Origin of the sequence: Allobosea sp. LC85, from assembly GCF_000735605.1 — a bacterium.
In the GTDB taxonomy this organism is placed as follows: Bacteria; Pseudomonadota; Alphaproteobacteria; order Rhizobiales; family Beijerinckiaceae; genus Allobosea.
Genome location: NZ_JPKG01000047.1, coordinates 56,018 through 110,359, shown reverse-complemented (window position 1 = coordinate 110,359; position 54,342 = coordinate 56,018). Strand labels below are relative to the sequence as shown.

Genomic DNA, 54,342 nt, shown 5'->3' with positions numbered 1-54,342 from the left:
CGTGGCTGTCAGCAGCGGCACGGCAGCACTGCATCTGGCCCTGCTCGCGGCCGGTGTCGAGCCGGGGGACGAGGTGATCACGGTGCCCATGACCTTCGTCGCCACGGTGGCCGCGATCCACTATGCGGGCGCAAAGGCGGTTCTGGTCGACGTCGATCCCAACAGCTTCACCATGTCGCCGGAAGCTTTCGAGGCCGCAATCACGCCGCTGACCCGTGCAGTCGTGCCCGTCCATCTCCATGGCAGGCTCGCCGATATGGCGGCGATTGGCGCCATCGCCAATCGCTACGGAATCACCGTGATCGAGGACGCTGCCCAGGCTCATGGTGCGGAACGCGACGGGATACGGGCAGGCGCGTTCGGCTCATATGGCTGCTTCAGCTTCTATCCCGGCAAGAATCTCGGAGCCTGTGGCGAGGGGGCGCGGTGGTCACTCACGATTCCAACGCCGCACGGCTGCTGCGCAGCTTGCGCGACTGGGGGCAGGAGGGAAGATCCAATCACGTCAGGCCCGGCTTCAACTTGCGCCTCGACGCGATCCAGGCCGTGGCGCTGCAGGTCAAGCTGCCCTATCTCGATGGCTGGACACAGAAGCGCAGACGGATCGCCGCGGCCTATGAGCGGCTGCTCGGGGACACCGAACTGCAGCTACCGGCTCCGGCCCGGCGTGCGGAACACGTCTTTCATGTCTACGCGATCCAGAGCGAAGAGCGGGACAGGCTGCGGACGGAACTCGCCAAGGCAGGCGTGTCGACCGGCATTCACTATCCTCGCCCGGTTCATCTGCAGCCGGCCTATGCCGGGCTGGGTTACGAGCCTGGCGACTTCCCAGTCTCGGAGCGGCTGGCGCGGCGCTTTCTCTCGCTGCCGATCTTCCCGGAACTTGTCGCGCCCCAGGTGGCGCGGGTTGCTTCCGCCCTCATTCGGCGTTGTGAGGAGCGGCATTTTCACCCGGTCGATGCGTGAGCCGTCGATCGCCGCCGCTGGACGTGGACCAAACGCGCGATACGACGCAGCTGCCAGCTTCACGCACCATCGGACGGTGCAGGCGCCCTCCAGGAGTCCTCTGGGGCGCTAAAGTACAATGGAGCGGTCGAAACTGGGTCCGACAAATGCAGCTTATCGGGGATTGGCGGTTAACATAAGTTAACCTCTCGGGCCATCGCGCAGCCTTGGCGGAGGAGGTTATGCATCGGATCCAGTCGGTCGTAGCGTCGAACCATGCGGGCGTCGCGCGGGAGCGCGTGTGGTGCCTGACATGCCCGTTGCGGCAGATTCCCGCCCTCCATGGCGTGTCGGACGCGGACGCCACGACACTGGAAGAGTTCAAGCAGGGGCAAAGGTTCTCGGAAGCCAATAGCGTGATCCTGGAACGAGGCGCGCGGCCTGGGCTGTTCACGCTGTTTTCCGGCTGGGCCGCGGAGTACCGGGCTCTGGGATCCGGCGAGCGTCAGCTCGTCGCCATCCTCCTTCCTGGGGACCTCATCGGCCTCGATACGGTCATGGTGGGCCCGTCAGAGAGCACCATCATTGCCCTTACGCCCGTCATGCTGTGCAGTTTTGCGCCGGCGAGAGTCGACGAGATGTTCCGGCACGAGAGCTTCATGCGGAGCATCACGCGCGCTGCGGTTGCCGGTCGGCGCCGCCTCGTGGATTCGCTGACAGCACTCGGTGCGGGGCGGACCTCTCGCGCGCTCGCGCATTTCGTCGTGACGTTGCACGACCGGCTGCTGATCCGAGGGCTGATGCATGACGGAAGCTTCAAGACCCCGCTCAGCAAACGCCATCTGGCAGAGGCCTGCGGGGTGACTGGCGTCCACCTGCATCGCGTCATGCAGTTCCTGCAGGCTGAGCGGGTGATGTCCTTCGCGGCGGGCCAGTTCAGCATTCACGACATGGAGCGCCTGCGCCGTATGGCTGGTCTTTCCGTCAATGGGGCAGAGGCTGAGACCGTGCTTTGACATGGCGTTCAGAAGTTATTTTTCCAAGGTGGAGATCAGAATGGAAACATTTGTTGGTTATTGTTAATAATTTTCTTTCGTCACCTTAGAATGTATGTAAAATTGAATATATGGGGAAAGCGGCGGCACTTCTCCATTTAGACTTAATTCTGGCAAAATTACGAGGCGATGTAGTTTTAATTCAAGGATATTGTTATGATATTTGAAAATGTACATGAGAATCTGCCGCTCATGGCCGATAGGCGGCCTTCTTCGCTTCGCTCGGGAACCGAAGACATTTCTCGTCTTCGCGAGCAGCCGGCCTCCATCATCATCATCGAAGCCAGGCAATTGATCCGTGATTGCCTGGCTTCATCCCTGCTCTCCCAGAGTCGCGATTACGAGGTCGAGACTTTTTCGTCGCTGGCCGAATGGCGGCGCGAACGGCCATGTCCGCCGCGACCGGGAACGGTAGTCCTGCGTTATGTCAGCGGTCCGCGCTGCCGCAAGGAGATCGAGCGGGAGATCGAGGATCTCGCCGGCGATGGCGACATCTCACTGGTCCTCCTTTCGGATACCGAGGACGTCGACGAGATGCTGGAGGCCATCGCCACCGGTGCGAAGGGCTATATCCCGACAACGCTCAGCCTCGACGTGGCACGCGGCGCGATGAGTCTGGTGCGTTCGGGCGGCGTGTTCATCCCGTCCGGAAGTCTGCTGTCGCGCCGCGCGGGCAAGCCGGGAGACGCTGCCGGGCCGCGGCCGATGTTCACGCCTCGGCAGGCGGCGGTGCTGGAGGCCGTGCAGCATGGCAAGGCGAACAAGGTGATCGCCTATGAGCTCGACCTGAAGGAAAGCACCGTCAAGGTCCATGTCCGCAATGTCATGCGCAAGCTCGGTGCGCATAACAGGACAGAGCTCGCGGTCCTGAGCTTCAACTTGCCAGGCACCAGGCGGTAAGGCAGGGCAGACAGTCGCGTGTCCGACAGCTGTTATCTGCCCAGGCCGGGTGCGGGGCCGTGAGCTTCGCTCGAGGACGCCCGCTCAGCCGTGGCTCTGGTCGAGATGGCCGAGGTCGCGGCCGGGGTCGAGGCGGTCGCGCACGCGCTGCTTCAGCGCCTTCACGTCGGGAAAGCCGCCGTCATTCTTGCGGTCCCAGATCAGCACGTCGTCATAATGGATCTGAAAGGTCCCGCCTGTACCCGGCAGGAGCGCGACTTCGCCAAGATCGGGGCCGAAGGTCGAGAGCAGTTCCTGCGCCATCCAGGCCGAGCGCAGCAGCCAGTTGCACTGCGTGCAGTAGGTGATGGCAATGCGGGGGCGCTTCGTGTCCGACATGGCGGGAGCCTTGGCTTGCGAGCAGAAAATCCGTTCCGCACTCGGAACGCCTGCGAGCGCTCATGCCAAAATACGTCGGGCGGAACAAGCGACGCGACGACAGGGCAGCCCCCGTCGTCGCGCAGGTATCGGTCTCCGGCCTGATCGAGGCTGGCTTCAGCTCACATCTTCTTGCCGTCCTTGTCGTACTGCTTGAGGAAGGCGGTGAGATCCTTGATCTCCTGCTCGTTCTTGATGCCGGCGAAGACCATCTTGGTGCCGGGGATCTTGGCCCGCGGATCCTTGATGTACTCGGCGAAGACGGCCTCATCCCAGGTGATGCCGGAGTTCTTGTTGGCGGTGGAGTAGCTGTAGCCCTCGATGGAGCCGGAATGCCGGCCGAAGAGACCGTTCAGGACCGGCCCCACCGCGTTCTTGGCGCTTTCGCCGAGCTGGTGGCAGGCGCGGCACTTGTTCCAGGAGCGCTCGCCGGCGGCGACATCCTGGGCTTGGGCTGAGTTCCCGAAGATCGCGGCAGCGATCAGGATCGTGACGCAGGCAATCGCTTTCATCATGGTTCCTTCTTAGGCAGACCGCGCGGAATCGGCGGCGGAAAATTCAGAATGCTTCTAATCGGAGCCTGGGCCAATCACGTGAACATGTCGGCGGTGATGCCGGCATACCAGCCGATGTTCTCGGCCTGGGTCTGCTTGCGCAGCTCGTCGCTCTCGTCGGGTTGCGAGACAAAGGTCTCGACAGCGGCGATTTTGCCGTCTTTCGGCTCATATCGACCGCCAACCTTGATGGCGTCGTCGGTGTCGACCAGGCTCCAGCAGGTGTTGACGTAGCGTGGCGGGAAGGTGCGCGACCCGGACAATTCGCCGCGGATGACCATGGCCGCAACCTTGGCCTGGCTGTTGGCAGAGAAGGCGGATTTCGGCATGTCACCAGCGATGCAGGCATCGCCGAGGACGAAGATGGTGGGATCGGCTGCCGACTTCATCGTGGCGGGATCGATGGCGCAATAGCCGCCGGCAGGCGCAAGGCCGGCCTCGCGCGCGATCGCGCCCGCCATCTGGGCCGGGATCACATTGACGAAGGCACAGTTCCTGTAGGTCTCGAAGCCGGTCACGACGCTGTTGGTCTTCGGATCGACCGACTTGATGCCGTCATGCACTTTGGGGCCGAGCCACTCGATCATCGTGCCGTAGCGTTTCTCCCAGTCGGGCTGGAAGACGCCCTGCTTGGAGAAGCTCTCCTTCGGATCGAGGATGACGATCTTCGCCTGTTTGCGGCCGGTCTTCATCAGGACATGAGCGAACATCGAGGCGCGCTCATAGGGACCTGGCGGGCAGCGATAGGGATTGGGTGGAGTGATCATCACGATCAGGCCGCCATCCGGCACCGCGTCGAGCCGCTCCTTGATCAGTTGCGTCTGGCGGCCTGGCTTCCAGCCATGCGGCATCGCCTCCTCGGCCTCCTTCGACCAGCCGGGGACGGAATCATATTTGAGGTCGATGCCTGGAGAGAGCACGAGCCGATCATAGGGCAGGCGTTCGCCGGTGGAGAGCACGACCTCCTTCTTGTCGCGGTCGATCGCGGTGGCGCGGGCGCGGACAAGCGTGATGCCGTTGTTCCTGGCCAGCGCGTCATAGCCATGGACGATCTCATCATAGCTCTTGAATCCGCCGATATAGAGGTTGGAGTGAAAGCAGGTCTGGTAGCGCTCGTTCTCCTCGACCAAGGTCACCGCAATGGCGCCGTTGCTGTCCTTGGCGATGTAGCGGGCTGCCGTCGCACCGCCTGCGCCGCCCCCGACCACGACGACGCGCGGCTTGGCCTGGCCGAGCACTGCAGGGGCGCCAAGGGTTGTCGCTCCGGAGAGCGCCAGCCCGGACAGAACCAGTGAACGGCGATCGATCAGCATCTCTCTCTCCCCATTGTCGTCAGTGAATCCGGTGGTCCTGATCCCGGCAGGCCTTCTTTGGGCCTATCCGACTTTCATGTAGCCAAAGCCCTTGGCCTGCAGCGCAGCCACGGCTGCCACGCCCGACGGCACGAAGCTGATGAACTCGGCATTGCGAGCCTTGGCCTTGTCGAGCTTCAGTCGATCGAAGGTGATCTCGCAGAGATGAACCTTGAGTCCGTTCTTCGCGACATCCTCGATCCGCTCGAAGATCTTGGGCACCATGACCTCGTCGCGCCAACTGGTGTCGGCGAGATCGTTGAGGAAGAACTTCACGCCCGGCCCGTGCGCGACGACGACCAGTTGCAGGGCAAACGGGTCGGCGCCATAGGCGAAGTAGTGGTTTGCGATGTTGGTCAGCATCTGCACGAAGCGCGGCGGATCGCCGAAATCGCAATGATAGACACAGGCGATATCAGCCTCCTTCTGGAGGTCCGTGAGCTTGAGGTCGCGCGGCGCAGCAAGCGCTGGTGTTGCGGCTGCAGCAAGACCGGAGGCCGCTGCCAGAAGCATGCTGCGACGAGTGGAGTCCGCGAATGAATGTGACATTTGACCCTCCCTCGGGTTTCGCCGGCATCCGATCTATTGAGCTGGTTTGAGGCTACCGTAATAGCTTGCCAGCGCCTCGACCTCTTCCCGGGTCAGGCGCCCGGCGATGGTGCGCATCACCTGGTTCTCACGCTGCCTGTCCTTGTAGCTGTTCATCAATGCGATGAACTGGTCGGAAGGAAGGCCGATGATGGCGGGAATACCCCCATCATGGCGCCCGCTGGTCTGGTGGCAGGCGGTGCATTCCGATGAAAGATACTCGCCGAGCGCGCGATCGCCGGCCGCCTGCGCGCAGGTTACCGAGGGGATGAGCGCCGCGAAACCAGCCAGCGCGGCCAGGGCCGCTCGAGAGGGACGCTCTGCGATGGCGCTGCCTGCCCCCATCAATCCACCTTGGGGGCGGTCTTGGAATCGGGTGTCACGTCGAGCACGGCGGCGCGCCCGGTGATCTTCGCCTCGGACTTGCAGTCCTTCATGCAGGGCTCCTTGCCCCAGAATGCCTTCTCGGTGGTCTCGCGGTCGTCGTCATAGAACGTCGCGGCATTCGGGAGTTTGACGCTGGTGAAATTCTTATCAGACAGTTCGAACTCCTCGTCCTTCACGATGTCGTTGAGGTAGAGCAGATAGGCCGTCAGGGCGTAGATCTCGTCCGGTGAGAGCGACTGCGCATTGCCATAGGGCATGGCGCGGCGGATGTAGTCGTAGACGGTGGAGAGATCGGGCCAGAATGAGCCGATCGTCTTCTCCGGACGGTCCGAGGTCAGGCTGCCCTGGCCGCCGGCCAGAACGGGCCAGCGGCCATTGCCCTGTCCGAACTCGCCATGGCAGCTCGCGCATTGCGTCTGGAAGATCTCGTCGCCCTGCTTCACCGTGCCCTTGCCGGGCGGCAGGCCCATGCCGTCCGGCCGTATGTCGATGTCCCAGGCCTTGATCTCCTCGGGCAGTGCCGGGCGGCCGAGATTGAGTTTCGCATGCGCGGGCTGCTCGGCCACAGGCGGTTTCGGCTTGGGCTGGACCTGCTTCTGCGGTTGCGCGATCAACGGGCCGGCTGCGACGACGGCGAGCGCCGCGAAACCCGCAAGCAGGGCGAGCTTAGGCGATCTCGACATTCTCGGTCTCCCCATTCGCCCGGACGAGCCAGGTCTGAATGCCGTTGTTGTGGTAGATGGAATTGACGCCGCGCAGCTTGCGCAGCTCGTCCTTGGTCGGCTGGACATAGCCGGTGGAATCCATGGCGCGGGACTGGATCAGCAGTTCCTGGCCGGGCCAGTCGAAATCGACATAGAAGCGGGTCAGCGACTTGTCGAGAACGGGGCCGTCGATGCGGGCGCTCTGCCAGTTCTTGCCGCCGTCGAGCGTGACGTCGACGCGCTTGATCGTGCCGCGCCCAGACCAGGCAAGCCCCGAAAGGACGTTGCGCCCCTTATGCTTCAGCGGCGCCTGCGGCGAGGGATTGGTCACCACGGATTTGGCGTCCATGATGAAGGTGAAGCGGCGCGAGCGGCCATCCGCCAGCAGGTCGGTGTATTTCGAGGTTTCCTCGCGCGCCATCCAGGGCTTGTCGCCGACTTCGATGCGGCGCAGCCACTTGACCCAGAGATTGCCCTCCCAGCCCGGGATGACGGCACGCAGCGGATAACCCTGCTCGGGCCGCAACGCCTCGCCATTCATGGCGAAGGCGATGAGCACGTCACCGAGCGCCTTCTCAAGCGGAAGCGAACGGTTCATGCCGGAGGAATCCGCACCTTCCAGCATCAGCCATTTGGCGGTCGGCTTCACGCCTGCTTCTTCGAGCAGAGCCCTCAGCGGCACGCCCGTATACATGACGTTATGGACCATGCCGTGGGTGAACTGGCAGCCATTGAGCTGCGCGCCGCGCCATTCCATGCCGGAATTGGCGGCGCACTCGAGGAAGTAGACACGGTTCTGACGGGGCATGCGCCGGATGTCTTCCATGGTGAAGACCAGCGGCTTGTCGACGAGGCCGTGGATCATCAGGCGGTGATTGGCCGGCTCGATATCGGCGATGCCGCCGTGATGGCGTTCGAAGCACAGGCCGGACGGCGTGATGATGCCGTCGAGTTCATGCAGCGGCGTGAAGTTGACCGAGGATTCCGGGGATGCCGTCAGCCAGGAGACGTCCCGGCGCATGACATGCTTCTCGTGGCGCGAGGGCATGCCGTAGGGCCGCTTGTCGACGCCTTCGCCGAGATAGCGGTTCCAGTCCTGGACCTCGGTGATCAGCGGGTCGGGAGCCCCGGCGCGGGCACCAGTGGCCGAGGCGGCCAGCCCCGCGCCAGCCATTCCGGCCGCGCCGAGGAAACGGCGCCTGCTCAGGCTTTCGCGGTTGCGGGGGGAGGTCATGGCGGCGGAATCCTTTGGATTGGGAGTGTTCAGGCAGGACGCGCGGGTCAGGCGCCAGTCACCTTCACGGCGTCGTTCGGCGTAATCGAAACGGTCTTGGTGCGGGCGACATGGTCGCGGACCACGTCCCAGATCGGCGGCCCCTGCGTGCCCTCGTTGACGCTGGCCCAGCCGGCGACGACATATTTCCGGGACGCATCGATCGGCTTGCCGGATTTCAGGTGAGTCAGCCCGGAGATGCGGTTGCCCATCGGCTTGCCGATATCGATGGCGTAGCCCATGCCGCCGATGCGGACCATGTCGCCGCCGCCCTGGAAATAGGGATCGGGGTGGAAGATATTGTCGGCGACATCCTCGAGGATCTCCTTGAGCTGGGCGCCGGTCATCTCCATGCGGTAGCAGTTGGGGTAGGTGATCGCGGTTGCGTTGGTGATCGCCTCCCAGGTGATCGGCTGACCCGGAAGCAGCGTCCCGCCCCAGCGGAAGCCCGGAGACAGCGCGATCTCGGCGTCGCGCTGGCTGAGCATGGCGTCGCAGATCAGGTCGTCGAAGGTGCCGTTGAAGTTGCCGCGGCGGTAAAGCAGCGACTCGGTCCGTCCGATCTCGCGGGCGAGGTCGGCGGCGAAGGGCTCGCGGAGCTTCGTGACCAGTGCCGCCATCTCGGTATCGGGCGTGATCGCCTCGGAGAAGACCGGCATCAGCTTGAAACGGATATCGGCGACCTTGCCGTCCTTGACCGCGATATCGAGCCGCGACAGGAATTTCCCATGGGAGCCGCTGGCGACGAGGGCGGTATCGCCGACGCGCACCACGCCGGGCATCGCGTCATGGGTGTGGGCGGTCAGGATGACATCCAGGCCTTTGACCCGCGTGGCCAGTTTCCGGTCGACGTCGAAACCGTCATGCGAGAGCAGGACGACGATGGCGGCGCCCTCGGCGCGGGCCTCCTCGACCTGTTTCTGGATCTCCTCCTCCCGGATGCCGAACTCCCAGTCGGGGAACATCCAGCGCGGATTGGCGATGGCGGTGCGGGGCAGCGCCTGGCCGATCACTGCGATCTTGACGCCGCCTTTCTCGAAGACCTTGCGCGGCTTGAAGACGGGTTCGTTCCACTCCTTGTCGCGAATGTTCTGGGCGAGAAACGCGAAGGAAGCGCTCTCTGCGATCTCCTTGACGCGCTCGGCACCGAGCGTGAACTCCCAATGGCCGACCATGGCGTCTGTCTTCAGGGCCGACATGACGTCGACCATGTCCTGCCCCCGGGTCTGGAGCGAGCTCCAGCTGCCCTGCCAGGTGTCGCCACCATCGAGCAGCAGAACCTTGTCGTCACCGCGTTCGGCGCGGACCGCCTTGACCAGCGTCGCGATGCGGTCGAGCCCGCCCATCCGGCCGTATTGGCGGGCAAGCGTGGTGAAGTCGTCGGAGGTCAGGGCAAATGCGTCGGCCGAGCCGGTGGCGATTTTGAAATGATTCCGGAATTCGGCGTCGGTCAGGTGCGGCGGCTGTCCCTTGGCTTCGCCGACGCCGAGATTGATCGAGGGTTCGCGGAAATGCAGCGGCACGAGCTGGGCGTGGATATCGGTGACGTAGAGAAGCGTCACGGTGCCGAGCGGGTCGAAGCGCAGGATGTCGGCCTGGGATAGGCGCTGCTGCGCGGCGACGCTGCCGAGTGGGCCCAACCCGGAAGCCAGCGTGATGGCCGCCGCGGCCGATGTCGCCTGAAGAAAATCGCGCCGTGAGATCATGATCCACCCTTGGGCGGCACGCAGCCGCCCTCATGCGGGGACCTTTCGCCCCGCTTGTCCATTCGCTGCGAGCAACCGGCCAGGTCGCGGCCGGCGAGACATCAGCCGACCGTCAGCTTGTTCTTGGCGGTGTATTCGGAGCCGTCGTCATCCTTCCAGGTGAAGGTGAATTCGCCCGATTCCGTCGCCTTGAAGAAGAAGGACTGGTAGGGGTTGGCCGAAATCGCGGGATGCCAGTCGGCGGAGAAGACCGGCTTGCCGTTGAAGCTCGCGCTGAACTTGTTGATGATCTTGCGCGGGATGGTCTCGCCCTTGGCATCCTTGCGCTGGCCGGATTCCATCTCGTGCGAGATCAGCGTCTTGATCTCGATCATCTCGCCTGCGGCGGCCTTGGCCGGAACGCGGACCCGCGGGGTGGGCTTGGTGCTCATGGGTGTATCCTCACCGTGATCTTATCGTTGTCGGGGCTGGAACGGGCGGGTCTCAGCCGCCGCAGCCGCCGATCGTGACCTTCACATTGGCCTTGGCCATGTGCAGCGCGCCGTTCGACATCTCGGCGACGCAGACGATGTTCTGGGTCTGGGCGAGGCGCATGCGGGTCGCGGCGGATGCCTTGCCGCAAGCCGGCGTGAAGCTGTAGCTGACGATGCCGGGGAGCGGGTTGCCGTCCGCATAGACATGCACGGCCTTGACGTAGTCGGCGTCCGTCATCGGGCTTTCGACCTCGATATTGATCGGGACGACGAGGCCGTTCTCGGCGATCTCGGGAACGTCGAGCTTGATCTTGCCCGCGGCGAAAGCCTTGTCGCCATAGAGCTTCTTCAGTTCGTTCGCGACCGTCTTTTCATCCGCGAAGGCGAGCTTGGCGCCGAGAAGGCTGGCCACGGCGGCGAAGGCGCCCGCCTTGAGAGCGTTACGGCGCGACAGCCCCGCTTGCTGAAAATCCATTCGGGCATCCTCCCTGGAATTATTCTGGTTAGCTCTTGACGACGCGACCGTCCGTCGCACATCATTTCGACATATCGTGATATTGTTTTTTGTGAATGTAAAGGCTTTCAAATCAAGAAAGCCGGGAATGAAGGTCGCATGAAGCGGCTGGTTGGGGAAACGAAAGGGCAGGGCATGAAGCTCACTGTGATCGGCGCGGCAGTTCTCGCCGCGGCCATGACGCTCGCGGCCGGGCATCTGACCGCGCAATCGCCGCCGCAGGACGATAGCGAGAAGGAGATCGAGCGCTATCGCCAGATGCTCTCGGACCCATTCTCCAATCCCGGCTATCTCGCAGTCGATCGCGGCGAAGAGATCTGGACGACGAAGCGCGGCACCAAGAATGTCTCGCTGGAAGGTTGCGATCTCGGCGAGGGCGCCGGCAAGCTGGAGGGCACCTATGCGCGGCTGCCGCGCCATTTCGCGGATGCCGACAAGGTCATGGATCTGGAGCAGCGTCTGCTCTGGTGCATGGACAAGGTCCAGGGGCTCGACACCAAGGACGTGCTGTCGCGGCGCTTCTCCGCGCCGGGTAGGGCCTCCGATCTCGAGGACCTGACGGCCTTCATCGCCAACAAATCGAACGGCATGAAGCTCGAGCCGCAGCTCAATCATGCCAAGGAACTCGAAATGGCGGCTGTCGGCGAGGAGCTGTTCTACCGACGCGGTGGCGTGATGGATTTCTCCTGCGCCACCTGCCACGCCGAGGAAGGCAAGCGTATCCGCCTGCAAGGGTTGCCCAACCTGTCCGTGCCGGGCGCCACGGCGCAGGCGACGATGGCCTCCTGGCCGACCTATCGCGTTTCCCAGAGCGCTCTTCGCACGATGCAGCACCGCCTTTGGGACTGCTATCGCCAGCAGCGCTGGCCGGTGCCGGATTTCGGCTCGGACAGCCTGACCGCGCTGACCGTCTTCCTGAACAAGCAGGCGGCCGGCGGTGAGCTCAATGTGCCTTCGATCAAGCGCTGAGGGGACGGAACCGATGATCAGATCAGCTTTCGCCTCCCTTGCCCTGGGCGCCTTCGCGTTCTGTGCTCCGGCTCTCGCGCAGGACAAGCCCGCCAGGCCGAGCCAGGCGACGATCGAGGCCTATGTGAAGTCCACTTTCGGCAAGGCGCCGGCGGAATGGCAGGCGCGCATTGCGCCGGATGAATCGCTGGCGGCATGCAATGTCCATCGCAATCAGGTTTCGTCCGCAGATGCGGAGGCCATCACCAAGCGCGAACTCGCCAGGGTCAGCTATCCGGCCGACGGCAAATTCCTCGGCAACTGGAAGGAAGGCTACAAGGTCGCCAATAACGGCCGCGGTGGTCAGTTTTCCGATCCGCCGGACACCGTTTCCGGCGGCAACTGCTTCGCTTGCCACCAGCTCGATCCCAAGGAATTGAGCTACGGTACGCTCGGCCCGAGCCTCGCCGCCTATGGCAAGGACCGGAAATACGACGCCGAGGCGATCAAGGACGCCTACACCAAGATCTACAATTCCCAAGCCGTCGTGCCTTGCTCGAACATGCCCCGCTTCGGCACCAACAAGGTGCTGAGCGAACAGCAGATCAAGGACGTGATGGCCTATCTGTTCGATCCGGAATCGCCGGTGAACAAGTAGAGGCAAGGCCCAGCGGCAGCCAACGTCATCCCGGCCTCGGTTCCTCCGTGGCCGGGATGATTTGCGTCTTGAGGTGGCCGATGTCAGGCGCCTTGCCGCTTCAGCCATTCCGGGAAGGGCGCAGTCTCGTAGCCCTTCTCCCGCACAAAGCGGAACATGGCGAGGAAATCGCGTGGTTCGAGCAGCCCCGGCATGCGGGCGACCTCGCGGGCCTGCGGCTTGCGTTGGCCAAGTCCGTCTGCACTCTCGGGCATGAACTGGATCGTCGGGGTGAAGCGCACGCCATAGGCCTCGCCCAGCGCCTTCTCGCCCAGTTTGCGCCCATCGAAATCGGTGACCTCGCGGGCGCCGATATGGTTGAGGTGCAGCACCTCAAAATTTGCCTTGATGTAGCCTTCGATCCTGGGATCGGCGAGATGCACCTCATGCATTCGCCGGCAGGCCGGGCAGCCCTTCAGGCCCCACATGATCGCGAGGCGCTTGCCGTTGCGGGTCGCGGTCTCGATGTCCTCGGAGAGATCGAGGAAGCTCTCGAGATACCAGTCCTGCTGGTAGAGCCCGTCCTCGCCGAGCCTGGCGGCGGCGAGGGCCTGAGGTGCGAAGGGGGCGGCGAGGGCAGAGCCGAGAAGCCGGCGTCGGGTCAGCATGGAAACTCTCCCTTCAGCCGATCGTGCCGAGGATCGGGACGGTCTGGAGCAGCCAGCCGGCGAGCGCCGGCATCATTCCGGTGATGAACAGCAGGCCCGTCACCACGAGCCCGGCGCCCATGGTCTTCTCGATGACGGCCATGTGCCGCCGGAAGCGGGAGAGCCAAGTCAGGAAGGGACCGGCGAAGACCGCCGCCAGCAGAAAGGGCAGGCCGATGCCGAGCGCGTAGGATGCGAGCAGAAGCGCGCCGCGCGAGGCGCTGCCCTCGGCGCCCGCGACCATCAGCACTGTCGCGAGCACCGGCCCGACGCAGGGCGTCCAGCCGAACGCGAAGGCAAGCCCGACGAGATAGGCGCCGAGCAGGCCGGCTGGACGTGCGGATGTCTGGAAACGGGCCTCCCGGTAGAGCAGGGGGATCCGCAGCCAGCCGAGAAAATGCAGGCCCATGACCAGGATGATTGCGCCGGCGGCAATGGACAGCGTGTCGAAATGGGTGGTGATCCAGGTCCCGATGGTCGAGGCGGTGGCGCCGAGCGCGACGAAGACGGTGGCGAAACCGAGCACGAAAACGGCCGCCATGGCGACGATGCGACGGCGCTGCGCGGCTGTCAGCACGCCGTCGGAGCCGGACAATTCGCCGATGCCGACGCCCGCCAGGAAGCAGAGATAGGGCGGCACCAAGGGCAGCACGCAGGGGCTCAGGAAGGAGAGCAGCCCGGCTGCGAAAGCTCCCGCGATCGAGATGTCGAACAAGGTTCAACCCGCCAATTGTTTAAACATATGAATACGACTATGTTTGTCGGATGAAAGCAATCGCGAAATGGCTGGGCCGGCATGCGGGCCTCGCAGCGCTGGTGGGGATGGCGCTTGCCAGCCTTCCGTTGCGGGCCGCCGAGCTGGTGATGTTCGAGCGCGAGGGCTGCCTCTGGTGCGCCCGCTGGGACCGGGAGGTCGCGCCTGTCTATGCCAGCACGCCGGAGGGCAAGGCAGCGCCGTTGAGGCGTGTCGATCTCGGTTCAACCCGCGCGGACGAGCCTGGGCTCGCTGCACCGGTTCGCTTCACCCCGACCTTCGTCCTGATGGATGAGGGGCGCGAGGTCGGCCGGATCACCGGCTATATCAGCGACGACGCATTCTGGGGTTTGCTTGGCAAGATGCTTGCTGGCATGGACACTCCCATCCATCGAACCCGTGGCCAGTCCGCGACAATGGAGCGAAAATGAGCGCGATTGTCTCCAAGGCCCTCGAAGCCGAGCTGCGCGACGGCGCCGAATTCTCGGCCGAGCTCGATCAGCTGATGCGCAAGGCCCGAAAGGCCAGCGATTTCCTGAAAGCCCTGTCCCACGAAAACCGGCTGTTGCTGCTCTGCCTGCTGGCCGAGCGCGAACGCACCGTCACTGAACTTGAAAACATCCTCTCGCTGCGCCAGCCGATGGTTTCGCAGCAACTCGCGCGGCTCCGGCTCGACCAGCTGGTCACCACCCGTCGCGACGGCAAGGCGATCTATTACAGCCTCGCCAACGACGATGTGCGTCAGGTCATCTCGGTGATCTACGACATCTTCTGCAACCGTCCCGAGAGCACGGACCGCTTGCGTGATTGAATTGCGGGCCGGCAGGGGCGTCTGACGATCATGGAACCTCTGCCGACCTGGGCCGTGACGCTGATCGGCGTTCTCATCGGCGCAGCCTGCGGCTTTACGGCCCGGCGTGCCCGGCTCTGCTCCTTCGGGGCGATCGAGGATGCCTGGATGGGCGGCGATACGCGCCGCCTGCGCATCTTCGGGCTCGCACTCGCCGTCGCGCTCGTGGGCACGCAGCTTCTGGTCGGTCTCGGCTGGCTTTCACCCCGGCTCTCGACTTATGTGCCCTCGGCCCTGCCCTGGCTCTCGATCCTGCTCGGCAGTACGGTTTTCGGAATCGGCATGGCGCTGGTCGGAACCTGCGGCTTCGGCTCTCTCGTTCGTCTCGGCAGCGGCGACCTGCGCAGCCTGATCGTGATGATGGTCTTCGGCGCCGTCGCCTATGCGACGCTCCGCGGCATGCTGGCCTCCCTTCGAATTGATGTGCTCGAGACGGTCGCCCTGCCGATTCCCGGTGGAGTGCAGGGGGATCTGCCGTCGCTGCTCGCCCGGTTCGGGCTTGGCGACTGGCGCCTCGCCATCGTTCTCGTCGCGGCCACAGTGCTGATACTGGCCGTACTGGCCGACCCTCGGTTGCGACGTTCGCCGCGGCTGCTGCTGGCCGGGCTGACGCTGGGGGGCGGAGTCGTTGCAGGCTGGTGGGCGACGGGTGTGGCTATCGATGAATTCGCCGCGTTTCCGCGCCCGCAGAGCCTGACCTTCGTCTCGCCAATCGGCAGGGCACTCTACGCGGTCCTGAGCCACCCCATCGGATTCCTTGATTTCGGGGTCGGCACCATTTTGGGGGTGATGCTCGGGGCCTTTGCCTCGGCGCTCTACGATCGCGAGTTCCGCTGGGAGGCCTTTGACGATCACCATGAGATGCGCCGCCATCTGGCGGGCGGCGCGCTGATGGGGTTCGGCGGCATTCTCGCCGGCGGTTGCACCATCGGGCAGGGCGTCACGGCCGGCTCGCTGATGGCGCTGTCCTGGCCGCTGGCGGTCGCCGGCATGATGCTCGGCGCTCGCATCGGCATCGCTGTGCTGGTCGAGGGCTCGGTGCGCGAGATGCTGGCCGAACGCCTCGGGCGCCGCCGTCGCTGCGATTGAGCGTTCTCCTGCCGATCAGGCCGCGGCCGGGATGAAGCGGAAGGCCTGCCCGGTACGCTCGACCGTGCCGATCCCGCCCTTCGGCAGGTGATAGCCAACCACCCGCAGTTTCTCGTCGGCGGCCCGGCCAAGCACGGCCTTGCGGGTCTGGACCGCCTGATCCGCGTCATGGTCGGAGGCTGGGCGCCATTCCGGATGCGCGAAGGATGCAACCGGATGCGTCGCCGCGTCGCCCAGCACGAGCAGCCTGTCGCTGCCGTCCTTGATCTCGAACGAGACATGACCCGGCGTGTGGCCGGGCGTGGCGACAGCCGCGATGCCCGGCAGCACTTCCTCGCCTGCGGCGAAGGTCTTCAGCCCGTCCTGGAGACCTTTCAGCACGCGCTGCGCGCCGGCCGCGAAGGCGTGCCGGTCTTCGGGAAGTCGCTCATAGACCTTGGCGTCAGTCCAGAACGCCACTTCGTCGCGGGCCGCCAGCCAGGTTGCCTTTGGAAAGGCCGGGCTGTCGAATTCGTCGAGCGCGCCCCAGAGATGGTCAGGGTGCAAATGGGTGAAGACGACATGGCTCACGCTGTCGGGCGCGATGCCGGCGGCCTCGAGGCTTGCTGCGAGCTTGCCGCTGCCGGCAAGAAAGTTCGCGCCGGCGCCGCAATCGAACAGGATCGTCTCGTTGCCGCGCTTCAGGCAGGTGACATTCAGCACCGTCTCGGACGGGCCCTTGCTGCCGGTCATCGCCTCGAGCTGCGGCAGCGGCGTATCGCGCGCGAGCATGGAGAGCGGCAGCTGGAAGCCGCCATCGCTCAGCACCAGGATCTCAGCCTTGCCTAGCCCGGCGCGTGCCACGACCTGCGCTCGTGCCGTGCCGCCGCAGAGCGTGGCTGCCGCTGTCAGGGTGGCTCCGAGAGTGAAAGCGCGACGATCCAGCATCGAAGATCTCACATATTCCTATGGATGAATATGTGACGCTAGCAGAGCTCCGACGCCTTGTCTTCCTGTTTGCTGACGCAACATCAGCGCGGGAGCCGCAGGCCGGCCTCCTTGGCCAGGGCCGCGCGATAGACGGTGGCCGCCACGGCAAGATCAGCGAGCGCGAAGCCGCGGAAAATGAACATGGCGCGCTGCTCTGCGTCGCTGCGTCCGGGCCGGGCTCCGCCGGCGAGTTCTGTCAGGTCGGCATCGAAGCTGCCGAGCGGGCCGAAATCTACGGCGATCGGCGGGCTCTCCGCCTGCTGCTGGTGATCGTCGGTGGCAACGAGGTCGAGCTTGCGCAAGCCGTTCGGCAGCCAGCTGCGGGCGACGTCGACGGCTGCAACGAAGGCGCCCGGCTTCAACCAGGCAGGGTCGAGGAAGGGCTCGAATCCGTGCTGCATGGGCACGGTCGTGATGACCACGTCGCTGGTGCGAACGACATCGCCGGCATCATCATGGGCCTCGGCAGCAAAGCCCTGCTCGCTTGCATGGCCGATGAAGAGATCGGTGGTGCGGCGGCTTCGGCCGAACGCGCGAACCTCGCTCAGGCCGGGGAGGAGGGACTTGAACGCAGCAAGGTGCGAGCGGGCCTGCAGGCCGCAGCCGATGAAGCCGATGCTGCGGCTCTCCGGACGTGCCAGGAATTCGCCTGCTGCCGCCGACATCGCCGCCGTGCGGATTGCCGTGACGAGGTTTCCGTCGAGGACCGCCAGCAGCTTGCCGGATGCATAGTCGTTGAGAGCAATCATGGCGTGGATGCCAGGCGTGCCCGTGCCATTCGCGGCGGGCGCCATGCCGAGCCATTTTGTCGCCGCCATGCCGATCGCGGGCGAGGCCGCGCACAGCGACTGGAAGGCGTGGCCGGGGCCGATCTCGAGCGCAAGCTTGGGCTTGCTCAGCGTCCGGCCGTCGAGATGCGCCTTGAAGATCGTCCTCACTGACGCGCGGGCGAGCGCCGGATCGAGATCGAGCCCCGCGATGTCAGCTTCGGCGAGATAGAGGAGAGTGTCAGGCATGGGCAGGCTCGCAGCAGGCGGGGTTCGATTGACCCGGCATTAAGTAGCAAAAACCACCAGATTGATGCCACTTGTTTGGTAGCTTCCGGCTCCCTTTGAAGGAGCGGGAGCAGGTGAGAGTTGACGAGGAGCTGAAGCAGAAGCGCGCTGAGCTGCTTGGCGAGATCGATGAGCTGACAGCCAGGATTCAGGCGATCAACAGACACGTCTCGGCGATCGACCAGGTGATCGCAATCTACGATCCTTGATCGCATCACATAAGCGAAACCTAGTCAGGTGAGGGATAACCATCGTTGCCCGCTTCCGGAAGCTGGCGTCGCATGCGGCGGTCCGGTATCTCGACGCCCCTTTTGATCGTACTACCCGGCCCCGAGTCCTCGAAACCAAAACGCTCGTAGAATGGCCCGGCGCCCAACGCAGCCTTCAGGACGACGATCGGAGAGCCAGCAGTCTCCGCCGCCCTGAAAGCGGCGTCCGCTAGCAGGGTACCAATCCCAGTTCGCTGAGCGTGGGGTCGGACGAATAGGGACAGCAACTCCCCGTCCTCCCAGGAAACGTAGCCGACAACGACGCCATTCGCGACCGCGACGAGAAACGCCTCCCCACCGTCCTGGGCGCGGAGGTACCCCGCCGGCGTCCGACCAGTCGTCCAAGCCGAGATCTGTCCTTCGTCATAATGGGCACGCAGCGTAGTGCGAAGACAGGCGGTATGAATGGCGTGGATCTCGATAGCGTCCTCACCCTCCATGGGCCGTATCGTCACTTCGTTCTGCATCTATGCCTCGCTTGATCAGGTTGGCCTTGTTTTATCGTGACATCCGACCTCGACCGAGGACAATAACCGAATTTCGGCAAGCCTTTGGCACCCCCTTCGTGGCTTTTGCTACCTAATGCCGGTTTGAGCTGGGTTGGGCCAAGGACGCACGGGCGTGTTCGGTCGCTCGGCGCGTTCTTTCTAGCGGCGTGAGTGCAGGAACGGAAACGGACTCGCCAGGACTCAGCTGTCCGACAGTCTTGTCGCAATGTCGGCGCCGGCCTTCAGTGTCAGGGTAACGGGTGTGCGCTCGGCGACATCGGCGAGGCGCACCCGCTGATCCTCCGTCAGATCACCCGTCAGCGTGATGACACGTTCGATCTTCGAACGGTTCTCGACCTTGACGTGATGCAGGTCGATATCGACAGCCTGAAGGTTCCACTGCTTGCGCTCGGCATACATGCGCAAGGTGATGGCCGTGCAGGCGCCGAGACTGGCGAGAAGCAGGTCATAGGGCGCCGGCCCGGCATCGGCTCCGCCCAAGGCTGCCGGTTCGTCGGCAACCAGCGTCCGGCCGCCCATCCTGATCGTCGTCGCAAAATTCGTCGTGCCGAGATGGGCGTTCGCGCAGGCCATGCAGCCTTCCTCCAAGCGTGGCAGTGCAGCTTGATGAAGCTACGCCGACAGCCTCACGATCCTGAGCGGTGCAGGCGCGCTTGCCAACCCTCGCGCGGGCTCAGCCCGGAAGACCAGCGATGACGCCCTTGCGTAGCAGGAAGCAGCCATAGGGCCGCGGGTCGCCGACCTGGACGACGGCGAAGCTTGCCTTCGCCGCGGCGTAGAAGGCAAAACGCTCGATGCCGAGGCAGGGTGTGGGCTGCCCCATGGCGCGGTCGACCTCGGCCTGAACCTCGGCCTGTACCGGCGGAATCTCGTCAGGCTTGCCGACAACCTCCATGCGCCGCACCGGGCCGGGCTCGAAATCGTCGATTGGCAGGACGGAAAGGATGGCGCGGGTCGCGCGCGCCATCGAAAGGCCCGGCAGCCGGATCAGCCTTCCGCTTGCGGTCGCGCTCGCGACCGTATCAGCCGGATGATTGGCATCGACAATGGCCAGATCGTCGCCATGGCCCATCGCGGCCAGAACCCAGAGCAGATCGGCGCTCAGGACAGGGTCGATGCCCTTCAGCATGTCAGTTGCGTCCTCGGTGCGAGAGATAGAGCCTTTGGGCATTGCCGCCCATGATCGCGGCGCGATCGGCTTCGGGCAGCGGGGCGAGCAACTCCACGACGGTTTCGAACCAGCTGGAATAGTCGGCCCGCAATGTGACGACGGGCCAGTCGCTGCCCCAGATCAGGCGATCGGGACCGAAGACGGCGAGGAGATGCGAGACGACCGGGCGCAGGGTCTCGATCGTCCAGCCGGCAGCGGCCTCGGTGACGAGGCCGGAGATCTTGCAGTAGGTCTGGGGCCGCGCGGCGACTGCGGCGATATCCTCACGCCAGTTCGCGATCTCCCCGCTGATGAGATCCGGCTTGGCGGCATGGTCGACCACGACGGCGAGCGTCGGATGTCGATCGAGAACGGTCAGCAGCGGCGTGATGTGCTGCGGTCGCAGCAGCGCATCGAAGACGAGGTCATGGGCTGCGACCGCCGCGAAGGCCGGCGCGAGGGAGGGACGGGCCAGCCAGCTCTCGTCGGGAATGTCGTGGACCATGGGCCTGAGCCCGACCAGCAGCGGATCGCCGCTCAGGCGAGCGATCCGCTCGGATGCATCGAGCGCATTGAAATCGCACCAGCCGACGACACCGGCGACGCTATGGTTGCGCTCGGCAATGTCGAGCAGGAATGCCGTCTCGGCCTCGGTCGGCGCGGCCTGGACCAGGATGGTGCGCTCGATGCCGTGCCGCGCCAGCAGCGGCACCAGGTCTTGCGGACCGAAGTCGCGATGGATCGGGCCCAGTGCCGGGGTCAGCCAGCCATAGTCGCCGCGCGAGACCTGCCAGTAATGCTGATGGGCGTCGATCCGCATCGGGCTATTCCGGCACAGGAACATCAGCGCCGAGCAGGCCTTCGGCCTTGAGCGCGCTCCAGAGCTCGAGCGGAACCGGCGCGGCAAGCTCGGCAAGCTGGTCGGCGACCTCCGCCGGGGCGACCGCCCCCATGACGATACTCGAAACGGCGGGGTGGCCGAGCGGGAATTGCAGCGCAGCACGACGCAGCGGCACCGCGTAGCGCCGGCAGGTCATCTCGATGGCAGCAACCCGTGCCAGGATCTCGGGCGGAGCGGGCTTGTAATTGTACTTGGCACCGGTGACGGGGCCGGTCGCCAGTATGCCGGAATTGAAGACACCGCCGAGCATCAGACCGATGTCTTTCTTCCGGGCGAGAGGCATGAAGGATGCGATCGCCGGCTGTTCCAGCAGCGAATAGCGGCCGGCAAGCAGCATGGTGTCGAAGTCGCCGGCATGGGCAAACCGCTCGCACATCTCCGCTTCGTTGACGCCGACTCCGATCGCCTTGACCGTACCCGCCGCCCGCAATTTGTCGAGCGCGCGGTATGCGCCGGCCATCGCCTCGGAGAACCGGTCCTCGATGGCGTCCGCGCCATGGGTCCAAATGTCGACATCATGGATCAGGACGATGTCGATCTGGTCCGTGCCGAGCCGAAGGGCCGACTGCTCGAGCGAGCGCATGGTGCCGTCATAGGAATAGTCGAAACGCATGCCATGCGGCAGGCCGCCCAGATAGCCCGAGCCGTCGCCGCGCCCCGCGAAGGGCTCTGCGACGCGACCAACCTTGCTGGAGAGCAGCACGCCTTCGCGGCCGACCCGGCGCAGTGCCGCACCGATGCGATGCTCGGACAATCCGTGGCCATAGAGCGGCGAGGTATCGATCAGGGTGACGCCGGCGGCGACTGCCGCCTCCACGGTTGCGACGGCCTGAGCCTCGTCGAGCCTTGCATAGAGATCACCGAGAGGCGCCCCGCCGAAGCCGAGCGTCGAGACCCTCAATTCGGTACGGCCAAGATTTCGCGAGGGGAGGGGCGGCGCAACTGCGGGCATGGATACCGGGTCCAAGGATGTGCTGCAGTGACTATGTGCACGCCAACATGTCAGCTTGCAACCGGCATCGAACGGGATTAGCGTCAGCGCCGGATCCGAAGGGCAATGTCTCGACGGGACCGGCGCTCGGCCGGATAAACAGGCAGGCTCGTCAACGGGCCGCAATCTGCGTCCACAGGGAGGACAACCATGACAGACAGCATTCTGAAGCCGAGCCGGCGCGCGCTCCTGCGCGGGGCTGCAACATTGGGCGCGGCGGGCGCCATCGGATCGCCGATGGTTCTGCGCGAAGCCCATGCGCAGGCCGCCTTCAACTGGAAGCGCTTTTCCGGCACGACGATCGACGTGCTGCTGGTGAAGAACCCGCGCTCCGACCTGATGCAGGCGGCGGAGAAGGAATTCACCGAACTCACTGGGATCAAGGTCTCCGCCGAGCAGGTGCCGGAGCAACAGCAACGCCAGAAGGCGGTGATCGAGTTCGCCTCGGGCAAGCCGAGCTTCGACGTCAGCGGCATCTCGCTGCATGTGCAGAAGCGCATGGCCGCCAAGGGCAGGTGGTTCGAGGATCTGACGCCCTATATCAAGGACGCCTCGCTGACCTCGCCGAGCTTCAATTTCGATGATTTCGGCGCGGGGCCTGTCGCTTATGCTCGCCAGGCCGACGGATCGCTCGATACGATCCCGTTCTTCGTCGATTACTGGATGATCTACTACAACAAGGCGCTCTTCGACGCGAAGGGCGTTGCCTATCCGAAGACGATGGACGAGATCGCCACCGTCGCGGCCAAGCTGCATGATCCGGCCAAGGGAATTGCCGGCTTCGTCTCGCGCGGCCTGAAGAACGCCAACGTCCCGGTCTGGGCCAGCCTGCTGCTCGGGCAGGGCATCGAGACCACCTCGCCCGAAGGCAAGCTGCTCACCGATACGCCCGAGGCGGTCTGGGCAGGCGAACTCTACAAGAAACTGAACAAGGAAACCGGTCCGGCCGGTCAGGTCGGCTTCAACTGGAACGAATGCCAGACCACCTTCATGCAGGGTCGCGCCGCGATGTGGCTCGACGGCATCGGCTTTGCCACGCCGCTCGAGGACCCGACGAAGTCGCGTATCGTCGGCAAGGTCGGCTACGGCATCACGCCGCCCGGGCCGAAGGCGCATCATGCCGGCATGTTCGCCGATGGCATGGGCATTTCGCGCGGTTCGCAGAAGAAGCAGGCTGCCTGGCTCTATCTCCAGTTCATGACCAGCAAGGCTCAGCAGATCGCGATGCTCAAGGCCGGTGCCGGGGCACCCGGGCGCGCCTCGGCCTATCTCGACACCGAGACCATCTCGCAGTCGAAGTTCGGCAAGCAGTATTTCGAGTGCCTGCTCGGCTCGGCCAAGGTCGCGCGCGCTGCGCTGCCGCAGATCGTTCCGGTGACCGAATTCCGAGATGTCTTCGGCGTGGCGCTGACCAATGCGCTCGGCGGTGCGGATGTGGCTGCCGAGTTGAAGAAGGCAACCGAAACCTTCGCGCCGGTCCTGGTCAAGAGCGAACAGGGCTGACGAACATCGCCATCATGGCCGGGCGTACCCCGGCCATGATGGCTTTCCCCTCCGGGGAAAGGTGATGTTCACGAGGTGAATGTCCGCCACAGGGCGGGCACGACAAAACGTTTTCAGCAAAGCGCAGACATGACCAACACAACCGCCATGCCAGCGGATCTCACGACGCCGAAGGCGCCGCCTGCGAGACATTCAGCGGATTTCACGCCGCGCTACTGGCTGTTCTCGCTGCCAGCCGTGCTGCTCATCCTCGGGGTGATCGTCTTCCCATGGCTGTTCACGCTCTACATGTCGGGCCATGACTGGAAGATCGGCGGTGGCCCCGAATTCGTCGGCCTGCAGAACTTCTCCGAACTGTTCCGCGATACGCGCTTCATCGAATCGATGGGGCATACGGCCTATTTCACGATCCTGGCCGTGGTGCTGCCGATCGTGTTCGGCACGGCCGCGGCGCTGGTCTTCCACCGCGAGTTCCCATTCCGGGGGCTGCTGCGCACCATCTTCGTGATGCCGATGATGGCGACGCCGGTCGCCGTCGCGCTGGTCTGGACGATGATGTTCCACCCGCAGCTCGGCGTGCTGAACTACCTGCTTTCACTCGTCGGCGTTGGGCCCCAGCCCTGGGTCTACGACCCTCATACCGTGATCCCGACGCTGATCCTGGTCGAGGTCTGGCACTGGACGCCGCTCGTCATGCTGATCGTGCTCGGCGGCCTGGCTGGGTTGCCGAAGGAACCCTATGAATCCGCGCTGATCGACGGTGCCAATTCCTGGCACATGTTCCGCCACATCACGCTGCCGCTGGTCTGGCCCTTCATCATGGTGGCGATCGTGATCCGCACCATCGATGCGCTGAAGGCCTTCGACACGATCTTCGTGATCACCCAAGGCGGGCCAGGCACGGCGTCCGAGACGCTCAATATCTTCCTCTACCTGCAGGCCTTCCAGTTCTACAAGATCGGCTACGCCTCGGCCGTGGTGGTGATCTTCTTCGTCATCATCATCATGCTCTCGCTGCTGCTGCTCTACGCGCGCCAGAAGTCGAAGTGGAACGCGGAATGAAGCGGCTCGCCTCCAAGATCGGCTTTGCGCTCTCGGTCTTCGTGCTGGTTTCGCCGGCCGTCCTCGTCTTCCTCTGGATGCTGTCGCTCTCGTTCAAGAACGAGCTCGACAACCCTGCTTTCCCGCCGGTCTTCATCCCGAACCCGCCGACGCTGGCGAACTATCTCGACGTCTTCGAGAAGAACAACTTCGCGCTCTATCTCTGGAATTCGATCCTGGTCACGGGCGGGGCGGTGCTGATCGGGCTCGGGGTCGGCGTGCCGGCCGGCTACGGCATCGCCCGCGGCAAGGCGACGAAGTTTGCGATCCTGATCCTGGTCGCACGGATGACGCCGGCCCTGTCCTATCTGATCCCGCTCTTCCTGCTGTTCCAGATGACAGGGCTCGTCGGTAGCATCACGGCGCTGGTGATCACGCATCTCGTCATCACCATTCCGATCATCGTCTGGATCATGATCGGCTATTTCGAGAATGTGCCGATGGAACTGGAGGATGCGGCGCGCATCGATGGCGCCACGACCTGGCAGGCCTTCCGCCATGTCGCGCTGCCGCTGGCCCGGCCCGGCATCGTGGTCGGCGGCATCCTCGCCTTCATCTTCTCCTGGAACAACTTCATCTTCTCGGTCGTGCTCGGCGGCAAGAACAGCCGCACCTTGCCGTCCGCCGTCTACAATTCGCTGACCTTCGAGCAGATTTCCTGGGGGCCGCTCGCCGCCGCCGCACTGCTGGTGACGTTGCCGGTGCTGCTGCTGACGGTGCTGGCCCAGCGCGAGATCGTTGCCGGATTATCGGCCGGAGGGCTGAAGGATGGCTGAGCTCTACCTGGATTTCCGCTTCGTCCCGAACTTGCGTCAGCTTTGACCGCAAACTAACATGTCAGACATTCATACCTCAGGAGAGATTCCTCCAATGGCTATCGACCCGAACCGCTTTGGCCTTTCCTGCGCCATCACGACGCCGATGCGGGAAGGCGGGGCCGTCGATCTGCCGCGCCTGGTCAAGCATGCGCGCCATGTGCTCGCCGAGGGCTGTGACTCCGTCACGCTGTTCGGCACGACCGGCGAGGGCGCGGCGCTCGGCCTGCCGGCACGCACAGCGATGCTGGGTGCGCTGGTCGGCGCCGGCATCGATCCTGCCACGCAAATCTATGCCGGCGTCGCCGCCGCCTCGCTGCATGAATCGATCGAGCAGGCCAAGGTTGCGCTCGAAATCGGCGCCAAGGGTCTGCTGGTCGCGCCGCCCTTCTACTTCAAAGGCGTCAGCGACGAGGGCCTCTATGCCTGGTTCTCGCAGTTCTTCGAGAAGCTGGGGCCGTCCGCCCGCAACACCATCCTCTACCACATCCCCTCGGTCACGGCGGTCGATATCAGCGTCGGGCTGGTCGAGCGGCTGAAGCAGGCGTTTCCGGGCATCGTCACCGGGGTCAAGGATTCCTCGGGCAGCTATGCGAATACCGAAGCCCTGCTCAAGGCTCACGGCGAGCTCGCCATCCTGGTTGGCGACGAGCGGTTGCTGGCTCGTGCAGTGAGGGCGGGCGCCCAAGGCACGATCTGCGGCGTCGCCAATCTGGTGTCGGGGCTGCTCCGGCCGATGGTTTATGAAGGGACGGAAAGCCCAGTGGTGAATGCGCTGGTCGACGAGGTCTGCAGCTATCCGGTGCTGCCGGCGGTCAAGGCGCTGGTCGGCCATCTGCATGGCGACAAGGGCTATGGTGCGATGCGGCCGCCGCTCGAGGCCTTGAGCGAAGCTCAGCGGCAGCGCTTGTTCGCGGCCTTCGACACGATCACGCGAGCCAAGGCCGCCTGAGGAGCTGCAAGAGGAACGGGAGAGCATGGGCGAGAACGATCAGGAGCGCGAGGGCGAACCGCTGAAGCTGCGGGACAAGGCCTATGTCAGCTTCACCGAGCGGCTGCTAGCGCGCGAGATCAAGCCAGGCCAGTTCGTCACGCAGCGCGAGCTTGTGGCGATGACCGGCCTGCCGCTCGGCGCGATTCGCGAACTGATCCCGCGACTCGAGGCGGAAGGTCTGATCAAGACCGTGCCGCAGCGCGGCATGCAGGTGGCCCATGTCGATCTCAACCTGATCCGCAATGCGTTCCAATTCCGGCTCTTCCTCGAAAAGGAAGCGACTGCACTCTACGCGAAAACGGCGACCGACGCAGAGATCGCCGAACAGCGCGAGCGCCACGAAGCGATCATCCGGCGGGCCGAGGCAGGCGGCGACGAGACGCTGATCGAGGACGCGGAGGATGTCGACCGGCTGATGCATGAAGCGATCATCGATCACCTCGACAACGATATCGTCTCCAAGGCCTTCCGGGTCACCTGGCTGAAGATCAGGCTGATCCGCCAATACGAGACACGCATCCAGAACCACATCCTGGTTCCGGTCATGCAGGACCATCTGAAGATCATTGCCGCCATCGAGGCGCGCGACCCCGAGCGGGCCGCAGCCGAGATGAGCGCGCATATCGGCAACGCCCGCAACCGGGCCATGAGCTACTGAGGATCAGGGACTTGGAATGAAGAACCGGCCGACCCGGCCAAACGGGCGGCCTTGGCGGAAACGAGCCGGAGAACCGGCCGCATCGGGAGGAGACCGGAGATGACGAAGCTGACGAAGCGCGAATTCCTTGCCAGTTCCGCGGCTGCCGCGGCGGGCATATTCATGCCCGCGATCGCGCGAGCGCAAGCAACCGTGTTGCGCTGGGGCGAAATGCTGCCGGCCGCGCATCCGCAGGTGCAGATGGTCGAGCGCATCGCCAAGGAGGTGAAGGAGAAGACAAGCGGTCGCGTCGATATCCAGTCCTTTCCTGCCGGCCAGCTCGGTTCCGGCAAGGACATGATGGAATCGGTCGCCTCCGGCGCGCTCACCATGACGACGGACGGGGCAGCCGCGCTCGGCTCCTTTCTGCCGCAGCTCTCGGTGATCGAGGCGCCGTATCTCTGGCGCGACGCCGCCCATATGGCCAAGGTCGCCAATGCCCCGCTCTTCGCGAAGATGAACGAGGAATTGGCGAAGAAGCGCAGCATGCGCATGGTCGCCGTCACCTATTACGGCAAGCGCCATTTGACGACCGGGTCCAAGCCGGTGAAGAGCGCCGCCGACATGGCCGGCTTCAAGCTGCGCGTACCGCCGGTCGACACCTTCCGCGCCATGGCCGAGGCCTGGGGTGCGAAGGCGACGCCGGTGAACTTCAACGAGCTCTATCTGGCGCTGAGCCAGGGCGCAGTCGACGGCCAAGAGAACCCGCTGCCGACGATCCACAGCGCCAAGCTGCAGGAGGTGCAGAAACATCTCGTGCTGACGGGCCACATCATCACGCCGCGCCTCGTCATCGTGAACGAGGACTTCTGGAAGGCGCTGAAGGACGCCGACCGCGCGCTGCTCGAGGCGGCGATCGCCAACGGCGTTGCCTGGCAGGATGCCGAGCTCGCGAGCCAGGAAGGCTCGCTGGTCGCGACGCTGAGGGCCGCTGGCATGAACGTGATCGAGCCCGATCTCGAGAGCTTCAAGAAGCCGGTTCTCGCGACGCTGCCTGGTCAGTTCGAGGGCAAGTGGGGCAAGGGCACCTGGGACACGCTGGCGGCGCTGTAGTCGCGGGCTCCTCTATTCATCCGTCATCCCCGGCGCGGCCGAAGATCGACTTGGACCCATGCCTGAACCACATTTCCCGTGTTCAGGCATGGAATCCGGCTTTCCGCTGAGCTTCGACCGGCATGACGCGTCAACGGCCTGAACCGAAAGAAGGTTATCCCGGTGAACGCGCTCGTCCCGTTTCTAGACCGTCTCGTGCGAACTGCCGCGGTCCTGCTGCTGCTCTCCCTGCTCGCGACCGTGGTGCTCGGCGTCGTCTTCCGCCAGCTCAATAATCCGCTGGCGTGGAGCGACGAGCTTGCCCAGTACCTGCTCGTGTGGTGCGGCTTCGTCGGTTGGATCATCGCGGCGCGGCGGCGCTCGCATATCCGCATCACGATTTTCGCCGAGCGGCTGCCGATCGCGATGCAACGCGGGCTCGAGGTCCTGACGCAGGCGGCGATCATCCTCTTCGCTGCGATCCTGACGCGCTATTCCTACGGGTTGATCGAGCGAACCTGGGATGTCGACTCGATCGCGCTGCCAGTGAGCACCGCCGCTCTCTACGTGGCGATGCCGATCGCCGGCATCGCGCTCATGCTGCAGGCGCTGGCCGAAATCGGCGATGTGCTGGCCGGGCGCAGGATCGTCACCGCTGAGCCGGGAGCGCAGCCGCTATGAGCGCCCTGATGCTCCAGATCCTGCCGGTCTGGTTTGCGGCCCTGCTGCTGGGCGTGCCGCTCTTCGTCTCGATGGGGCTCGCCGCCACCGCCTTCGCCTTCTTTGGCGGTTTCCCGCTCGGCATCGTGCCGCAGAAGATCGCGCAGTCGGCCAATTCCTTCCCGCTGCTGGCGGCGCCACTTTTCATCCTGATGGGCAACATCATGAATTCGGCCGGGATTACCGACCGAATCTTCGCCTTCGCCACAGCTTGCGTCGGCTTCATGCGTGGCGGGCTCTGCCACGCCAATATCCTTGCCAGCGTCATCTTCGCCGGCATGTCGGGCTCGGCCGTCGCCGATGCTGGCGGTGTCGGCACGCTCGAGATCAAGGCGATGCAGGACGAGGGCTATGATCCCGAGACGGCGGCCGCGATCACCGCGGCTTCCGCAACCATCGGCCCGATCATCCCGCCCTCGCTGCCCATGGTGATCTACGGAGTCTCGGCGGATGTCTCGATCGGTGGGCTCTTTCTCGCCGGCGTCATTCCCGGCCTGCTGATGGCAGGCGCGCTGATGGCGATGGTGGTCTACATCGCGCGCAAGCGCGACCTACCCCGTCATCCGTTCCCAGGATTTCGCCAGCTCTGGGTCGCCTACCGGGAAGCGCACTGGGCGCTGATGACGCCCGTGATCCTGTTCGGTGGCATGATGGGAGGCATCTTCACGCCGACTGAGGCGGCGGCCGTGGCAACCGCCTACGCGCTGGTTCTCGGCCTCTTCGTCTATCACAGCTTCGACCTGGACGACCTGCCGAAGCTCGTCGTCGAGACGGTCGAGACGACGGGCGTGGTGCTGGCGCTGGTGATGACGGCTGCCGCGCTCGGCTGGTGCCTGTCGATCTCGCGGATTCCCCAGACAGTGGGGCCGATGCTGGTCGATCTCGCCGGCAATCCGCTTGCCTTCCTGCTGATCGTCAACCTGCTGCTGCTCTTCATCGGCTGCTTCATGGAAGCGCTCGCCGCGATGCTGATCCTGATCCCGATCCTGACGCCGGCTGCGGCGCAGTTCGGCATCGATCCCGTCCAGTTCGGGCTGATCTTCGTGCTCAACCTGATGATCGGGACGATCACGCCGCCCGTCGGCGTGGTGCTCTTCGTCACCTCGAAAATCGCCAAGATCAGTTTCGAGGCGATGTCGCGCGCGATCATACCCTGGCTCGTGCCGCTCTTGGCGGTACTGGTCGCGATCACGCTTTGGCCGCCGCTGACGACCTGGCTGCCAAACCTCGTGATGGGCAAATAGCTGCGCGGGACGGAGGCACGCCTTGACGACTGCAAGGCCGTCGCATGACGCGACCCAGAAGCTCATCACCTTCCTCTATTATCGCGATCTGCCGCAGGCGATGCGTTTCTACGAGGACGTGCTCGGGCTCGAGCTTGCGATCGACCAGGGCTGGTCGAAGATCTACCGCGTGACCGAGGGCGGCTATGTCGGCCTTGTCGACGAGAGCCGCGGCAGCCATCGCGCCCATCCGGTCAAGCCGGTGCAGATCTGCATCCGCGTCGCCGATGTGGACGCCTGGCATGCCTATGTCGCGAGCGTCGGCGTCCCGGCGCTGAAGCCGCCGCGCAGCCATGAAGCGCTCCGGATCCGGGCGTTCGTGTTCGATGATCCGGAAGGCTACCAGATCGAGATGCAGTCTGCGCTCGACTAAAGCATCGGCCCGAAAACTGGATTGCGGTTTTCGGGCCGATGCAAGCACATAAGGTTAGATCATCGGCGGGTCCGATAACCGACCGATGATCTCGGTGTCAGCTCGGGAAGGCTGCGACCGCACAGCTCTGTCCACCATCGACGGGCAGGCAAACACCGGTGATGAAGGCCGATTCGTCCGAGGCCAGGAACACGGCGGCCGCAGCGATATCCCAGGCCGTGCCCATCTTGCCCATGGGCACGGCGGCGTTGCGGGCGGCGACCATCTCGTCGACCGAGGCATACTGGCCCGAGATCTGCCTGTAGATCAGCGGCGTGTCGATCAAGCCCGGCATGATGCAGTTCGCCCGGATGTTCTGCCGGGCATATTGCATGGCGAGCGCCATCGTCGCCTGGTTCACCGCTGCCTTGGTGGCGTAATAGGCAAAGTACGGGTAGCCGGTCCAGCGGATCGCGGCGAGCGAGGAGATGTTGACGATCGCTCCGCCGCCGCTCGCCAGCATCGCCGGGATGACAGCCTTGGCCGTGCGATAGACCGAGCCGAGATTGAGATCGAGCGCAGCCCTGAACTTCTCCTCGCTGAGTTCGACCGGCCCACCCATATGGGTCGCGCCGACGTTGTTGTGCAGGATCTGGATGCCACCGAAGCGCGCCATGGTGGTCGCGACGGCGTCATCGACCGAGCCCTGCGCCGTCACATCGGCCGCGATGGCGAGCGCTTCGCCGCCGTCTTCGCTGATGATGGCTGCGGTCTCGTCGGCGGCAGCCTGGACGAGATCGATGCAGATGACCTTCGCGCCCTCGCGCGCATAGGCGACCGCTGCGGCCTTGCCATTGCCCCAGCCCGGGCCGGAGGAGCCGGCGCCGAAAACGATCGCGGTCTTGCCCTTCAGCCGGTCGGCCATGACGTGTGTCCTTCACGGGGCGAATGGTTCAAATGAAAGCCCGGCGGCGCTGTTGCTCCGCCGGGCTTGGAAAGTCGGCGGAACGGCTCAGCTCAGGCTGCTGCCGACGGCCTTCTCGAGGATGGCCCAGGCTTCGTCACCGTACTTCTTCTTCCAGTCGGCATAGAAACCGGCCTTGCGAAGGGCCTCGCGGAAGGGAGCTGCCTGGGTGTCGTTGATGACCATGCCCTTCGAGACGAGTTCGTCCTTGAGGCCGGCATTGAGCTTGGCGACGTCGGCGCGCTCGAGCAGCGCTGCGTCGTCGAGGTTCTTGGCGACGATCTTGCGGAGATCCTCCGGCAGCTTCTCCCAGGCGCGGCGGTTCGCCAGGAACCAGAAGCCGTCCCACATGTGGTTGGTCATCGACAGGTACTTCTGCACTTCGAAGAGCTTTGCGGTGGCGATGATCGCCATCGGGTTCTCCTGGCCGTCGACCACCTTGGTCTGCAGGGCGGTGTAGACCTCGGCGAAGTTGATGCTGGCCGGAGCCGATTGGAAGGCGGTGAACATCGAGGTCCAGAGCGGGCTGACCGGCACGCGGATCTTGAAGCCCTTGAGGTCGTCGGGCGTGTTGATCGGGCCCTTCGAGCTGGTCATCTGGCGGAAGCCATTGTCCCAGATCTTGTCCATGACGACGAGGTTGGCCTTGCCGATCTGGCCGCGGACATAGGCGCCGAGCTCGCCGTCCAGCGCCTTCCAGACTGCGTCATAGTTCGGGAAGGCGAAGCCGATGCCGCTGAGCGAGGCGTTCGGCACCAGCGTCGAGAGGATCAGCGGCGACAGCGTGAAGAACTCGACGCCGCCCGAACGGACCTGGCTCAGCATGTCGGTGTCGGAGCCGAGCTGATTGTTCGGGAAGATCTGGATGACGACGCGGCCCTTGGTGTCCTGCTTGATCTTCTCCGCCGCCTCATTGGCGCGGATGTTCATCGGGTGCGCGACGGGCAGGTTGTTGGCGTATTTGTAGGTGAATTCGGCGGTCTGCGCCTCGGCCCGCCCGATATGGAAGGAGCCGATGGTGGCGGCAGCGACGGTGCCCTGCAGCAGAGTGCGGCGTGAGATGGTCATGAGTGTTTCTCTCCCTGATCGATGTTGCTTTCACGCCGCCGCTGGTTTGCGTCGCGACGACGGGATTTCGGTTGTCCTAAGTTCTCGCGTTTGCGGGTGCAGCCCTGCAACCCTCACTGCGATGGTGGCGACCATGCCGGCGCATCAGAGCACCCAGGTCGACAGGCCGGGCACGACCGCGATGACGACAAGGCCGATCAGCAGCGCGATGAGATAGGGCCAGATCGCGCCCATCGCCTCGTCCGGCGAGACATTGCCGATCTTGCAGGCGATGTAGAAGCCGATTCCGATCGGCGGGGTCATCAGTCCGATATTCATCGCCGTGACCACCACCATCGAATAATGCACATCGTTGATGCCGAGATTCTTGGCGATCGGGAACATCAGCGGCGCCATCAGCACGATCGCGGGCAGGCCTTCGAGCACGCAGCCCAGCACCAGGAAGACGACGATCGTCACCGCCATGAAGGTGAGCCAGCCGCCGGGCAGGCCGGCCATGAAGGTGGCGAGGTCGCGCGCGAAGCCGGTCTGAGTCAGCGCCCAGGCCATGGCGAGCGCGGTGCCGAGGATCATAAGGATCGCGCCCGAGAGCGCCGCAGTCTCGACCAGCATGGCATAGCATTTGCGCAAGCCGATGCCGCCATAGAGGATGATGCCGATGACGAAGGCGTAGAGCACCGCGATGGTCGAAACCTCGGTCGCGGTCGCAATGCCGCCGCCAACCACGCCGCGGATCAGGAAGGGCAGGACGAGCGCCGGACCGGCGATCAGAGCGGTGCGCCCGATCACGGCCATGCGCGCGCGCCGCACGCCCTTCATGTCCTCGCCGATGGCTTTCCAGCGTGCCAGCAGCGCCAGCGCGACGAGTAGCACCATGGCGATGCCGAAGCCGGCATTGAACAATCCGGCGATCGAGACGCCCGCGACCGAGCCGAGCACGATCAGCACGATGCTCGGTGGCACCGTGTCGGCCATGGCCGCGCCGGTCGAGAGCAGGGCGATCAGTTCCTTGGGCTGGTAGCCGCGGCGCTTCATCTCGGGGAAGAGTGCGGGCGCAACCGTCGCCATGTCGGAGACCTTCGAGCCCGAAATGCCGGAGACCAGGAAGAGCGAGCCGAGCAGCACATAGGACATGCCGGCGCGGACATGGCCGAGCATCGAGGCGAGGAAATCGACGATCGCCTTGCCCATGCCAGTGGCGTCGAGGATGCAGCCGAGCAGCACGAAGATCGGCACGGAGAGCAAGATGATGCTCGACATGCCCTCGTCCATGCGCCCGATCATCACGATCATCGGGACATTGGTGCTGAAGGCGAGGAAGGCGAGCGTGCCCATGCCGAAGCAGAACGCGATCGGTACGCCGGCGACGAGGCAGAGCGCCACCGTGATGACGAGGAAGATCAGGATGTTGGTGTAGCCGAGGCCCTTGAAGACCGGGATCAGTCCCCAGCAGGCGGCGGCGAGCCCGGCGACGAGGGCGACGGCGACGATCAGGTCCGGCAGCCTCGCGGTGCGGATGGCATGGCGAACCGTCAACACGAACATCAAGGTGATGCCGCATGCGATGGCCGAGACGCGCCAGCTGTTCGGGATATTGAGCGCGGCCGAGGTGACGTAGGATTCCTCGATGGCATAGTCGATCGCCGGGTAGATCATTGCCGCGAGGAAGGCGGCAACCACGATCAGGGCCAGCGTCTGCACGAACTGGCTCAGGCGCTCCGGCATCATACCGATGAAGAGCGTCAGCTTGAGATGCTCGTTGCGATCGATCGCGATCGCGGAGCCGAGCATGGCAAGCCAGAGGAAGGAGATCGAGGCGGCTTCGTCGATCCAGACAATCGGCAGGGAGAAGACATAGCGCGTGGTGACGCCGAGCAGCAGCAGCGCGACGATCAGCAGCAGCAGCGCGGCGCTGACCATCTCGATCGGCCGCATGATCGCCGAGCCGGTGCGGATCGCATCCGTATCGAGCAGGTTCTCGGAAGGAACAGCGCTCTCGTTGAGATGTGCCATGTCCGGGCTCAAGCCTGCGTGAGCATGGCAGCGCCGGAGCGCGCGCATGACGGAACAGAGCCGCAGCGGATGTCCGCTTCAGCCATGGCGTTGGCCTCCGGCCAGCCGGAATCCCGTGACAACATCTGCCCTTCCTCCCGCGCGCCGATCTTGTGAACGTTCTTGAGGCCCGGCGCGGTCCATACTGTGGATGAATAATCCAGCGGACTGGGCCAAGAATACACAAGCAGCCCCGCGTTGCAATCTTTCTGAGGCCGAACTAGGCTGCTGCAAACAATCGTTGGGTCCATATTGTGGACTATTTCTGAGGCCGCAGGATGGAACATTTCGTTGCATCAGCCGGCGATCTCTCGGGCTCGCAGAGTGTCGACCGGGCCTTGCGGCTCCTGGCTCTGATTGGCCGCGAGCCCGCGGGCGGGTTGCCGCTGAGCGAGATCGTCATCGAAAGCGGGCTCAACAAGCCGACGGCGCGTCGGCTGCTGCTCGCCTTGATGCGCGCCGGTCTCGTCGAGCAGGAGGCTGTCTCGCGGCATTACTGCCTCGGCGAGGAGGCTTTCGTGCTGGGCGTCCTGGCTGCGCGCCGGCACGGCCTGCTCGAGCTCGCCATGGAGAGCCTGAGGCGCCTGTCGGCGAACACCATGGATACGAGCTTTCTCTCGATCCGGCGCGAGAACTACTCGGTCTGCCTGCATCGGGAGGAGGGAACCTATCCGGTCCGGACCCATGCGCTGCAGACTGGCCAGCAGCACCCGCTCGGAGTCGGTGCCGGCTCGCTCGCGATGCTGGCGGCGCTGCCGGACGGTGAGATCGAACGGATCATGGCGGCGAACGAGAAGGCGCTGCTGACGCAGTATCCGGGTTTTCCGCCGGACGAGATCCGTGCCGATCTGGCGCTGGCCCGCAAGCGCGGTTTTTCGCTCAATCCCGGCCGGCTGGTGGCCAGTTCCTGGGGCGTCGGCATTGCCTTCCGCTATCCGGACGGCCGCGTCGCTGGCGCGCTCAGCCTGGCGGCGATCGACAGCCGCATGGTTCCCGCGCGCCAGGTCGAGTTGGCGCGCCATCTTTCGACTGAAGCCGAGAGGATGGAGCGCCTGCTCGGGCAGATGTTCATCCGCAAGACATCCCATGGCGAAGCCCCGCAGCCGAGGGCACGCCCAATTACAAAATCGAGGAGCGCCTGACGTGACCGAAGCCCTAGCCGATCAGGCCGCCCCGCGGGGCGGCGTCGCACCCGCGACGCGCCGCGTGATGAACCTTGCCCATATCGTCACCCAGAACGCGCGCCGCTTCGGCCAGCGTCCCGGCTTCGTCTGGGGTGACAGGCAGTGGAAATGGGCCGAGATCGATGCGCAGGTTTCGGCGCTGGCCGCGGCGCTGGCGGCGCGGGGCATCGGCAAAGGGGACCGCGTCCTGGTTCATTCGAAGAACTGCGAGGCGATGTTCTTCTCGATGTTCGCGGCCTTTCGGCTTGGGGCCGTCTGGGTGCCGACCAATTTCAGGCTGCTGCCGGACGAGGTCGCCTATCTCGCGACGGCGTCCGGTGCAAAAGCCTTCCTGTGCCATGGCGATTTTCCGGAGCATGCCGCGGCCGTGGCTGTTGCGGAGCCGGCGCCGGCCTTTACCTGGCGCATCGGGGCGGGAGCTTTTGGTGAGGCTGAAGTCGGCGAGATGATTGCGCGCAATGCCAGCGCACGCGTTGCCATTGCCGCCGTCGAGCACGACGATCCCTGCTGGTTCTTCTTCACCTCGGGTACCACGGGCCGCTCGAAGGCCGCGGTGCTCACCCATGGCCAGATGGGCTTCGTCGTCACCAATCACCTCTGCGACCTGATGCCGGGAACGACGGAAGCGGATGCCTCGCTCGTGGTCGCGCCGCTCTCGCATGGCGCGGGCGTGCACCAGCTCGTCATCTCGGCGCGCGGTGCGCCGACGATCCTGCTGCCGTCGGAGCGTTTCGACGTCGACGAGGCCTATCGCCTGATCGCGCGCCATCGCATCACCAATATCTTCACCGTGCCGACGATCCTGAAGATGCTGGTCGAGCATCCGGCCGTCGACACGCATGACCACTCCTCGCTGCGCTATGTCATCTATGCCGGCGCGCCGATGTACCGCGAGGACCAGAAGGCGGCGCTTGCCAAGCTGGGCAAGGTGATCGTGCAATATTTCGGGCTCGGCGAGGTCACCGGCAATATCACGGTGCTTCCGCCCGCCCTGCATGATCCCGAAGACGGTCCGAATGCGCGCATCGGGACCTGCGGCTTCGAGCGCACGGGAATGCAGGTCCAGATCCAGGATGATCAGGGGCGCGAGGTTCCGGCAGGGGAGCAGGGCGAGATCTGCGTCGTCGGTCCGGCGGTGTTCGCGGGCTACTACGACAACCCCGAGGCCAATGCGAAATCCTTCCGCGACGGCTGGTTCCGTACCGGCGATCTCGGTCACATGGACGAACAGGGCTTTGTCTACATCACCGGGCGCGCCTCCGACATGTACATTTCCGGTGGCTCGAACATCTATCCGCGCGAGATCGAGGAGAAGATCCTGACCCATCCGGCGATCGCGGAGGTCGCCGTGGTCGGCGTGCCCGATCCGGTCTGGGGCGAGATCGGTATTGCCGTCTGCGTCGCCTGTTCGGGCGCGCAGGCCAGCGAGGCGGAACTCGCCGAATTCCTCTCCGCCAAGATCGCCCGCTACAAGATGCCGAAGCGCTTCCTGTTCTGGGAGGCGCTGCCGAAGTCAGGTTACGGCAAGGTGCCGAAGCGGCTGGTTAAGGACGAGCTTGAAGCGCGTGGCGAGCTCGCCCGGATGCGGGGCGAAAGATGATGCGGCAGATCACCCAGCCCGGTCCCGCTGCGCCTCAGCGCATCCAATGGGTCGAAGCGCATGGCCGACGTTTCGCGATGCCTCTCGCGGCCGGGCTTCCACTTCTGGAGGCGGTGCGTCGTGGCTTTGCGGCAATGGGCTTCACCAGTGGCGTGGTCACGGTCGACGGGCTCCCACTCGGACCCTTCGCCTATGTCATGCCGGCGCTCTCGAAGACACCCGAGCATGCCGCCTTCTATAGCGACACGTTTCGGCCGGCCGGCGTAACGCGCGTCGAGACGGGGGCGATGACCTTCGGCCTGCGTGATGGAGCACCCTTCTTCCACTGCCACGCGCTCTGGACGGAAGCCGACGGCAAGACGAGTGGCGGTCATATCCTGCCGGACGAAACTGTGCTCGCCGAGTCCATCACCGTGCCGGCGCTCGGCCTCGATGGCGCCGGTTTTGCGGCAGCGCCCGATCCGGAGACGAATTTCAAGCTGTTCGGCCCGGTCGCGGTGCCGTTCTCCGGGGCATCGCGCGAAGGGCGCTATTTTGCCCTGCGGGTGTGCCCGAATGTCGATTTCACCGCGGTGCTGGAAGAGTTCTGTGTCGAACGCGGCATCCGGCGGGCCGTGATCCATGGCGGCGTCGGCAGCACGATCGGCGCGCATTTCGGAGATGGCCGGATCGTCGAGAATTTTGCGACCGAAGTCGCGATCCAGGCAGGGGTTATCGAACCCGTGCAGGGGAGGCTTGCTGCGGAGATCGATGTGGCGCTGGTCGATTTCACCGGCGCGATGGCTCAGGGGCGCCTGAGACGCGGCGACAATCCGGTGTTGATGACCTTCGAGCTGGTGCTCGAGGCTTTGTGAGGCAACCAGACAGGCAATCCCACAGAACCTTCGGTCGGCGCCGAAGTGTTTCCAGGTGTCAGTGAGTGTTCGAAAGGGCAGTCTCCCGCCCACCCAGCGAGGGCGGGAGTTGGCCATGAACACAGCTTCGATCAATGCAGCGCATGCCGCCGAGGCGGGCGAGGTCATGCGCTTGGCCGGAACGTCGGAGACGCCCGGCTTGCTGGTCCGGCGGGCGGCTGGGGCCGGGCCGAGCGTCGTCTATGTCCATGGCGCGACCTTTCCATCAGCCCTTTCTGTTGCCTACCGATTCGACGGGCGGTCCTGGTTGGACGACCTGCAGGAACGTGGCTTCGATGTCTGGGGCTTTGATTTCGCGGGCTATGGTGGCTCGGACCGGCCAGCCAGCTTCTCGGGCCCAGCCCATAGCAATCCACCGTCCGGGCCTGCGCTGGAGGCGGCACAACAGCTGGCGCGGGTGATCGAGCATGTCCTGGACGTCACCGGAAAAGCCCGGGTGTCGCTCGTCGCGCATTCCTGGGGCACGATCGTCGTCGGGCATTATGCCTCGCTGCATCCGGAGCGTGTCGAGCGACTGGTCCTGTTCGGGCCCATCGCGCAGCGCAAGACTCCAGGCCTCGCTGCGCCCGAGGGCATAGGGGCATGGCGTCTCGTCTCGGTCGCCGACCAACTCGCGCGCTTTATCGAGGATGTCCCGCAAGGTCACCCACCGGTCCTGATCGAGCCCAGGCTCGCTGATTGGGGCCCGGCCTATCTCGCCAGCGATGCGCAAGCCTCCAGCCGAAGGCCTGAACCGGCGGTCAAGATCCCCTCGGGCCCCCGTGCCGATATCTCCTCGGCCTGGTCGGGGCGGCTCGGCTACGACCCGTCTCAAATCACTGCACCGACCCTGATCGTGCGTGGCGCCTGGGACAGTCTGTGCCGGGATAGCGATGCGCAGTGGCTGCGCGAGCGGCTTGGCGCAAGCGAGACCGGAGATGTCGTCATTCCCGCGGGCACGCATCTGATGCATCTCGAACATGCGCGCTTCGGGCTGTTCGAGGCGACAGGGGCCTTCCTTATGAAGACCTGGCTTTGATCCGCCTTCGCCTGGCTATTTGCCGTCCCGCTTCTTCGCGACCTCCCGGTCCCGCAGATCCTTGCGCCTGATCTTGCCGGTCGGGGTCATCGGCAGTTCCGTCACGAATTCGATCTCGCGCGGATACTGGTAGGCGGCGAGGCGCGATTTGACGAAGTCCTGGATCTCGGCGGCCAGCGTCGGCGAGGCGAGGATCTCCGGTTTCGGCAGGACAAAGGCCTTGACCACCTCGGTCCGCACCGGGTCCGGGCTGCCGACCACCGCGACCATCAGCACGGCGGGGTGGCGGATGATACAGTCCTCGATATCGCCGGGGCCGATGCGATAGGAGCCGCTGGAAATGATGTCGTCATCGCGGCCCAGGAACCAGAAATGGCCGTCCTCGTCGCAGGTGCCGGTGTCTCCGGTGACGAGCCAGTCGCCGATGAACTTCGCCGCCGTCGCCTCGGGTTGGCACCAATATTCCAGCATCATCACCGGGTCCGGCCGCGCGACAGCGATCAAGCCCTGTTCGCCGGCGGGCAGGATCGCACCCTCAGGCGAGATCACCGCGACGCGATGACCGGGAACAGCGCGGCCCATCGAGCCCGGCCTGACGGGGAACAGGCTGGCGCAGTTGGAGACGATCAGATTGGCCTCGGTCTGGCCGTAGAATTCGTTGACCTCGAAGCCAAAGGTTTCCTTGCTCCAGGCCAGCATATCGGAACCCAGCGTCTCGCCGCCGGTGCCGATCGAGCGCATTGCATAGGCAAAGCGATCCCTCGGATTCTGAACCTGTCGCATCAGCTTCAGCGCTGTCGGCGGCAGAAAGGCGTTGCGGACCCCGTGGCGCGCCATCAGGTCGAAGGCTGCCTCCGGATCGAATTTGCGGGAACGCGAGGCCAGCACGGGAATGCCGAAATACAGGCTCGGCAGCAGCACATCGAGCAACCCGCCAGCCCAGGCCCAGTCGGCCGGCGTCCAGAACAGATCGCCGGCTTGCGGGAAGAACTCCTGCGGCAATTGCACGCCAGGCAGATGGCCGAGCAGCACACGGTGGACATGCAGCGCGCCCTTGGGCTTTCCCGTGGTGCCGGAGGTGTAGATGATCAGCGCCGGATCGTCGGGCGTGGTGTCGAGCGGCGTGAACGTGTCGGACGCCTTGTTCAGTTCGCTCCAGAAATCGAGATGGCCCGCGCCGTTGATCAGGAAGATCCGCCTGAGTTCCGGCAGGCTCTCGCGGATCGCTTCGATCTTGCCGATGTTCTCGCCATCGGTGATCAACGTGCAGGCGCCGCTATGCTGCAGCCGATGTTCGAGCGCGTCCGGCCCGAACTGGGTGAAAAGCGGCAATGCGATCGCGCCCATCTTGTAGACGGCGAGGTGAGCCATCGCCGTTTCCGGGCGTTGCGGCAGCAGAATGCCGACGCGTTCCCCCGGTTTAACGCCATGGGCGCGCAGCATATTGGCAAGCCGGTTCGTGCAGAGCTTGAGCGTATCGAAGCTCATCGTCGCGATGTTGTCGCCCTGGTCCTCATAGATCAGCGCCGGTTTGCCGCTTCCATCGGCATGGCGGTCGCAGGCTGCGACGCCGATATTGAACCGCTCGGGGATCTGCCAGGCGAACCGGTCAAAGGTCTCGCGAAAGGTGGCGCGCCGTTCCAGCATCAGCTCGGCTCCCCGGTGCGGCGCTTCATCAGCAGCTTGAGATGACCGGTCTGAATGTGCTCGCCGCGCTGGTTGTGCACATCGAGGCGCAGGGTCACGATGCCGCGGTCCGGCTTGCGGCTTGGCGCCTTCTCGACCGGCGTGACGACGGCATGGACGGTGTCGCCGATCTTCACCGGTCCGGCAAAGGTCCAGTGCAGATCAAGCAGGCCCATGGTGGTGGCATCGATCAGGTTCTGCTGCGACATCAGGCCGATCGCCATCGCGAGCGTCAGCGGGCCATGGGCGATGCGCTCGCCGAATGGCGTGCCGGCGCAGTATTCGCTGTCGACGTGGAGCGGGTTGAAATCGCCGGATAGGCCGGCGAACAGCGTGATGTCGCCCTCGCCGACGGTGCGCCCGCGGGTCTTGATGCTGCTGTCGAGGTCAAAATCCTCGAAATGGAGCCCCATGCGTTCCTCCCCGCTTTTTGCCCATACTAGCTTGCTCGCGCCGGCCGCTGGCAAGGCTAAAGCAGGTGCATTTGCTCACCGCGCTGTTGCACTGATGACGAGTCTCGTTTCTCACTTGCATCGAATCCGGAGGGGACGGTCGCTCGGTTCCCGAAACCTGGCCTGAGGACGAAACGCCGTGAGCACAGCGATCTGGATCGAAGCCGCGATCAACGGCCCCTGGGGCAGGGAGCGCCAGCCCGGCATTCCGATCAGCATCCCTGAAATCGTCGCCGATGGCATTGCGGCGGTCGAGGCAGGGGCAGCGATCGTCCATCTTCACGTCTATGACGTCGTGACCGGCCGCCAGCGCGACGATTGGGAGCTCTATGCGCAGGCGATCGAGGGCATCCGCGCCAAGGTCGATGCCATCGTCTATCCGACCATCCCGATCGTCGGCTCCGGCTATGCTGGCGATATCGTCGGCTCCGGCCGCTACTGGCATCTGGAGGAGCTGGCGAAGCGCGGCCTGGCCGAGTGGGGCGTGCTCGATCCGGGATCCTGCAACTGGACGACCTTCGCCGGAATCCCGCAGGGCGAGGCAGGCTTCATCTACCAGAATCCCGGCGAACATATTCGCGAGGGCATGGAAGTGGCGCAGCGTCACAAGGTCCATCCGAGCTATGCCATCTACGAGCCGGGCTTCACACGCCTGGGGGCGGCGCTGGCCAAGGCCTATCCCGATATGCCGATGCCGATCTACCGGCTGATGTTCTCGGACGCCTTTGCCTGGGGCTTCCCGCCGAAAGCCTATGCGCTCGAGGCCCATCTCGCGCTGCTCGCCGAGGTTGCGCCGCGGGCGCCGGTGATGATTGCGGGGCTCGGCGTCGAACTCGGCGGCCTGATCCCGCACGCGGTCGCGCGCGGCGTGCATGTTCGTGCCGGATTGGAAGACGCGCCCTTCGGCGAGACACGCAGCAACGCCGCGCTGATCGCCGAAGCTGTCAAACGCGTCGAGGCCGCTGGTGGCCGGGTCGTCAATGCGGCGGAGGTCCGGTCCGACCTGGCGGCGCGGAATTGAGAAGTCCCAGTCACAGGTCGACCTGGACGGAGGGCTGCTGGCGGTCGCTTCACAAAGCTCCCCAGTGGTGCTGGCCGCCTGCGCCGTTTTGAGTGCTCAGCATGATATCGAAAGGAGATCGGGTCCCGAATATTGCTGGCCAAGGATGCCGCAGTTGAACAGCATGAAGTGCCGTCCGAAAGGAGGGACGCCGTGATCAATCCTATCGGCAAGACGAGAACGGACTCCGCCTCGAGAGTTGTGCAAGCATCGCCGCAAGCCATCTACAGGGCCCTCCTTGACCCCAAGTCGTTGGCGTCATGGCTCCCGCCGCAGGGCATGAGGGGCGAGATTCTTTCGTTCGAGCCGCGGGAGGGTGGACGCTATCGCATGGTCCTGACCTATGAGGCATCGCAGCACTCTGGGCCCGGCAAGACCTCTGAAGACACCGACGTCGTTCAAGGGCGTTTTCTGGAGTTGGTTTTGGACGAGCGGGTCGTGCAGTCGGTGGAGTTCGTATCGGAGGATCCCTCCTTCGCCGGCGTGATGACGATGACATGGAGCCTGGCCTCAGTCCTGGGCGGGGCCGAGGTCACCATTCTCTGCGAGAATGTGCCCGCGGGCATCCGGAAGGAGGATCACGATGTCGGCTTGAGGTCGACGCTGGCGAACCTCGCGGCCTTCATCGAGTGAAGGACGCCGGGCTCTCGCCATACCGTGCTGCGCCGGCGGGGCATCATGCGGCATTGGTTCTGCCGTGATCGTGCCCTACATCCTGGGCTCGACCCCGCCACCGATCCTGTGAGCGACATGTCCGAACGCGACAGCGAAGCCAATCGTTTCACCGCCCGCGCGGCGCGTTACGCCCGCGTCGGGGCCAATGTCGGCGGGGTCGCGGCGCGCATTGCCGGGACGCGGCTGCTCGGGCTGGAGGGCCGCAATCTCAGCAATGCCGAGGCGCTCGCCAAGGCGCTCGGCGGGCTGAAGGGACCGATCATGAAGGTGGCGCAGCTCGTCGCCACCATTCCCGACGTCGTGCCGCCGGAATACGCCGCCGAACTGCAGAAGCTGCAATCGCAGGCGCCGCCGATGGGGCCGGCCTTCGTCAAACGCCGGATGATGGCGGAGCTCGGGTCGCAATGGCGCGCGCGCTTTGCCGAGTTCGACCTGAAGCCAGCGGCGGCAGCCTCGCTCGGCCAGGTGCACCGGGCGACGACGCATGATGGTGTGCCGGTCGCCTGCAAGCTGCAATATCCGGACATGGAATCGGCGGTCGAGGCCGATATCGCCCAGCTCGACATCCTGTTCGCGCTGCACCGGCGCATGGATCCGGTGATCGACACGACCGAGATCGCCAAGGAAATCGGCGCGCGGGTGCGAGAGGAACTCGACTACATCCGCGAGGCGAAACATATCGCGCTCTACCGTGCGATGCTGGCCGAGACGCCGGACGTGCGCGTGCCGGCGCTGGAAGCGGGGCTGTCGACCCGGCGGCTACTGACCATGCACTGGCTTGAGGGCGATCGAATCCTCGACCACAAGCAGGACGAACAGGAAGCCCGCGACCGGATCTCGACCGCGATGTTTCGTGCCTGGTGGCGCCCCTTCAGCCATCACGGCGTCATCCATGGCGATCCGCATCTCGGAAACTACACGGTGTTCTCGGAGGATGGCGCGCCGCAGGGCATCAACCTGCTCGACTATGGCTGCATCCGGATCTTCCCGCCCTCCTTCGTCGGCGGCGTGGTCGATCTCTATCGCGGCCTCCTCGAGAACGATCAGGCGCGCGTCATCCACGCCTATGAAACCTGGGGCTTCAAGGGGCTGACCAAGGATCTGGTCGACACCCTCAACATCTGGGCGCGTTTCATCTACGGGCCATTGCTGGAGGACAGGACGCGGCGCATCGCCGAAGATGTCAGTCCGGCGGAATATGGGCGCAAGCAGGCTTTCCAGGTGCATCAGGCGCTGAAGAAGCGCGGGCCGGTGACCGTACCGCGTGAATTCGTCTTCATGGACCGCGCCGCGATCGGCCTCGGCGGCGTCTTCCTGCATCTCGATGCCGAGCTGAATTTCCACCGCCTGTTCGAGCAGGAAATCGAGAATTTCTCGACCGAGCACGTGGCCGCGGTTCAGGCGAAAGCGCTCGATCGCGCCGGGCTTGGTCCTGCGCATTGAGGAGGATGTTCGGCCCGGGATCCCCACGGCTCTCCGACGGCCGGAAAGTGGGCGGTTTCACTGCCTGAAATGCCTTCGAAACAGGCAGTGATGGCGTGTTGACGCGTTGCCAGACCCTTCGCTGGTGCGCTACACGGCAATGAGACCTTTTTATGCGGGAACAGTTTTTATGGCCCACCACGGACACAGCGCAGCCGATGCTCCGCAGATGGATTATCAGGAGCACGACCGGACCTATCGCGGCTTCGTCCACATCGCCGAAGTGACCACTGCCGCCTGCCTTGCCATCGTGGCGGCACTGGCGGTCGGCGGGACCAAGCATGCCTGGGGTACCGCGGTCGTCGGCACACTCCTGACCCTCGTCGGCACGGGCGTCGGCATTGCCGCTCCCTCGCTGTCGTGGCGCGCTCCGGCGGTTCCGCTGGTGCTGATGCTGCTCGCGCTCCTCCTCATGTAACGCCGGAAAGGCCCCGCCTGCCATGCGCATTGCTGTCCCAGCCGAAACGCAAGGGACGGAAACCCGCGTCGCCGTGACGCCGGAAACCGTCCGCAAGTTCATTGGCCTCGGGGCCGATGTCGCAGTGGAGAAGGGGGCGGGGCTCGCTTCCGGAATTACCGATGCGGACTACCAGGCTGCCGGCGCGGCCATCGCGAAGAACGCCAAGGAGGCGCTGAAGGGCGCCGATATCGTTCTCAAGGTGCGCCGTCCGGCTGAGGGCGAACTTGCCGGCCTGCCGGCGGGCGCGCTCGTCATCGGCATCATGGATCCCTATGGCAACGAGGCGGCCGTCGAAGGCCTTGCCAAAGCCAATGTGGCGGCTTTCGCCATGGAGTTCATGCCGCGCATCACCCGTGCGCAGGTGATGGACGTGCTGTCCTCCCAAGCCAATCTCGCCGGCTATCGGGCCGTGATCGACGGCGCCGCCGAATATGGCCGGGCGCTGCCGATGATGATGACGGCGGCGGGCACGGTTCCCGCGGCGAAGATCTTCATCATGGGCGTCGGCGTCGCCGGCCTGCAGGCGATCGCGACCGCGCGGCGTCTCGGCGCCATCGTCACCGCGACCGACGTGCGCCCCGCCACCAAGGAACAGGTCGAGTCGCTCGGTGCAAAATTTCTCGCCGTCGAGGACGAGGAATTCAAGCAGGCGCAGACCGCCGGCGGTTACGCCAAGGAAATGTCCGGGGAATACCAGGCGAAGCAGGCCGAGCTCACCGCTGGCCACATCGCCAAGCAGGACATCGTCATCACCACCGCGCTGATTCCGGGCCGCCCGGCGCCGAAGCTGATCACCGCCGCGATGGTCGAAAGCATGAAGCCGGGTTCGGTGATCATCGATCTCGCTGTCGAGCGCGGCGGAAATTGCGAACTCGCCAAGCCGGGCGAGATCGTGACCGCGCCGAATGGCGTAAAGATCGTTGGCCATCTCAATGTGCCGGGGCGCCTGCCTGCGACATCCTCCAGCCTCTACGCCAAGAATCTCTTCGCCTTCGTCGAAACGCTGATCGACAAGGCCGAGAAGAAGCTCGCCGTGAACTGGGACGACGAGCTGGTGAAGGCAACCGCGCTGACCCGGGACGGTGCCGTGGTTCATCCGAATTTCGCGCCGAAGGCCTGAAGCATAGGTAGGGGGAGTGTCCGACCATGGCTAATCCGACACCTGAACAAGCGCTCGAGCAGGCCCGCTCGGCGGCTGCCCTTGCGAAACAGGCCGCAGAACTGGCGGAGCGCTATGCCGACCAGGCGGCGGCGGTGGCCGGTGTCGCTACCGGCGTGGATCCGACGATCTATCGGCTTGCGATCTTCGTGCTCGCGGTCTTCGTCGGCTACTATGTCGTCTGGTCGGTGACGCCGGCGCTGCACACACCCCTGATGTCGGTGACCAACGCGATCTCCTCCGTGATCGTGGTCGGCGCGCTTCTCGCCGTAGGTGTGAATGCGGCACCCGCTCTGGGCGACGGCCCGATCTGGGCCAAGGTCTTCGGCTTCATCGCGCTGGTCCTGGCGTCCGTGAACATCTTCGGCGGCTTCCTCGTCACCGAGCGCATGCTCTCGATGTACAAGAAGAAGGGCTGAGCGCACATGGCCGCCAATTTCTCCGCCCTTCTCTACGTCGTCTCCGGCGTCCTGTTCATCATGGCCCTACGGGGCCTGTCGCACCCGACGACCTCACGCCAGGGCAATCTCTACGGCATGGTCGGCATGGGCATCGCCATTGCCACTACCGTGATCTTCTATCCGCCTTCCGGCTTCTCCGGCTGGTTCCTGGTCGTTCTCGGTATCGCCATCGGTGGTGGCATCGGCGCCTTCATGGCCCGGCGCGTGCAGATGACGCAGATGCCGCAGCTCGTCGCCTTCTTCCACTCGCTGGTCGGTCTGGCGGCGGTGCTGGTCGCAGCGGCGGCGCTCTACGCGCCGGAGGCTTTCGGCATCGGCCAGGTCGGCAAGATCAAGGGCGCGAGCCTGTTCGAGATGGCGCTGGGTTGCGCCATCGGCGCGATCACCTTCACAGGCTCGATCATCGCCTTCCTGAAGCTCGACGGGCGCATGAGCGGCAAGCCGATCATGCTGCCGCAGCGCCACGGCATCAATATCGGCCTTGGCATCGCGCTGGTCGTGCTGCTGCTGATCTTCCTGAAGAGCGAGAGCCACGTCGTCTTCTGGCTGATCGTGCTCGTCTCCTTCGCGCTCGGCGTGCTGCTGATCGTGCCGATCGGCGGCGCGGACATGCCGGTCGTCGTCTCGATGCTCAACTCCTATTCGGGCTGGGCAGCGGCCGGCATCGGCTTCACGCTCGGCAACATGGCGCTGATCATCACCGGCGCGCTGGTCGGCTCCTCCGGTGCGATCCTGTCCTACATCATGTGCAAGGGCATGAACCGGAGCTTCATCTCGGTCATCCTTGGGGGCTTCGGTGGCGAGACCGCTGGCCCAGCCGGTGGCGCCACAGAGGCTCGCCCGGTGAAGCAGGGCTCGGCTGACGATGCGGCCTTCATCATGAAGAATGCCGGCAAGGTCATCATCGTGCCGGGCTACGGCATGGCGGTGGCGCAAGCCCAGCATGCGCTGCGCGAGATGGCCGACGTGCTGAAGAAGGAAGGCGTCGAGGTCAAATACGCCATCCATCCGGTCGCAGGCCGCATGCCCGGGCACATGAACGTGCTGCTCGCCGAAGCGAACGTGCCCTATGACGAGGTCTTCGAGCTCGAGGATATCAACTCCGAGTTCGGCCAGGCGGATGTCGCGTTCGTCATCGGCGCCAACGACGTCACCAACCCGTCGGCCAAGACCGATCCGCAGTCGCCGATCTACGGCATGCCGATCCTCGATGTCGAAAAGGCCAAGACCGTGCTCTTCATCAAGCGCGGCATGGGCTCGGGATATGCCGGTGTCGAGAACGAGCTGTTCTTCATGCCCAACACCATGATGCTGTTCGGGGATGCCAAGAAGGTCACCGACGAAATCGTCAAGGCAATGGCGCACTAAGCCACCGGACCACGGCAAGTCGCGAGGGGCCGGCGTCTCGCTGGCCCTTTCCTCTTGGAGTTTCAACGGTGGGTATAACGATCAGGCCGATGGCGGAGGCGGACCGTCCTGCTGTGCTGGCGCTGCTGCTGGAACTGACCGCCCATGAGGCAAGCCTGAGCCCGGAGCGGGGAACCGGGGCCGAGGTGGCCGCAGCCTGCCTGGCAGATGACAGCGAGAAGGCGGTCGAGACCGGCGGTGCACTGATGGTTGCCGAGAGCGAGGGCCGCGTCGTCGGCTATCTCGCGCTGCAGCTTGGTCGGACCGGTCCATTCGTCCACGAACACCTGCGCGATCACGTCTATATCGAGAACATCGTCGTTGGCGCCGCTCAGCGCGGCACCGGCATCGGTCAGATCCTGTTGGCGGAAGCGGAGCGCTTTGCACGGGCGACGGGACGCAAGGTGCTCCATCTCGGTGTGCTCGCGGGCAATGATCTCGCCCTCAAGGCCTATCGCCGAGCAGGCTTCGAGACGGCGTCCCTCGATATGATGAAGGTGCTGGACTGAGCGTCGCAGAGCCGTCACGGTGATCGGGGACCATCGCCGGCATGAATCTCATGCGCCATCTCGCGTTCGCTGGAATTGTCCTCTATCTCGCCTTTCTGGCGCTGCTCTACGTCATGCAGCGCGAGCTTTTATATCCGCGCGACCCTGCGCGTGCGGATATCGCTGTCGCCAATCTACCGGGAGTCGAGGAGACACCCCTGACCGCCGCCGATGGCGAGCGGCTGATCGCCTGGGTGGTGCCGCCACGCGAGGGCAAGCCGGTGCTGCTGTTCTTCCATGGCAATGCCGGCAATTTCGCGACGCCGATCCGCCAGGCGCGCTTCCGTGGCCTGTCCGAGGACGGGACCGGGCTCTTCGCCGTGAACTATCGCGGCTATGGCGGGTCTAGCGGCAGACCGTCGGAAGAGGGGCTGCTGCTCGATGCGCGAGCGGCCTATGACGCTGCCGTCACACGCTTCGGCGTCGATCGGCTGGTCGGCTATGGCGAATCCCTGGGCACCGGGGTTGTGCTCAAGCTCGCCGCGGAGCGGCCGCTCAGGGCCGTGATTCTCGAGGCGCCCTATCTGTCGACGGCCGCAGTGGCACAACTCGCCTATCCCTTCGTTCCAGTTGCCTGGCTGATGAAGGACCAGTTCCGGTCGGACGCAGTCATCGGCCGCGTCACCGCGCCGCTGCTCGTGCTGCATGGTGGGCGCGACGGCGTCATTCCCTTCGCGCAGGGGCAGGCGCTCTACGAAATGGCGAACATGCCGAAACGCTTCGTCCGCTTTCCCACCGGCGGTCACGAGGATCTGCCGGCGCATGGTTCGCTGCCGGAAATCCGGCGCTTCCTGGCCAATGTGACCAACGGTGCCATTGCCGGCCAGGAAAACCGCGCCGCCGAATAGCGCGGCGGCCTGCGCCGCGGTCAGCGGAAGATGCCGCCTCCGCCGAGGCGCGCCTGGCCGGTGCGAGCGGTTGCGTTGTTGCTGTCCAGGCTGAGGGCGCGCTGATAGTTCTCGGCCGCTTCGGTCTTCTTGCCGAGCTTTTCGCTGGCGAGCCCGCGACCGGCCCAGGCCTCGGCGTTGCGGTTGTCGACATTGAGCGAGGCGGTGAAGTCCTCGATCGCCTGCTCGAACTTTCCGACCGCGATCAGGCTCTGGCCACGGGCAGTATAGGGCGGGGCATTGTAGGGATTGCGATCGATGACCGAGTCGAAATCGGTGATCGCGTGTTGGTGCTGGCCTTCCCTTTGATAGACCAGACCGCGGGCATGGAAGGCTTCCGCCGATTCTGGATTGAGGCGGATGGCGGTGTTGAGGTCTGCCAGCGCCTGCTGACTGTTGCCCTGCTGCCGCAGCAGGTTGGCGCGGCCGATATAGGCCGGCGCATAGTTCGGGGCGGCGGTGGTGGCGCGATTGAAGTCCGCCATTGCCGCATCGTTGCGGCCGCTCTGGCGCAGTGCCAGGGCGCGGTTGGTGTAGGCCGAGGCGAGGTTCGGGTCGATCTGCACCGCCTTGGTGAAGTCGGCGATCGCGTCGGAGTACCGGCCGGCACGGGCATAGGCCGCACCGCGGGTGTTATAGGCCTGCGGATCGTTCGGGTTGCGGTTGATGACTTCACTGAGCGAGCCGATGTTCACGCTCGCATTGGCGGCCGATTCGGCGTCGATTTCAGCAACTGCGCTCTGTGAGCCCAGATTGGAAACGGTGTCGCATCCTGCCAGCGCGACGGCGATGCCGGCTGCAGCCAGCCAGCTCTTGCCTCGAAACATGCTCTGCCTCATCGGTCCCGGTTCTGTGCCTCGACTGCCATGGCCGACCGTGTCGGTCGCCCTGACTTGATTGCGCTCCCCAGCCGACAGCGCCCCTTCACCCGAGAACGCCTGTATCCTGCCAAGCTTTGGTTAACGCCGCCGAAAAAGCAACAACGCCCGGAGAGGCTCCAGGCGCTGTTTCGACATGACGCATCCGTGCGAAGCGGCCCATGCGGCCGCCCTCAGCCGGAGATCAGGGGCGCTTGGGCTTCACCGGCGCGGGCAGAAGGCCCTCGCGCTGCAGCTTCTTGCGGACCAACTTGCGGGCGCGGCGGACGGCTTCCGCCTTCTCGCGCGCCTTCTTCTCGGAAGGCTTTTCGTAATGACCGCGGAGCTTCATCTCACGGAAAATGCCTTCGCGCTGCATCTTCTTCTTGAGGGCGCGAAGAGCCTGATCGACATTGTTGTCGCGAACGAGAACCTGCACGTGATTGTCCGTCTTTAGCGGGTTGGTCAAGATTTCGGGTCCGGCGAAGTTTCTCAACTTGCAGGAAGGGTTGTGCGGATAACAGAATTCAATTCGGCTGTCCACGCCGGAAGAGCCGGAAAACGTGGAGAAATCGAGGGCAGAGAGGCGCTACGGGATTTGTCCGGACAAGGCTACAGGAATGGCCCCGCGTCCTTGAGGGATCAGCTTACGAGAGAGCCGGTTTCAGCCGTGTGACATGGCCCATCTTGCGGCCGGGGCGGGCATCACGCTTGCCGTAGAGGTGCAGATGCGCGCCCGGCTCGGCCAGAATCTCCCGCCAGCGGAGAGCCGCGTCGCCGACGAGGTTTTCCATCTCGACAGTGCCGCGACGGGCGGCGGATCCAAGCGGCAGGCCGCAGACGGCGCGAACATGCTGGTGGAATTGCGAGGTCTCGGCGCCTTCGCTGGTCCAGTGCCCGGAATTATGCACTCTGGGCGCGATCTCGTTGATGATGACGGTTTCGCCAGCCCCCTCGCCAACCACGAACATCTCGACGGCGAAGACGCCGATATAGCCGAGCGCCTCGCCGATCTTGCGCGCCGCCTCGATGGCGTCGGCAGCGGTCTCGGCCGCCACCTGCGCCGGCACATGCGTGAAGGCGAGGATGTGATCGCGATGCTCGTTCTCGCAGAGATCGAATGCAGCAAAGTCGCCGGCGGTATTGCGGGCTGCGACGACCGAAACTTCCCGGCTGAAGCTGACGAAACCTTCGAGGATGGCGGGGAAATGCCCGATCACCTCATAGGCTTCGGCCAGATCGGTATCAGCCGCGATCTTCACCTGGCCCTTGCCGTCATAGCCGAAGCGGCGCGTCTTCAGGACGCTGGGGCGGCCGAGTTCGGCGACGGCACGCTCGAGGTCGGCCAGCGAATCGACGGCGCGGAACGGCGCAACCGCCAGCCCCAGATCGGCGACGAAGCTCTTTTCGCTCAGCCGGTCCTGCGTCACGGCCAGCGCGCGTGCGCCGGGATGAAGCGGCGTGCGCGCGGCGAGGAAGGCCGCCGTCGCATGCGGCACATTCTCGAACTCATAGGTGACGAGGTCGACCGCATCGGCAAAGCCGGCAAGTGCAGCCTCGTCTTCATAGGCGCCGATCGTATGGCGGGCGGCGACGTCGAAAGCCGGACTATCGGCCTCGGGCGCGAAAATATGGGCGCGAATGCCGAGATCGGCGGCCGCGAGCGCAATCATGCGGGCAAGCTGGCCACCACCGAGGATGCCGAGCATGGCGCCGGGGCCAAGCCCGCGCGGGTCGGGCGTGCTCATGCGTCGTCCCTGGGGAATTCGGCCACGGCCCCGCTCTGGCGGCTGCGATAGTCTTCCAGCCGCGCGGCCAGGGATTCGTCGCTCAGGGCGAGCACAGCCGCGGCGAGGAGGCCGGCATTGACCGCCCCGGCGCGGCCGATGGCAAGCGTGCCGACCGGGATGCCCGCCGGCATCTGCACGATCGAGAGCAGGCTGTCCTGGCCGGAGAGAGCCTTGGATTCGACCGGCACTCCGAACACCGGGAGCGGCGTCAACGACGCTGTCATGCCCGGCAGGTGTGCTGCCCCGCCGGCGCCGGCGATGATGACCTTGAAGCCCTTCGCCTTGGCTTCCCGGGCGAAGGAGAACATGCGTTCCGGGGTCCGGTGCGCGGACATGATGCGAGCCTCGTGGGCCACGCCGAGCATGTCGAGGACTTCGGCCGCGTGACGCATCGTTGCCCAGTCGGACTGGCTGCCCATGATGATGGCGACGGGAGGGCTGGTATCGGCCATGTGCACTCGCTTCCCATGCGAGGGGAGGAAGCGCGCGACTTAAACTGCGGGCAGCCCGACAGGCAAGCTCCGATTCGTCGAAATCATTGTTCTGCGTGCTGTTTTCCGCATCAGGCGATGATGTCGGGCGTCAGCGCGTCTTCGATCTGCGTGATGCGGTCCTTGAGATAGAGTTTCCGCTTCTTCAGGCGCTGCACCTGGATCTGGTTGATCGCGCCCATGCGCTCCAGCGCATCGATGGCGCTGTCCAGGTCGCGATGCTCCTCGCGTAGACGAGCCAGCTCGGCCGTGAAGGCCTCGATCTCCTCAGGGCTCAACTCGAATCCCATGAAGCCGTCTCATCATTGCCGCGATCGGGGTCGACTATGCTCAGGCGCGGGCGGCGCGGCAAGAGCGCTGTGTCGCTTCGCGCGGGGATGGCGCGTGCCATTCGCGCCCTGCGGGAAGGAGAGGCCCAGGATCACGGAAACTCATGGTGCAGTGCACTGCTGCCCCAGAGACTTGAAGCCGGCTCTGTGTCAGACTCCCCCGTCAATCGCTCATCAGGAGAATCCAGATGTCGCTGCAGACCCATCTCGCCGAGCTCGAGCGCAAGCATCGCCAGCTCGAGGAAGCTATCGCCCAGGCCGCGGCGCGCCCTTCCTCCGATACGCTGAGTGTGTCCGAGTTGAAGCGAAAGAAGCTGCTGCTGAAGGAAGAGATCGAGCGCGTCAGAATGACGATGCCGCAGCCGACGCTGCATTGAGCGGGATCACCGGGCAGCCACCGCCCGCCGAATAGGATGGCTTCGATCGAGCCGGTCCCAGGAGGGGCCGGCTCTTTCGTCGAGGGCCATGTTCGTTGAAGGCCATGTTCGTTGAAGGACTTGCCGCGCTGAAAGCTCCGCGCAGCGCTAGATCGCCGTGCGTCCTTTCGGACGCAGGATGGGCGATCTATCTCTTTGTTTGAGCACCGGATTTTTCCGAAAACCGGATTCCACTTTTCGGTCCGATGCTCTAAAGGGCCCGTGCCATCTCGCGCAGCTTGAATTTCTGGATCTTGCCGGTCGAAGTCTTGGGGATCTCGGTGAAGACCACCGTCTTCGGGCATTTGAACGAGGCCAGAAGCCCGCGGCAGAAGGCGATGATCTCGGCCTCCGTCGCATTCTTCCCAGGCATGAGCTCGACAAAGGCGCAGGGCGTCTCACCCCATTTCTCGTCCGGCCTGGCGACCACCGCAGCGGATTGCACGGAGGGATGCTTGTAGAGCGCGTCTTCGACCTCGATCGAGGAGATGTTCTCGCCGCCGGAGATGATGATGTCCTTCGAGCGGTCCTTGAGCTGGATATAACCGTCGGCATAACGCACGCCGAGGTCGCCGGAATGGAACCAGCCACCGGCAAAAGCAGCCTCGGTCGCCTTCGGATTCTTGAGGTAGCCTTTCATCACGACATTGCCGCGGAACATCACCTCGCCGAGTGTCTGGCCATCGCGGGGGACCGGCTGCATGGTTTCCGGGTCGAGCACGTCAAGGGCTTCCAGAGCCGGATAGCGCACGCCCTGGCGCGCCTTCAGCGCGGCCTGGTCCGCAGCGTCCAGGGCATCCCAGTCGCGCTGCCACTCATTCACGACGGAGGGGCCGTAGGTTTCGGTCAGTCCGTAGAGATGCGTCACCTCGAACCCCGCCTGCTTCATCGCGGCGAGCACGGCCTCTGGCGGCGGGGCGGCAGCGGTGAAGAACGAGACCTTCTGCGAAAAGTGGCGACGCTCTTCCGGTGGGGCGTTGAGCAGCGTCGACATCACGATGGGGGCGCCGCAAAGATGCGTGACGCCATGATCGGCCAACGCCGCATAGAGTGCCTTGGCGCGGACCTGGCGCAGGCAGACATGGGTGCCGGCGAGGATCGAGATCGACCAGGGGAAGCACCAGCCGTTGCAGTGGAACATCGGCAGCGTCCAGAGATAGACGGGATGCCGGCCCATGCCACAGGTCA

Annotated in this window: 61 protein-coding genes and 1 pseudogene (2 of these 62 only partly in view); 32 read left to right on the top strand and 30 right to left on the bottom strand. The window is 64.7% G+C overall.

The features are described 5' to 3' along the window. From FG93_RS22275 to FG93_RS22265, 3 genes and pseudogenes are all read left to right on the top strand, one after another. Positions 1-966, top strand: a pseudogene (locus tag FG93_RS22275) (DegT/DnrJ/EryC1/StrS family aminotransferase); it begins 158 nt to the left of the window's first position. A 221-nt stretch (positions 967-1,187) separates the two neighbouring features. Further along, entirely contained in the window at positions 1,188-1,961 is a 774-nt protein-coding gene (locus FG93_RS22270) for a Crp/Fnr family transcriptional regulator (RefSeq protein WP_152579562.1), read from the top strand. Between the two features lie 231 nt (positions 1,962-2,192). Then, the gene (locus FG93_RS22265; protein WP_161783865.1) at positions 2,193-2,900 is read left to right on the top strand and encodes a response regulator transcription factor; all 708 of its coding nucleotides are present in this window, start codon (positions 2,193-2,195) and stop codon (positions 2,898-2,900) included. 84 nt (positions 2,901-2,984) lie between these two features. On the opposite strand, the gene FG93_RS22260 is transcribed toward FG93_RS22265, so the two are convergent. The 10 genes from FG93_RS22260 to soxY form a co-directional block, all read right to left on the bottom strand. Continuing rightward, positions 2,985-3,278: a SelT/SelW/SelH family protein gene (locus FG93_RS22260; RefSeq protein ID WP_043238576.1), complete on the bottom strand. Its 294-nt coding sequence runs from the start codon at positions 3,276-3,278 to the stop codon at positions 2,985-2,987. Between the two features lie 161 nt (positions 3,279-3,439). After that, on the bottom strand, positions 3,440-3,829 hold the full coding sequence (locus FG93_RS22255; protein ID WP_152579566.1) for a cytochrome c family protein: 390 nt from the start codon (positions 3,827-3,829) through the stop codon (positions 3,440-3,442). Positions 3,830-3,906: 77 nt separating this feature from the next. Then, positions 3,907-5,184, bottom strand: a complete 1,278-nt coding sequence (locus FG93_RS22250) for an NAD(P)/FAD-dependent oxidoreductase (protein WP_043238572.1) — start codon at positions 5,182-5,184, stop codon at positions 3,907-3,909. 63 nt (positions 5,185-5,247) lie between these two features. Beyond that, on the bottom strand, positions 5,248-5,772 hold the full coding sequence (locus FG93_RS22245; RefSeq protein WP_043238570.1) for a DsrE family protein: 525 nt from the start codon (positions 5,770-5,772) through the stop codon (positions 5,248-5,250). Between the two features lie 33 nt (positions 5,773-5,805). Beyond that, positions 5,806-6,156 (bottom strand): c-type cytochrome, encoded by a 351-nt coding sequence (locus FG93_RS22240; protein WP_043238568.1) that lies wholly within the window; start codon positions 6,154-6,156, stop codon positions 5,806-5,808. After that, positions 6,156-6,881, bottom strand: a complete 726-nt coding sequence (locus FG93_RS22235; protein ID WP_043238566.1) for a c-type cytochrome — start codon at positions 6,879-6,881, stop codon at positions 6,156-6,158. Before FG93_RS22235 ends, FG93_RS22240 begins: the two co-directional genes overlap by 1 nt. Continuing rightward, on the bottom strand, positions 6,865-8,136 hold the full coding sequence (gene soxC, locus FG93_RS22230) for a sulfite dehydrogenase (protein ID WP_043238565.1): 1,272 nt from the start codon (positions 8,134-8,136) through the stop codon (positions 6,865-6,867). Before soxC ends, FG93_RS22235 begins: the two co-directional genes overlap by 17 nt. Before the next feature lie 47 nt (positions 8,137-8,183). Then, complete coding sequence (gene soxB, locus FG93_RS22225; RefSeq protein ID WP_043238563.1) at positions 8,184-9,881, bottom strand: thiosulfohydrolase SoxB; 1,698 nt, start codon at positions 9,879-9,881, stop codon at positions 8,184-8,186. 101 nt (positions 9,882-9,982) lie between these two features. Beyond that, the gene (gene soxZ / locus FG93_RS22220) at positions 9,983-10,312 is read right to left on the bottom strand and encodes a thiosulfate oxidation carrier complex protein SoxZ (RefSeq protein ID WP_043238560.1); all 330 of its coding nucleotides are present in this window, start codon (positions 10,310-10,312) and stop codon (positions 9,983-9,985) included. Positions 10,313-10,364: 52 nt separating this feature from the next. Continuing rightward, the gene (gene soxY, locus FG93_RS22215) at positions 10,365-10,829 is read right to left on the bottom strand and encodes a thiosulfate oxidation carrier protein SoxY (RefSeq protein WP_043238558.1); all 465 of its coding nucleotides are present in this window, start codon (positions 10,827-10,829) and stop codon (positions 10,365-10,367) included. A gap of 216 nt (positions 10,830-11,045) precedes the next feature. Here soxY and soxA point away from each other — a divergent pair, with 216 nt between their 5' ends. After that, positions 11,046-11,837 carry a sulfur oxidation c-type cytochrome SoxA gene (gene soxA, locus FG93_RS22210; protein WP_052514051.1) on the top strand — a complete coding sequence of 264 codons (792 nt, stop codon included), beginning with the start codon at positions 11,046-11,048 and terminating at the stop codon, positions 11,835-11,837. 13 nt (positions 11,838-11,850) lie between these two features. Further along, on the top strand, positions 11,851-12,474 hold the full coding sequence (soxX, locus tag FG93_RS22205; protein WP_043238555.1) for a sulfur oxidation c-type cytochrome SoxX: 624 nt from the start codon (positions 11,851-11,853) through the stop codon (positions 12,472-12,474). 83 nt (positions 12,475-12,557) lie between these two features. Here soxX and FG93_RS22200 read toward each other — a convergent pair whose 3' ends face one another. Together FG93_RS22200 and FG93_RS22195 are read right to left on the bottom strand one after the other, a co-directional pair. Beyond that, the gene (locus FG93_RS22200) at positions 12,558-13,121 is read right to left on the bottom strand and encodes a thioredoxin family protein (protein WP_043238552.1); all 564 of its coding nucleotides are present in this window, start codon (positions 13,119-13,121) and stop codon (positions 12,558-12,560) included. A 13-nt stretch (positions 13,122-13,134) separates the two neighbouring features. Further along, positions 13,135-13,875, bottom strand: coding sequence for a cytochrome c biogenesis CcdA family protein (locus FG93_RS22195; RefSeq protein ID WP_244448689.1), 741 nt, complete (start codon positions 13,873-13,875; stop codon positions 13,135-13,137). 107 nt (positions 13,876-13,982) lie between these two features. Between FG93_RS22195 and FG93_RS22190 the strand changes: the two genes are divergently transcribed. The 3 genes from FG93_RS22190 to FG93_RS22180 are packed head-to-tail and all read left to right on the top strand — an operon-like array spanning position 13,983 to position 15,853. Continuing rightward, positions 13,983-14,345 carry a thioredoxin fold domain-containing protein gene (locus FG93_RS22190; protein WP_244448693.1) on the top strand — a complete coding sequence of 121 codons (363 nt, stop codon included), beginning with the start codon at positions 13,983-13,985 and terminating at the stop codon, positions 14,343-14,345. Further along, positions 14,342-14,725: a metalloregulator ArsR/SmtB family transcription factor gene (locus FG93_RS22185; RefSeq protein WP_043238549.1), complete on the top strand. Its 384-nt coding sequence runs from the start codon at positions 14,342-14,344 to the stop codon at positions 14,723-14,725. The genes FG93_RS22190 and FG93_RS22185 overlap by 4 nt, the downstream gene beginning before the upstream one ends. A 30-nt stretch (positions 14,726-14,755) precedes the next feature. After that, entirely contained in the window at positions 14,756-15,853 is a 1,098-nt protein-coding gene (locus FG93_RS22180; RefSeq protein WP_043238546.1) for a YeeE/YedE family protein, read from the top strand. Between the two features lie 15 nt (positions 15,854-15,868). On the opposite strand, the gene FG93_RS22175 is transcribed toward FG93_RS22180, so the two are convergent. Next, positions 15,869-16,780, bottom strand: coding sequence for an MBL fold metallo-hydrolase (locus tag FG93_RS22175; protein WP_043238543.1), 912 nt, complete (start codon positions 16,778-16,780; stop codon positions 15,869-15,871). 83 nt (positions 16,781-16,863) lie between these two features. Beyond that, positions 16,864-17,838 carry an ornithine cyclodeaminase family protein gene (locus FG93_RS22170; RefSeq protein WP_043238540.1) on the bottom strand — a complete coding sequence of 325 codons (975 nt, stop codon included), beginning with the start codon at positions 17,836-17,838 and terminating at the stop codon, positions 16,864-16,866. A 113-nt stretch (positions 17,839-17,951) separates the two neighbouring features. On the opposite strand from FG93_RS22170, the gene FG93_RS33880 reads away from it, so the two are divergent. Further along, positions 17,952-18,086, top strand: coding sequence for a hypothetical protein (locus tag FG93_RS33880; RefSeq protein ID WP_280114153.1), 135 nt, complete (start codon positions 17,952-17,954; stop codon positions 18,084-18,086). A gap of 20 nt (positions 18,087-18,106) precedes the next feature. Here the strand turns inward: FG93_RS33880 and FG93_RS34065 are convergent, their stop codons facing one another. The 5 genes from FG93_RS34065 to FG93_RS22145 form a co-directional block, all read right to left on the bottom strand. Continuing rightward, the gene (locus FG93_RS34065) at positions 18,107-18,586 is read right to left on the bottom strand and encodes a GNAT family N-acetyltransferase (protein WP_369347097.1); all 480 of its coding nucleotides are present in this window, start codon (positions 18,584-18,586) and stop codon (positions 18,107-18,109) included. Between the two features lie 249 nt (positions 18,587-18,835). Then, complete coding sequence (locus FG93_RS22160; protein ID WP_043238537.1) at positions 18,836-19,228, bottom strand: OsmC family protein; 393 nt, start codon at positions 19,226-19,228, stop codon at positions 18,836-18,838. Between the two features lie 100 nt (positions 19,229-19,328). Then, positions 19,329-19,784 carry an RbsD/FucU family protein gene (locus FG93_RS22155; RefSeq protein ID WP_043238534.1) on the bottom strand — a complete coding sequence of 152 codons (456 nt, stop codon included), beginning with the start codon at positions 19,782-19,784 and terminating at the stop codon, positions 19,329-19,331. Position 19,785: 1 nt separating this feature from the next. Further along, complete coding sequence (locus FG93_RS22150; protein ID WP_043238530.1) at positions 19,786-20,625, bottom strand: amidohydrolase; 840 nt, start codon at positions 20,623-20,625, stop codon at positions 19,786-19,788. A gap of 4 nt (positions 20,626-20,629) precedes the next feature. Continuing rightward, positions 20,630-21,658: an aldo/keto reductase gene (locus FG93_RS22145; protein ID WP_043238528.1), complete on the bottom strand. Its 1,029-nt coding sequence runs from the start codon at positions 21,656-21,658 to the stop codon at positions 20,630-20,632. Positions 21,659-21,847: 189 nt separating this feature from the next. On the opposite strand from FG93_RS22145, the gene FG93_RS22140 reads away from it, so the two are divergent. From FG93_RS22140 to FG93_RS22100, 9 genes are all read left to right on the top strand, one after another. Beyond that, positions 21,848-23,200 carry a sugar ABC transporter substrate-binding protein gene (locus tag FG93_RS22140; RefSeq protein ID WP_043238525.1) on the top strand — a complete coding sequence of 451 codons (1,353 nt, stop codon included), beginning with the start codon at positions 21,848-21,850 and terminating at the stop codon, positions 23,198-23,200. A gap of 147 nt (positions 23,201-23,347) precedes the next feature. Next, positions 23,348-24,262, top strand: coding sequence for a carbohydrate ABC transporter permease (locus tag FG93_RS22135; protein ID WP_152579564.1), 915 nt, complete (start codon positions 23,348-23,350; stop codon positions 24,260-24,262). Next, entirely contained in the window at positions 24,259-25,077 is an 819-nt protein-coding gene (locus FG93_RS22130; RefSeq protein ID WP_043238522.1) for a carbohydrate ABC transporter permease, read from the top strand. The genes FG93_RS22135 and FG93_RS22130 overlap by 4 nt, the downstream gene beginning before the upstream one ends. 94 nt (positions 25,078-25,171) lie before the next feature. Next, the gene (locus FG93_RS22125) at positions 25,172-26,068 is read left to right on the top strand and encodes a dihydrodipicolinate synthase family protein (RefSeq protein ID WP_043238520.1); all 897 of its coding nucleotides are present in this window, start codon (positions 25,172-25,174) and stop codon (positions 26,066-26,068) included. A 25-nt stretch (positions 26,069-26,093) separates the two neighbouring features. Next, entirely contained in the window at positions 26,094-26,768 is a 675-nt protein-coding gene (locus FG93_RS22120; protein WP_043238519.1) for a GntR family transcriptional regulator, read from the top strand. A 99-nt stretch (positions 26,769-26,867) separates the two neighbouring features. Then, positions 26,868-27,860 (top strand): sialic acid TRAP transporter substrate-binding protein SiaP, encoded by a 993-nt coding sequence (locus tag FG93_RS22115; RefSeq protein WP_043238517.1) that lies wholly within the window; start codon positions 26,868-26,870, stop codon positions 27,858-27,860. Positions 27,861-28,022: 162 nt separating this feature from the next. Beyond that, on the top strand, positions 28,023-28,520 hold the full coding sequence (locus FG93_RS22110; protein ID WP_043238515.1) for a TRAP transporter small permease: 498 nt from the start codon (positions 28,023-28,025) through the stop codon (positions 28,518-28,520). After that, positions 28,517-29,803 (top strand): TRAP transporter large permease, encoded by a 1,287-nt coding sequence (locus tag FG93_RS22105; RefSeq protein ID WP_052514036.1) that lies wholly within the window; start codon positions 28,517-28,519, stop codon positions 29,801-29,803. The genes FG93_RS22110 and FG93_RS22105 overlap by 4 nt, the downstream gene beginning before the upstream one ends. Before the next feature lie 22 nt (positions 29,804-29,825). Then, complete coding sequence (locus FG93_RS22100) at positions 29,826-30,215, top strand: VOC family protein (RefSeq protein WP_043238512.1); 390 nt, start codon at positions 29,826-29,828, stop codon at positions 30,213-30,215. 97 nt (positions 30,216-30,312) lie between these two features. On the opposite strand, the gene FG93_RS22095 is transcribed toward FG93_RS22100, so the two are convergent. The 3 genes from FG93_RS22095 to FG93_RS22085 form a co-directional block, all read right to left on the bottom strand. Next, a complete protein-coding gene (locus tag FG93_RS22095) occupies positions 30,313-31,119 on the bottom strand; it encodes an SDR family NAD(P)-dependent oxidoreductase (RefSeq protein ID WP_043238510.1) in 807 nt (268 codons plus the stop codon). An 87-nt stretch (positions 31,120-31,206) separates the two neighbouring features. After that, a complete protein-coding gene (locus FG93_RS22090) occupies positions 31,207-32,226 on the bottom strand; it encodes a TRAP transporter substrate-binding protein (protein ID WP_043238507.1) in 1,020 nt (339 codons plus the stop codon). A gap of 144 nt (positions 32,227-32,370) precedes the next feature. Beyond that, complete coding sequence (locus FG93_RS22085) at positions 32,371-34,239, bottom strand: TRAP transporter large permease subunit (protein ID WP_052514035.1); 1,869 nt, start codon at positions 34,237-34,239, stop codon at positions 32,371-32,373. 317 nt (positions 34,240-34,556) lie between these two features. On the opposite strand from FG93_RS22085, the gene FG93_RS22080 reads away from it, so the two are divergent. The 4 genes from FG93_RS22080 to FG93_RS22065 all read left to right on the top strand — a co-directional run bounded on the left by FG93_RS22080 (position 34,557) and on the right by FG93_RS22065 (position 38,994). After that, entirely contained in the window at positions 34,557-35,420 is an 864-nt protein-coding gene (locus FG93_RS22080) for an IclR family transcriptional regulator (protein ID WP_043238505.1), read from the top strand. 1 nt (position 35,421) lies between these two features. Beyond that, the gene (locus FG93_RS22075) at positions 35,422-37,062 is read left to right on the top strand and encodes an acyl-CoA synthetase (RefSeq protein WP_280114152.1); all 1,641 of its coding nucleotides are present in this window, start codon (positions 35,422-35,424) and stop codon (positions 37,060-37,062) included. Further along, on the top strand, positions 37,062-37,916 hold the full coding sequence (locus FG93_RS22070) for a DUF296 domain-containing protein (protein ID WP_043238657.1): 855 nt from the start codon (positions 37,062-37,064) through the stop codon (positions 37,914-37,916). Before FG93_RS22075 ends, FG93_RS22070 begins: the two co-directional genes overlap by 1 nt. A 115-nt stretch (positions 37,917-38,031) precedes the next feature. Beyond that, on the top strand, positions 38,032-38,994 hold the full coding sequence (locus tag FG93_RS22065; RefSeq protein WP_043238502.1) for an alpha/beta fold hydrolase: 963 nt from the start codon (positions 38,032-38,034) through the stop codon (positions 38,992-38,994). A gap of 15 nt (positions 38,995-39,009) precedes the next feature. Here the strand turns inward: FG93_RS22065 and FG93_RS22060 are convergent, their stop codons facing one another. Both FG93_RS22060 and FG93_RS22055 read right to left on the bottom strand, forming a co-directional pair. After that, positions 39,010-40,641, bottom strand: coding sequence for an acyl-CoA synthetase (locus tag FG93_RS22060; RefSeq protein WP_043238501.1), 1,632 nt, complete (start codon positions 40,639-40,641; stop codon positions 39,010-39,012). Next, a complete protein-coding gene (locus FG93_RS22055; RefSeq protein ID WP_043238498.1) occupies positions 40,641-41,093 on the bottom strand; it encodes a MaoC/PaaZ C-terminal domain-containing protein in 453 nt (150 codons plus the stop codon). The genes FG93_RS22060 and FG93_RS22055 overlap by 1 nt, the downstream gene beginning before the upstream one ends. Positions 41,094-41,271: 178 nt before the next feature. Between FG93_RS22055 and FG93_RS22050 the strand changes: the two genes are divergently transcribed. The 9 genes from FG93_RS22050 to FG93_RS22010 all read left to right on the top strand — a co-directional run bounded on the left by FG93_RS22050 (position 41,272) and on the right by FG93_RS22010 (position 49,232). After that, on the top strand, positions 41,272-42,153 hold the full coding sequence (locus FG93_RS22050; protein WP_244448688.1) for a 3-keto-5-aminohexanoate cleavage protein: 882 nt from the start codon (positions 41,272-41,274) through the stop codon (positions 42,151-42,153). Between the two features lie 168 nt (positions 42,154-42,321). After that, positions 42,322-42,825, top strand: a complete 504-nt coding sequence (locus FG93_RS22045) for an SRPBCC family protein (RefSeq protein ID WP_348270493.1) — start codon at positions 42,322-42,324, stop codon at positions 42,823-42,825. Between the two features lie 117 nt (positions 42,826-42,942). Next, positions 42,943-44,310, top strand: coding sequence for an AarF/ABC1/UbiB kinase family protein (locus tag FG93_RS22040; RefSeq protein WP_043238496.1), 1,368 nt, complete (start codon positions 42,943-42,945; stop codon positions 44,308-44,310). A gap of 169 nt (positions 44,311-44,479) precedes the next feature. Next, complete coding sequence (locus FG93_RS22035; RefSeq protein ID WP_043238494.1) at positions 44,480-44,767, top strand: aa3-type cytochrome c oxidase subunit IV; 288 nt, start codon at positions 44,480-44,482, stop codon at positions 44,765-44,767. Positions 44,768-44,789: 22 nt separating this feature from the next. Next, entirely contained in the window at positions 44,790-45,929 is a 1,140-nt protein-coding gene (locus FG93_RS22030) for a Re/Si-specific NAD(P)(+) transhydrogenase subunit alpha (protein WP_043238492.1), read from the top strand. Between the two features lie 26 nt (positions 45,930-45,955). Next, the gene (locus FG93_RS22025) at positions 45,956-46,387 is read left to right on the top strand and encodes an NAD(P) transhydrogenase subunit alpha (protein WP_043238489.1); all 432 of its coding nucleotides are present in this window, start codon (positions 45,956-45,958) and stop codon (positions 46,385-46,387) included. Positions 46,388-46,393: 6 nt separating this feature from the next. Beyond that, complete coding sequence (locus tag FG93_RS22020) at positions 46,394-47,797, top strand: NAD(P)(+) transhydrogenase (Re/Si-specific) subunit beta (RefSeq protein WP_043238486.1); 1,404 nt, start codon at positions 46,394-46,396, stop codon at positions 47,795-47,797. An 89-nt stretch (positions 47,798-47,886) separates the two neighbouring features. Continuing rightward, positions 47,887-48,345, top strand: coding sequence for a GNAT family N-acetyltransferase (locus FG93_RS22015; protein ID WP_052514034.1), 459 nt, complete (start codon positions 47,887-47,889; stop codon positions 48,343-48,345). A gap of 41 nt (positions 48,346-48,386) precedes the next feature. Then, positions 48,387-49,232 carry an alpha/beta hydrolase gene (locus tag FG93_RS22010; RefSeq protein WP_244448687.1) on the top strand — a complete coding sequence of 282 codons (846 nt, stop codon included), beginning with the start codon at positions 48,387-48,389 and terminating at the stop codon, positions 49,230-49,232. A 20-nt stretch (positions 49,233-49,252) separates the two neighbouring features. Here FG93_RS22010 and FG93_RS22005 read toward each other — a convergent pair whose 3' ends face one another. From FG93_RS22005 to FG93_RS21985, 5 genes are all read right to left on the bottom strand, one after another. Continuing rightward, positions 49,253-50,098 carry a tetratricopeptide repeat protein gene (locus tag FG93_RS22005; protein ID WP_244448686.1) on the bottom strand — a complete coding sequence of 282 codons (846 nt, stop codon included), beginning with the start codon at positions 50,096-50,098 and terminating at the stop codon, positions 49,253-49,255. 235 nt (positions 50,099-50,333) lie between these two features. Next, the gene (gene rpsU, locus FG93_RS22000; protein WP_038359685.1) at positions 50,334-50,567 is read right to left on the bottom strand and encodes a 30S ribosomal protein S21; all 234 of its coding nucleotides are present in this window, start codon (positions 50,565-50,567) and stop codon (positions 50,334-50,336) included. Positions 50,568-50,775: 208 nt separating this feature from the next. Beyond that, positions 50,776-51,876: a 5-(carboxyamino)imidazole ribonucleotide synthase gene (locus FG93_RS21995; RefSeq protein WP_043238479.1), complete on the bottom strand. Its 1,101-nt coding sequence runs from the start codon at positions 51,874-51,876 to the stop codon at positions 50,776-50,778. Then, positions 51,873-52,370, bottom strand: a complete 498-nt coding sequence (purE, locus tag FG93_RS21990) for a 5-(carboxyamino)imidazole ribonucleotide mutase (RefSeq protein WP_043238477.1) — start codon at positions 52,368-52,370, stop codon at positions 51,873-51,875. The genes FG93_RS21995 and purE overlap by 4 nt, the downstream gene beginning before the upstream one ends. A gap of 110 nt (positions 52,371-52,480) precedes the next feature. Continuing rightward, complete coding sequence (locus FG93_RS21985; RefSeq protein ID WP_043238474.1) at positions 52,481-52,699, bottom strand: YdcH family protein; 219 nt, start codon at positions 52,697-52,699, stop codon at positions 52,481-52,483. Between the two features lie 227 nt (positions 52,700-52,926). On the opposite strand from FG93_RS21985, the gene FG93_RS21980 reads away from it, so the two are divergent. Beyond that, positions 52,927-53,115, top strand: coding sequence for a DUF465 domain-containing protein (locus FG93_RS21980; RefSeq protein ID WP_043238472.1), 189 nt, complete (start codon positions 52,927-52,929; stop codon positions 53,113-53,115). A gap of 250 nt (positions 53,116-53,365) precedes the next feature. On the opposite strand, the gene FG93_RS21975 is transcribed toward FG93_RS21980, so the two are convergent. Next, positions 53,366-54,342: the 3' portion of an acyl-CoA synthetase gene (locus tag FG93_RS21975; RefSeq protein ID WP_043238470.1), read on the bottom strand. 652 nt of this gene lie beyond the right edge of the window; the window shows 977 of its 1,629 coding nt (coding positions 653-1,629); its start codon lies off the right edge, out of view; its stop codon occupies positions 53,366-53,368.

Excerpts from the sequence above, each read along its gene's own strand:
- FG93_RS22105 (WP_052514036.1), top strand. The coding sequence starts at position 28,517 with ATGAGCGCCCTGATGCTCCAGATCCTGCCGGTCTGGTTTGCGGCCCTG.
- FG93_RS22180 (WP_043238546.1), top strand. The coding sequence starts at position 14,756 with ATGGAACCTCTGCCGACCTGGGCCGTGACGCTGATCGGCGTTCTCATC.
- FG93_RS22060 (WP_043238501.1), bottom strand. The coding sequence starts at position 40,641 with ATGCTGGAACGGCGCGCCACCTTTCGCGAGACCTTTGACCGGTTCGCC.
- FG93_RS22160 (WP_043238537.1), bottom strand. The coding sequence starts at position 19,228 with ATGGCCTGCGCGAACGCCCATCTCGGCACGACGAATTTTGCGACGACG.
- FG93_RS22155 (WP_043238534.1), bottom strand. The coding sequence starts at position 19,784 with ATGCTGAAGGGCATCGACCCTGTCCTGAGCGCCGATCTGCTCTGGGTT.
- soxZ (WP_043238560.1), bottom strand. The coding sequence starts at position 10,312 with ATGAGCACCAAGCCCACCCCGCGGGTCCGCGTTCCGGCCAAGGCCGCC.
- FG93_RS22125 (WP_043238520.1), top strand. The coding sequence starts at position 25,172 with ATGGCTATCGACCCGAACCGCTTTGGCCTTTCCTGCGCCATCACGACG.
- soxC (WP_043238565.1), bottom strand. The coding sequence starts at position 8,136 with ATGACCTCCCCCCGCAACCGCGAAAGCCTGAGCAGGCGCCGTTTCCTC.
- FG93_RS22190 (WP_244448693.1), top strand. The coding sequence starts at position 13,983 with ATGGCGCTTGCCAGCCTTCCGTTGCGGGCCGCCGAGCTGGTGATGTTC.
- FG93_RS22070 (WP_043238657.1), top strand. The coding sequence starts at position 37,062 with ATGCGGCAGATCACCCAGCCCGGTCCCGCTGCGCCTCAGCGCATCCAA.
- soxX (WP_043238555.1), top strand. The coding sequence starts at position 11,851 with ATGATCAGATCAGCTTTCGCCTCCCTTGCCCTGGGCGCCTTCGCGTTC.
- soxY (WP_043238558.1), bottom strand. The coding sequence starts at position 10,829 with ATGGATTTTCAGCAAGCGGGGCTGTCGCGCCGTAACGCTCTCAAGGCG.
- soxA (WP_052514051.1), top strand. The coding sequence starts at position 11,046 with ATGACGCTCGCGGCCGGGCATCTGACCGCGCAATCGCCGCCGCAGGAC.
- FG93_RS22040 (WP_043238496.1), top strand. The coding sequence starts at position 42,943 with ATGTCCGAACGCGACAGCGAAGCCAATCGTTTCACCGCCCGCGCGGCG.
- FG93_RS22035 (WP_043238494.1), top strand. The coding sequence starts at position 44,480 with ATGGCCCACCACGGACACAGCGCAGCCGATGCTCCGCAGATGGATTAT.
- FG93_RS21985 (WP_043238474.1), bottom strand. The coding sequence starts at position 52,699 with ATGGGATTCGAGTTGAGCCCTGAGGAGATCGAGGCCTTCACGGCCGAG.
- FG93_RS22260 (WP_043238576.1), bottom strand. The coding sequence starts at position 3,278 with ATGTCGGACACGAAGCGCCCCCGCATTGCCATCACCTACTGCACGCAG.
- FG93_RS22265 (WP_161783865.1), top strand. The coding sequence starts at position 2,193 with ATGGCCGATAGGCGGCCTTCTTCGCTTCGCTCGGGAACCGAAGACATT.
- FG93_RS22090 (WP_043238507.1), bottom strand. The coding sequence starts at position 32,226 with ATGACCATCTCACGCCGCACTCTGCTGCAGGGCACCGTCGCTGCCGCC.
- FG93_RS22135 (WP_152579564.1), top strand. The coding sequence starts at position 23,348 with ATGCCAGCGGATCTCACGACGCCGAAGGCGCCGCCTGCGAGACATTCA.
- FG93_RS22175 (WP_043238543.1), bottom strand. The coding sequence starts at position 16,780 with ATGCTGGATCGTCGCGCTTTCACTCTCGGAGCCACCCTGACAGCGGCA.
- FG93_RS22025 (WP_043238489.1), top strand. The coding sequence starts at position 45,956 with ATGGCTAATCCGACACCTGAACAAGCGCTCGAGCAGGCCCGCTCGGCG.
- FG93_RS22015 (WP_052514034.1), top strand. The coding sequence starts at position 47,887 with ATGGCGGAGGCGGACCGTCCTGCTGTGCTGGCGCTGCTGCTGGAACTG.
- FG93_RS22245 (WP_043238570.1), bottom strand. The coding sequence starts at position 5,772 with ATGTCACATTCATTCGCGGACTCCACTCGTCGCAGCATGCTTCTGGCA.
- FG93_RS22130 (WP_043238522.1), top strand. The coding sequence starts at position 24,259 with ATGAAGCGGCTCGCCTCCAAGATCGGCTTTGCGCTCTCGGTCTTCGTG.
- FG93_RS22145 (WP_043238528.1), bottom strand. The coding sequence starts at position 21,658 with ATGCCCGCAGTTGCGCCGCCCCTCCCCTCGCGAAATCTTGGCCGTACC.
- soxB (WP_043238563.1), bottom strand. The coding sequence starts at position 9,881 with ATGATCTCACGGCGCGATTTTCTTCAGGCGACATCGGCCGCGGCGGCC.
- FG93_RS22080 (WP_043238505.1), top strand. The coding sequence starts at position 34,557 with ATGGAACATTTCGTTGCATCAGCCGGCGATCTCTCGGGCTCGCAGAGT.
- FG93_RS22170 (WP_043238540.1), bottom strand. The coding sequence starts at position 17,838 with ATGCCTGACACTCTCCTCTATCTCGCCGAAGCTGACATCGCGGGGCTC.
- FG93_RS22250 (WP_043238572.1), bottom strand. The coding sequence starts at position 5,184 with ATGCTGATCGATCGCCGTTCACTGGTTCTGTCCGGGCTGGCGCTCTCC.
- FG93_RS22095 (WP_043238510.1), bottom strand. The coding sequence starts at position 31,119 with ATGGCCGACCGGCTGAAGGGCAAGACCGCGATCGTTTTCGGCGCCGGC.
- FG93_RS22240 (WP_043238568.1), bottom strand. The coding sequence starts at position 6,156 with ATGGGGGCAGGCAGCGCCATCGCAGAGCGTCCCTCTCGAGCGGCCCTG.
- FG93_RS22030 (WP_043238492.1), top strand. The coding sequence starts at position 44,790 with ATGCGCATTGCTGTCCCAGCCGAAACGCAAGGGACGGAAACCCGCGTC.
- FG93_RS22235 (WP_043238566.1), bottom strand. The coding sequence starts at position 6,881 with ATGTCGAGATCGCCTAAGCTCGCCCTGCTTGCGGGTTTCGCGGCGCTC.
- FG93_RS22150 (WP_043238530.1), bottom strand. The coding sequence starts at position 20,625 with ATGCGGATCGACGCCCATCAGCATTACTGGCAGGTCTCGCGCGGCGAC.
- FG93_RS22010 (WP_244448687.1), top strand. The coding sequence starts at position 48,387 with ATGAATCTCATGCGCCATCTCGCGTTCGCTGGAATTGTCCTCTATCTC.
- FG93_RS22020 (WP_043238486.1), top strand. The coding sequence starts at position 46,394 with ATGGCCGCCAATTTCTCCGCCCTTCTCTACGTCGTCTCCGGCGTCCTG.
- FG93_RS21995 (WP_043238479.1), bottom strand. The coding sequence starts at position 51,876 with ATGAGCACGCCCGACCCGCGCGGGCTTGGCCCCGGCGCCATGCTCGGC.
- FG93_RS22120 (WP_043238519.1), top strand. The coding sequence starts at position 26,094 with ATGGGCGAGAACGATCAGGAGCGCGAGGGCGAACCGCTGAAGCTGCGG.
- FG93_RS22185 (WP_043238549.1), top strand. The coding sequence starts at position 14,342 with ATGAGCGCGATTGTCTCCAAGGCCCTCGAAGCCGAGCTGCGCGACGGC.
- FG93_RS22200 (WP_043238552.1), bottom strand. The coding sequence starts at position 13,121 with ATGCTGACCCGACGCCGGCTTCTCGGCTCTGCCCTCGCCGCCCCCTTC.
- FG93_RS21980 (WP_043238472.1), top strand. The coding sequence starts at position 52,927 with ATGTCGCTGCAGACCCATCTCGCCGAGCTCGAGCGCAAGCATCGCCAG.
- FG93_RS22255 (WP_152579566.1), bottom strand. The coding sequence starts at position 3,829 with ATGAAAGCGATTGCCTGCGTCACGATCCTGATCGCTGCCGCGATCTTC.
- purE (WP_043238477.1), bottom strand. The coding sequence starts at position 52,370 with ATGGCCGATACCAGCCCTCCCGTCGCCATCATCATGGGCAGCCAGTCC.
- FG93_RS22115 (WP_043238517.1), top strand. The coding sequence starts at position 26,868 with ATGACGAAGCTGACGAAGCGCGAATTCCTTGCCAGTTCCGCGGCTGCC.
- FG93_RS22085 (WP_052514035.1), bottom strand. The coding sequence starts at position 34,239 with ATGGCACATCTCAACGAGAGCGCTGTTCCTTCCGAGAACCTGCTCGAT.
- FG93_RS34065 (WP_369347097.1), bottom strand. The coding sequence starts at position 18,586 with ATGGAGGGTGAGGACGCTATCGAGATCCACGCCATTCATACCGCCTGT.
- FG93_RS22065 (WP_043238502.1), top strand. The coding sequence starts at position 38,032 with ATGAACACAGCTTCGATCAATGCAGCGCATGCCGCCGAGGCGGGCGAG.
- FG93_RS22005 (WP_244448686.1), bottom strand. The coding sequence starts at position 50,098 with ATGTTTCGAGGCAAGAGCTGGCTGGCTGCAGCCGGCATCGCCGTCGCG.
- FG93_RS22270 (WP_152579562.1), top strand. The coding sequence starts at position 1,188 with ATGCATCGGATCCAGTCGGTCGTAGCGTCGAACCATGCGGGCGTCGCG.
- FG93_RS22140 (WP_043238525.1), top strand. The coding sequence starts at position 21,848 with ATGACAGACAGCATTCTGAAGCCGAGCCGGCGCGCGCTCCTGCGCGGG.
- FG93_RS22055 (WP_043238498.1), bottom strand. The coding sequence starts at position 41,093 with ATGGGGCTCCATTTCGAGGATTTTGACCTCGACAGCAGCATCAAGACC.